54 protein-coding genes and 1 pseudogene (2 of these 55 cut by a window edge) are annotated in these 56,195 nt (G+C 59.0%); 31 read left to right on the top strand and 24 right to left on the bottom strand.

Annotated features, from left to right (window positions below):
* The 3 genes from mgtA to ACEN2T_RS10300 form a co-directional block, all read right to left on the bottom strand.
* Positions 1-709 carry the 5' end (the start) of a magnesium-translocating P-type ATPase gene (gene mgtA / locus ACEN2T_RS10310; protein ID WP_442116656.1) on the bottom strand. Its footprint begins 1,997 nt before the window's first position, so 709 of the gene's 2,706 nt are visible here — the first part of the coding sequence; its start codon is at positions 707-709; the stop codon falls past the left edge of the window.
* 442 nt (positions 710-1,151) lie between these two features.
* On the bottom strand, positions 1,152-1,745 hold the full coding sequence (locus ACEN2T_RS10305; RefSeq protein WP_442116655.1) for a GNAT family N-acetyltransferase: 594 nt from the start codon (positions 1,743-1,745) through the stop codon (positions 1,152-1,154).
* Positions 1,746-1,760: 15 nt separating this feature from the next.
* Complete coding sequence (locus ACEN2T_RS10300; RefSeq protein ID WP_095186520.1) at positions 1,761-2,105, bottom strand: FKBP-type peptidyl-prolyl cis-trans isomerase; 345 nt, start codon at positions 2,103-2,105, stop codon at positions 1,761-1,763.
* A gap of 643 nt (positions 2,106-2,748) precedes the next feature.
* Between ACEN2T_RS10300 and ACEN2T_RS10295 the strand changes: the two genes are divergently transcribed.
* On the top strand, positions 2,749-3,636 hold the full coding sequence (locus ACEN2T_RS10295) for a nitrilase family protein (RefSeq protein WP_442116654.1): 888 nt from the start codon (positions 2,749-2,751) through the stop codon (positions 3,634-3,636).
* A gap of 14 nt (positions 3,637-3,650) precedes the next feature.
* A complete protein-coding gene (locus tag ACEN2T_RS10290; RefSeq protein ID WP_181644281.1) occupies positions 3,651-4,820 on the top strand; it encodes a hypothetical protein in 1,170 nt (389 codons plus the stop codon).
* Between the two features lie 364 nt (positions 4,821-5,184).
* Here ACEN2T_RS10290 and ACEN2T_RS10285 read toward each other — a convergent pair whose 3' ends face one another.
* Positions 5,185-6,153: a hypothetical protein gene (locus ACEN2T_RS10285; protein WP_032886629.1), complete on the bottom strand. Its 969-nt coding sequence runs from the start codon at positions 6,151-6,153 to the stop codon at positions 5,185-5,187.
* Positions 6,154-6,348: 195 nt separating this feature from the next.
* Between ACEN2T_RS10285 and ACEN2T_RS10280 the strand changes: the two genes are divergently transcribed.
* Together ACEN2T_RS10280 and ACEN2T_RS10275 are read left to right on the top strand one after the other, a co-directional pair.
* Positions 6,349-7,845, top strand: a complete 1,497-nt coding sequence (locus tag ACEN2T_RS10280) for a PAS domain S-box protein (protein WP_442116736.1) — start codon at positions 6,349-6,351, stop codon at positions 7,843-7,845.
* Positions 7,846-7,948: 103 nt separating this feature from the next.
* Positions 7,949-8,221 carry a DUF1652 domain-containing protein gene (locus tag ACEN2T_RS10275; protein WP_032886630.1) on the top strand — a complete coding sequence of 91 codons (273 nt, stop codon included), beginning with the start codon at positions 7,949-7,951 and terminating at the stop codon, positions 8,219-8,221.
* Here the strand turns inward: ACEN2T_RS10275 and ACEN2T_RS10270 are convergent.
* On the bottom strand, positions 8,184-9,377 hold the full coding sequence (locus ACEN2T_RS10270; RefSeq protein ID WP_181644280.1) for an MFS transporter: 1,194 nt from the start codon (positions 9,375-9,377) through the stop codon (positions 8,184-8,186). The genes ACEN2T_RS10275 and ACEN2T_RS10270 overlap by 38 nt on opposite strands.
* A 76-nt stretch (positions 9,378-9,453) precedes the next feature.
* Positions 9,454-9,762: an RcnB family protein gene (locus ACEN2T_RS10265; protein ID WP_032886633.1), complete on the bottom strand. Its 309-nt coding sequence runs from the start codon at positions 9,760-9,762 to the stop codon at positions 9,454-9,456.
* A gap of 166 nt (positions 9,763-9,928) precedes the next feature.
* Here ACEN2T_RS10265 and ACEN2T_RS10260 point away from each other — a divergent pair, with 166 nt between their 5' ends.
* The 3 genes from ACEN2T_RS10260 to ACEN2T_RS10250 are packed head-to-tail and all read left to right on the top strand — an operon-like array spanning position 9,929 to position 12,964.
* On the top strand, positions 9,929-10,486 hold the full coding sequence (locus ACEN2T_RS10260) for a helix-turn-helix domain-containing protein (protein ID WP_032886635.1): 558 nt from the start codon (positions 9,929-9,931) through the stop codon (positions 10,484-10,486).
* 11 nt (positions 10,487-10,497) lie between these two features.
* Positions 10,498-11,844 (top strand): glutamine synthetase family protein, encoded by a 1,347-nt coding sequence (locus ACEN2T_RS10255; RefSeq protein ID WP_122753696.1) that lies wholly within the window; start codon positions 10,498-10,500, stop codon positions 11,842-11,844.
* Positions 11,845-11,866: 22 nt separating this feature from the next.
* Positions 11,867-12,964 carry a DNA alkylation repair protein gene (locus tag ACEN2T_RS10250; protein ID WP_442116653.1) on the top strand — a complete coding sequence of 366 codons (1,098 nt, stop codon included), beginning with the start codon at positions 11,867-11,869 and terminating at the stop codon, positions 12,962-12,964.
* A 136-nt stretch (positions 12,965-13,100) separates the two neighbouring features.
* Here the strand turns inward: ACEN2T_RS10250 and ACEN2T_RS10245 are convergent, their stop codons facing one another.
* Positions 13,101-13,994 carry a LysR family transcriptional regulator gene (locus ACEN2T_RS10245; RefSeq protein WP_032886642.1) on the bottom strand — a complete coding sequence of 298 codons (894 nt, stop codon included), beginning with the start codon at positions 13,992-13,994 and terminating at the stop codon, positions 13,101-13,103.
* A gap of 129 nt (positions 13,995-14,123) precedes the next feature.
* Between ACEN2T_RS10245 and ACEN2T_RS10240 the strand changes: the two genes are divergently transcribed.
* From ACEN2T_RS10240 to ACEN2T_RS10215, 6 genes are all read left to right on the top strand, one after another.
* Positions 14,124-15,770 carry a GMC family oxidoreductase gene (locus tag ACEN2T_RS10240; RefSeq protein ID WP_442116652.1) on the top strand — a complete coding sequence of 549 codons (1,647 nt, stop codon included), beginning with the start codon at positions 14,124-14,126 and terminating at the stop codon, positions 15,768-15,770.
* Positions 15,771-15,835: 65 nt separating this feature from the next.
* Positions 15,836-17,458 (top strand): MFS transporter, encoded by a 1,623-nt coding sequence (locus tag ACEN2T_RS10235; protein WP_032886646.1) that lies wholly within the window; start codon positions 15,836-15,838, stop codon positions 17,456-17,458.
* 225 nt (positions 17,459-17,683) lie between these two features.
* Positions 17,684-19,633 carry a DNA topoisomerase III gene (locus ACEN2T_RS10230; RefSeq protein WP_442116651.1) on the top strand — a complete coding sequence of 650 codons (1,950 nt, stop codon included), beginning with the start codon at positions 17,684-17,686 and terminating at the stop codon, positions 19,631-19,633.
* Positions 19,634-19,763: 130 nt separating this feature from the next.
* On the top strand, positions 19,764-20,204 hold the full coding sequence (locus ACEN2T_RS10225) for a CBS domain-containing protein (protein ID WP_032886648.1): 441 nt from the start codon (positions 19,764-19,766) through the stop codon (positions 20,202-20,204).
* Between the two features lie 9 nt (positions 20,205-20,213).
* The gene (locus ACEN2T_RS10220) at positions 20,214-21,059 is read left to right on the top strand and encodes an NAD-dependent protein deacetylase (RefSeq protein ID WP_122822470.1); all 846 of its coding nucleotides are present in this window, start codon (positions 20,214-20,216) and stop codon (positions 21,057-21,059) included.
* Between the two features lie 514 nt (positions 21,060-21,573).
* Complete coding sequence (locus ACEN2T_RS10215) at positions 21,574-21,903, top strand: hypothetical protein (RefSeq protein ID WP_032886651.1); 330 nt, start codon at positions 21,574-21,576, stop codon at positions 21,901-21,903.
* 61 nt (positions 21,904-21,964) lie between these two features.
* On the opposite strand, the gene ACEN2T_RS10210 is transcribed toward ACEN2T_RS10215, so the two are convergent.
* Positions 21,965-22,870, bottom strand: a complete 906-nt coding sequence (locus ACEN2T_RS10210; protein WP_032886652.1) for a LysR family transcriptional regulator — start codon at positions 22,868-22,870, stop codon at positions 21,965-21,967.
* Positions 22,871-23,002: 132 nt separating this feature from the next.
* Between ACEN2T_RS10210 and ACEN2T_RS10205 the strand changes: the two genes are divergently transcribed.
* Genes ACEN2T_RS10205 through ACEN2T_RS10195 form a run of 3 tightly spaced genes read left to right on the top strand, consistent with a single transcriptional unit; the run spans position 23,003 to position 25,590 of the window.
* Positions 23,003-23,701: a CoA transferase subunit A gene (locus ACEN2T_RS10205; RefSeq protein WP_032886653.1), complete on the top strand. Its 699-nt coding sequence runs from the start codon at positions 23,003-23,005 to the stop codon at positions 23,699-23,701.
* A 36-nt stretch (positions 23,702-23,737) separates the two neighbouring features.
* Positions 23,738-24,397: a CoA transferase subunit B gene (locus ACEN2T_RS10200; protein ID WP_032886654.1), complete on the top strand. Its 660-nt coding sequence runs from the start codon at positions 23,738-23,740 to the stop codon at positions 24,395-24,397.
* 11 nt (positions 24,398-24,408) lie between these two features.
* Positions 24,409-25,590, top strand: coding sequence for an acetyl-CoA C-acetyltransferase (locus ACEN2T_RS10195; RefSeq protein WP_095186510.1), 1,182 nt, complete (start codon positions 24,409-24,411; stop codon positions 25,588-25,590).
* Positions 25,591-25,630: 40 nt separating this feature from the next.
* Here the strand turns inward: ACEN2T_RS10195 and ACEN2T_RS10190 are convergent, their stop codons facing one another.
* On the bottom strand, positions 25,631-26,053 hold the full coding sequence (locus ACEN2T_RS10190; protein ID WP_442116650.1) for a PaaI family thioesterase: 423 nt from the start codon (positions 26,051-26,053) through the stop codon (positions 25,631-25,633).
* Positions 26,054-26,208: 155 nt separating this feature from the next.
* Between ACEN2T_RS10190 and ACEN2T_RS10185 the strand changes: the two genes are divergently transcribed.
* Entirely contained in the window at positions 26,209-27,048 is an 840-nt protein-coding gene (locus ACEN2T_RS10185) for a DUF4349 domain-containing protein (protein WP_442116649.1), read from the top strand.
* Here the strand turns inward: ACEN2T_RS10185 and ACEN2T_RS10180 are convergent, their stop codons facing one another.
* A complete protein-coding gene (locus ACEN2T_RS10180; RefSeq protein WP_442116648.1) occupies positions 27,049-28,134 on the bottom strand; it encodes a DUF1615 domain-containing protein in 1,086 nt (361 codons plus the stop codon).
* A 245-nt stretch (positions 28,135-28,379) separates the two neighbouring features.
* Between ACEN2T_RS10180 and ACEN2T_RS10175 the strand changes: the two genes are divergently transcribed.
* The 5 genes from ACEN2T_RS10175 to ACEN2T_RS10155 all read left to right on the top strand — a co-directional run bounded on the left by ACEN2T_RS10175 (position 28,380) and on the right by ACEN2T_RS10155 (position 34,951).
* On the top strand, positions 28,380-33,206 hold the full coding sequence (locus ACEN2T_RS10175) for an RHS repeat-associated core domain-containing protein (protein WP_442116647.1): 4,827 nt from the start codon (positions 28,380-28,382) through the stop codon (positions 33,204-33,206).
* 25 nt (positions 33,207-33,231) lie between these two features.
* Positions 33,232-33,630, top strand: a complete 399-nt coding sequence (locus ACEN2T_RS10170; RefSeq protein WP_442116646.1) for a hypothetical protein — start codon at positions 33,232-33,234, stop codon at positions 33,628-33,630.
* 289 nt (positions 33,631-33,919) lie between these two features.
* Positions 33,920-34,339, top strand: coding sequence for a hypothetical protein (locus ACEN2T_RS10165; protein ID WP_442116645.1), 420 nt, complete (start codon positions 33,920-33,922; stop codon positions 34,337-34,339).
* Between the two features lie 16 nt (positions 34,340-34,355).
* A complete protein-coding gene (locus ACEN2T_RS10160; protein WP_163034953.1) occupies positions 34,356-34,646 on the top strand; it encodes an RNase A-like domain-containing protein in 291 nt (96 codons plus the stop codon).
* Positions 34,643-34,951: a contact-dependent growth inhibition system immunity protein gene (locus ACEN2T_RS10155; protein WP_442116644.1), complete on the top strand. Its 309-nt coding sequence runs from the start codon at positions 34,643-34,645 to the stop codon at positions 34,949-34,951. The genes ACEN2T_RS10160 and ACEN2T_RS10155 overlap by 4 nt, the downstream gene beginning before the upstream one ends.
* A gap of 218 nt (positions 34,952-35,169) precedes the next feature.
* Here the strand turns inward: ACEN2T_RS10155 and hemB are convergent, their stop codons facing one another.
* The 3 genes from hemB to ACEN2T_RS10140 all read right to left on the bottom strand — a co-directional run bounded on the left by hemB (position 35,170) and on the right by ACEN2T_RS10140 (position 37,805).
* On the bottom strand, positions 35,170-36,144 hold the full coding sequence (gene hemB / locus ACEN2T_RS10150; protein ID WP_095186450.1) for a porphobilinogen synthase: 975 nt from the start codon (positions 36,142-36,144) through the stop codon (positions 35,170-35,172).
* A gap of 116 nt (positions 36,145-36,260) precedes the next feature.
* Positions 36,261-37,103, bottom strand: coding sequence for a PhzF family phenazine biosynthesis protein (locus tag ACEN2T_RS10145; RefSeq protein WP_099603184.1), 843 nt, complete (start codon positions 37,101-37,103; stop codon positions 36,261-36,263).
* Positions 37,104-37,106: 3 nt separating this feature from the next.
* Positions 37,107-37,805 (bottom strand): glutathione S-transferase N-terminal domain-containing protein, encoded by a 699-nt coding sequence (locus ACEN2T_RS10140; RefSeq protein ID WP_032886667.1) that lies wholly within the window; start codon positions 37,803-37,805, stop codon positions 37,107-37,109.
* Between the two features lie 256 nt (positions 37,806-38,061).
* On the opposite strand from ACEN2T_RS10140, the gene ACEN2T_RS10135 reads away from it, so the two are divergent.
* Complete coding sequence (locus tag ACEN2T_RS10135) at positions 38,062-38,763, top strand: hypothetical protein (protein WP_032886668.1); 702 nt, start codon at positions 38,062-38,064, stop codon at positions 38,761-38,763.
* A 44-nt stretch (positions 38,764-38,807) separates the two neighbouring features.
* Positions 38,808-39,863 carry a permease gene (locus tag ACEN2T_RS10130; RefSeq protein WP_032886670.1) on the top strand — a complete coding sequence of 352 codons (1,056 nt, stop codon included), beginning with the start codon at positions 38,808-38,810 and terminating at the stop codon, positions 39,861-39,863.
* Here ACEN2T_RS10130 and mnmH read toward each other — a convergent pair.
* The 4 genes from mnmH to ACEN2T_RS10110 form a co-directional block, all read right to left on the bottom strand.
* Entirely contained in the window at positions 39,853-40,986 is a 1,134-nt protein-coding gene (gene mnmH / locus ACEN2T_RS10125) for a tRNA 2-selenouridine(34) synthase MnmH (protein ID WP_442116643.1), read from the bottom strand. The two genes, ACEN2T_RS10130 and mnmH, sit on opposite strands and share 11 nt — an antisense overlap.
* Positions 40,986-42,020 carry a selenide, water dikinase SelD gene (selD, locus tag ACEN2T_RS10120; RefSeq protein ID WP_032886671.1) on the bottom strand — a complete coding sequence of 345 codons (1,035 nt, stop codon included), beginning with the start codon at positions 42,018-42,020 and terminating at the stop codon, positions 40,986-40,988. The genes mnmH and selD overlap by 1 nt, the downstream gene beginning before the upstream one ends.
* Positions 42,021-42,114: 94 nt before the next feature.
* The gene (locus ACEN2T_RS10115; protein WP_032886672.1) at positions 42,115-42,864 is read right to left on the bottom strand and encodes a TerC family protein; all 750 of its coding nucleotides are present in this window, start codon (positions 42,862-42,864) and stop codon (positions 42,115-42,117) included.
* Positions 42,865-42,892: 28 nt separating this feature from the next.
* Positions 42,893-43,144: a hypothetical protein gene (locus tag ACEN2T_RS10110; protein WP_032886673.1), complete on the bottom strand. Its 252-nt coding sequence runs from the start codon at positions 43,142-43,144 to the stop codon at positions 42,893-42,895.
* Positions 43,145-43,278: 134 nt separating this feature from the next.
* Here ACEN2T_RS10110 and nhaR point away from each other — a divergent pair, with 134 nt between their 5' ends.
* The gene (nhaR, locus tag ACEN2T_RS10105) at positions 43,279-44,181 is read left to right on the top strand and encodes a transcriptional activator NhaR (RefSeq protein WP_032886675.1); all 903 of its coding nucleotides are present in this window, start codon (positions 43,279-43,281) and stop codon (positions 44,179-44,181) included.
* A 4-nt stretch (positions 44,182-44,185) separates the two neighbouring features.
* Here the strand turns inward: nhaR and ACEN2T_RS10100 are convergent, their stop codons facing one another.
* On the bottom strand, positions 44,186-45,343 hold the full coding sequence (locus ACEN2T_RS10100) for an MFS transporter (protein ID WP_339484121.1): 1,158 nt from the start codon (positions 45,341-45,343) through the stop codon (positions 44,186-44,188).
* Between the two features lie 241 nt (positions 45,344-45,584).
* On the opposite strand from ACEN2T_RS10100, the gene sstT reads away from it, so the two are divergent.
* Positions 45,585-46,805, top strand: a complete 1,221-nt coding sequence (gene sstT, locus ACEN2T_RS10095; RefSeq protein WP_032886678.1) for a serine/threonine transporter SstT — start codon at positions 45,585-45,587, stop codon at positions 46,803-46,805.
* Positions 46,806-46,868: 63 nt separating this feature from the next.
* Here the strand turns inward: sstT and ACEN2T_RS10090 are convergent, their stop codons facing one another.
* Positions 46,869-47,378 carry a DUF1993 domain-containing protein gene (locus ACEN2T_RS10090; RefSeq protein WP_442116642.1) on the bottom strand — a complete coding sequence of 170 codons (510 nt, stop codon included), beginning with the start codon at positions 47,376-47,378 and terminating at the stop codon, positions 46,869-46,871.
* 117 nt (positions 47,379-47,495) lie between these two features.
* Between ACEN2T_RS10090 and ACEN2T_RS10085 the strand changes: the two genes are divergently transcribed.
* Complete coding sequence (locus tag ACEN2T_RS10085; RefSeq protein ID WP_032886681.1) at positions 47,496-48,143, top strand: YceH family protein; 648 nt, start codon at positions 47,496-47,498, stop codon at positions 48,141-48,143.
* 789 nt (positions 48,144-48,932) lie between these two features.
* Here the strand turns inward: ACEN2T_RS10085 and ACEN2T_RS10080 are convergent.
* A complete protein-coding gene (locus tag ACEN2T_RS10080; RefSeq protein WP_442116641.1) occupies positions 48,933-49,751 on the bottom strand; it encodes a shikimate 5-dehydrogenase in 819 nt (272 codons plus the stop codon).
* Positions 49,752-49,907: 156 nt separating this feature from the next.
* Between ACEN2T_RS10080 and ACEN2T_RS10075 the strand changes: the two genes are divergently transcribed.
* The 3 genes from ACEN2T_RS10075 (at position 49,908) to ACEN2T_RS10065 (ending at position 50,964) form a co-directional block, all read left to right on the top strand.
* Complete coding sequence (locus tag ACEN2T_RS10075; RefSeq protein WP_032886686.1) at positions 49,908-50,261, top strand: hypothetical protein; 354 nt, start codon at positions 49,908-49,910, stop codon at positions 50,259-50,261.
* A 233-nt stretch (positions 50,262-50,494) separates the two neighbouring features.
* Positions 50,495-50,689 (top strand): hypothetical protein, encoded by a 195-nt coding sequence (locus ACEN2T_RS10070; RefSeq protein WP_032886687.1) that lies wholly within the window; start codon positions 50,495-50,497, stop codon positions 50,687-50,689.
* A 92-nt stretch (positions 50,690-50,781) separates the two neighbouring features.
* Entirely contained in the window at positions 50,782-50,964 is a 183-nt protein-coding gene (locus tag ACEN2T_RS10065; protein WP_032886689.1) for a hypothetical protein, read from the top strand.
* 3 nt (positions 50,965-50,967) lie between these two features.
* Here ACEN2T_RS10065 and ACEN2T_RS10060 read toward each other — a convergent pair whose 3' ends face one another.
* On the bottom strand, positions 50,968-52,035 hold the full coding sequence (locus ACEN2T_RS10060) for an AI-2E family transporter (protein ID WP_032886690.1): 1,068 nt from the start codon (positions 52,033-52,035) through the stop codon (positions 50,968-50,970).
* A gap of 160 nt (positions 52,036-52,195) precedes the next feature.
* Here ACEN2T_RS10060 and trhP point away from each other — a divergent pair, with 160 nt between their 5' ends.
* Positions 52,196-53,509, top strand: a complete 1,314-nt coding sequence (trhP, locus tag ACEN2T_RS10055; protein ID WP_442116640.1) for a prephenate-dependent tRNA uridine(34) hydroxylase TrhP — start codon at positions 52,196-52,198, stop codon at positions 53,507-53,509.
* On the opposite strand, the gene ACEN2T_RS10050 is transcribed toward trhP, so the two are convergent.
* The 3 genes and pseudogenes from ACEN2T_RS10050 to ACEN2T_RS10040 all read right to left on the bottom strand — a co-directional run.
* Entirely contained in the window at positions 53,506-54,261 is a 756-nt protein-coding gene (locus tag ACEN2T_RS10050; protein ID WP_401380624.1) for a methyl-accepting chemotaxis protein, read from the bottom strand. The two genes, trhP and ACEN2T_RS10050, sit on opposite strands and share 4 nt — an antisense overlap.
* A 102-nt stretch (positions 54,262-54,363) precedes the next feature.
* Positions 54,364-55,185, bottom strand: a pseudogene (locus tag ACEN2T_RS10045) (cache domain-containing protein); the annotation flags it as partial.
* Between the two features lie 61 nt (positions 55,186-55,246).
* On the bottom strand, positions 55,247-56,195 hold the 3' portion of the coding sequence (locus tag ACEN2T_RS10040) for a Na+/H+ antiporter family protein (protein ID WP_164444902.1). 371 nt of this gene lie beyond the right edge of the window; the window shows 949 of its 1,320 coding nt (coding positions 372-1,320); its start codon lies off the right edge, out of view; the stop codon is at positions 55,247-55,249.

Genomic DNA, 56,195 nt, shown 5'->3' with positions numbered 1-56,195 from the left:
GAGGATTGCGGGTATTGGCGTTTTGATGCTGGGCGAACTTCTCCACCGGCATCGACTCACCGGTCATCGCCGCCTGGCTCACAAACAGGTCCTTGGCACTGAGCACGCGGCAATCGGCGGGAATCATGTCGCCGGCCGACAGCACGATCAGGTCGCCGGGCACCAACTGCTTGATCGGCAACTCGACGCGCTTGGCCTCATCACGACGCAGCACCGTGGCGGTGTTGCTGACCATGGCTTTCAAGGCATCGGCGGCCTTGTTCGACTTGGCCTCCTGCCAGAAACGCAGCAGCGTCGAGAGCACCACCATGGAGAAAATCACCGTGGCGGCCTTCATGTCTTCGGTCAGCCAGGAGATCACCGCCAGCAAGGTCAGCAACAGGTTGAAGGGGTTTTTGTAGCAGTGCCACAGATGCACCCACCACGGCAGCGGCTGCTCGTGCTCGACTTCATTGAGGCCGTGTTGCACACGCAGGGCATCGGCTTCCTGGGTGTTCAAGCCCTCGGCATGGCTGCCCAACGTGCCGAGCAATTGCGTGGTGCTGCTGTTGGCCGCGGCCACCAGGGTTTGCGCCAGGGTCGGCGGCACTTCGCGGCTGACGCTGGCGTCGGTGACGGTTTCGAGCATGGCCAGGCGACGGAAGTGCCGGGCGATGTGCCGGGTCCGCAGGAAGCCGGCGAAGAACTCTTTCAACAGAGTGAGGTTCATGGTGTTACTCCTGCGCGAGGAAAAACCGTCGTGCAGGTACTGCCGCTGCGCACCACGCCTGTCAGACAGGCGCAGTCAGCTTGGCCCGCCCGCCGCAAAAGGCAGGCGCGTCCGTAGCATCCTGAGGTCACTCAGGTGCTGGTCAGCGTCGATGAAAGAGGATCGAGACAGCACCAGAACTGGCCGCTGTCGGGATGCCGCTTCTCGCTTTGATGGCGAGACAACGGCATCGGATAAATGCGCGTTACCTTGCCAAGCCTATGCCGGTTACCGAAACCGGCCGACTACTGTCACTCGAACAAGTACCCACTGAGGGTCTCCGCTATTGATGAAAACGCGCGAAGCTTACGCCCCGACTTCAGGAGAGTAAACCGTAGGAAAGTTTCCGCATGATGAATAAGAAGATTCTTCAGGATGGGTTCAGGTAGGCGTTTTCCTGAGCTCACTGAGGATCAAAATGTGGGAGGGCGCGATCCTGGGCAACCAATGCCAGATACCCATCAAGCTGCCCTTCGGCCAGAACCTTGACCTGGATCGACACATGGTTCACCTGGCGGCCCATCCTGATTCCCTCGCGGGTGCGCACCTCGACATAGCCGAGCTTCGGCCAGAAACGCTCGGCCTTGGAATTGCCAACAACCACTGTCAGCCGCAGCCACCGAGCGCCATTTTCGATCGCCCACGCTTGAAGATCCGCATGCACCTGCTGCGCCAGTCCAGTGCCATGAAAACGGGCATCTACCAGCAGCAGACCGATATGCCATACGCCATCTGCGAGCAAATCGGCCGCAATATTCACTACGGCGACCAGTTGCCCGTCCGCACCGCGACAACCCAACCAGTAGATCCGGCTGCAACGCCAGCCCGGCGGAAGCTGGTTCTGCAACGCTTCGTGCGCTTCGGTTGGCCTGGCAGGCTCGCCGTTAACCGCCATGAAGTAATCCGGCGCCCGCTCAAAAAAACGCTGGAGCTCAGCCTCATCGCCGGCCCCCAGTTCAACTATATAAACGTCCTTGATGGTGCAGTTGATATCCATATCGCTCGACTCTTCTCATTCATCCCGCGTCAGTACTTCCAACAACTCGATCTCAAAGCGCAGATTGCTGTTGGGCTTGATATGCGCGCCCATGGAGCGCTCGCCATAAGCCAGATGCGCCGGCACGTACAACGTACGCACACCACCCACCTGCATGCCCATCAAGCCCTGGTCCCAACCTTTGATGACACGACCGGTACCGATCACACACTGGAACGGCTTGCCCCGCTCCCAAGACGAATCGAACACCGTGCCATCTTCCAAGGTGCCTGTGTATTGAGTGGTGATCAGCGCGCCCTTGACGACGGCTTTGCCGGTGCCAGGGCGGGTGTCGGTGATCTGGAGTTCGTTGTTGCTCATGGGGGTTCTCGTTGAAGGCGTAGAGGGTGGGTTTTTCCCAGAATTGGGTGGGATTGGCAAGTGCAAGAGAACCACTGAACGCCCGCATGTTCTGCGTGGGAACCATTTAGATCAGGGGTTAAACCCATGGACCAAATCGTCCCCGCCCGCCCCAGAACCGCAATTTTTCACCACTACCCCAGACCTCAGCTTCGAAAACGCCCTGACCCACGCCAGCAATGTGCTGCGTTGCGCCACCGTTGCAGCACAGAAGGCTGGTGATCAACTGGACGGTACTCATACACGCTGATGCTTTCCGCCATGCACCTGGCGGACATGGCCAGTGTGATGGTGGATCGGTCACTGGAGTGTATGCAGCCGCGCTAAAGGCACAATCGGCCTCCGTGGAGAGGGAGTTTGCTCCCTCTCCACAAAAAGCCTTGGCGCCAACGTACTCCGCGTCGTGCGGATCAGTTGCTTGGCTACAACCGTTCTCCCTTCAAGGACTTATTCCTCGGAGTGTGGTTTCAGCACAGACCGCTAAATCAGAGTTAGAGAACTTAACTACAACGCAGCAGGAACCATCCGACTTTTCTCCAAACATCTCATCGCCTTTTATAAACATCCAACCAGCTTTGGTTGCATAAAAATAAGAGGTCAACCCATGAGCGAACCAACAAGCCCTGCCCGCGTCGCCGTCATTCAGTTCGATCCCCAGGTGGGCGTGCGCAATCGAAGTGAAAACCTACGCCAGAGCCTCGTGCTGGCCACCGAAGCAGCAAACGGCGGTGCCAATCTGATCGTACTGCCCGAGCTTTCCAACTGCGGGTACTTCTTCAGCAGTCGCCAAGACGCCTTTGATCATGCGGAGACGGTACCCAGCGGGCAGAGCATGCGGGAGTGGATAGATTTTGCCCGTCAGCACAACGTGTATCTGGTGGCCGGTCTTAGCGAGATCGACGGGATGCAGCTGTTCAACACCGCGGTATTGATAGGTCCCGGTGGGTTTATAGGCAAGTACCGCAAGGCCCATTTGTGGAACCTGGAAAAACTCTGGTTCACCCCTGGAGATACAGGATTTCCGGTATTCGAAACGCCGATTGGTCGCATCGGCCTGCTGATTTGCTGGGACATCTGGTTCCCAGAGGTACCGCGCATTCTCAGTCAGCAAGGTGCCGATATCATTTGCAGTCTGAACAACTGGGTGTGGACGCCACCACCTCTTTTCGATGACGCCGGAAAGTGCATGGCGTCGTATTTGACGATGACAGCAGCCCATGTGAACAACGTGTTTATCGCTGCCGCCAGCCGCATCGGTGAGGAGCGGGATGCGCGCTACCTTGGATGCTCGCTGATCGCAGGAACCAATGGCTGGCCGATCGGCGCAGTAGCATCGGCAAATCGTCAGGAGATTTTGTTCGCCGATATCGACATCACCAGCGCCCGCAGCGCACCGATCTGGAACAATCTCAACGATCTGCAAAGAGACCGACGCCATGATCTTTACGATCAGATGCTCGGATATTCCAAACACTCTGCCCTGCCTCGCTGAAAAGAGGGCATGCCATGGAAACCTTATTTGCCAAAAAAACCTTAACTGGCTCACGAGCCGATACTACGGTTCTCATCGTAGGCTTGATCGTCAGCTCGCTGGTGCTGTGGGTCGTATTCAGCCATCGAGGCTCCTGGCCGGGATACAGCGAGATGATTACAGGCTTCCCCCATCCGGCCGCCTGGTTGCGGTGGGTAGTGGGAGATATCAGCGAGGTTGCCTTCTATAAACATGAACTTGCATCACTTGGCCTGTTGAGCGGCGCTTACCTGGCATGGTGGGCGAGCAAACGCGAAAAAGCCTGGCAGGGTTTTTCCATTTGCTACGGCAGCGGATTATGGCCTTGGCTGATAACAAGTTCTTTGATCGGGTTGCTGCTAAGCAACGTGCTGTGGGGTTGGAGCGTCACCGCCGAAACCTGGCAGCCAACATTTGCGGCGTTTGTTTCGTTGCCAGCCGCGATGGTGTTGATGTTTGGCGGGGGTTGGAAAGTCGCACTCAATGGTGCGGTGCTGGGCGCGTTGCTGGTTACACCGGCGTGCCTACTGATCGTCAATTTCGTGTGCATTCCATTGGGATTGCCGGCAGTTATCGGTAATGTGCTTGGAATGGCGTCTGGAAGCGTTATCGCGTTTGCACTGTGTCGCCGGGTGCCCTCGTTGGTGCGTTCAAACTACATAGCGCCAACCAGGCCATCGCCCGCTCCACCGCAATCGTATGGCGTAATCTGGAGCCTGCGCCGCGTGTTGGCGGACTTTTCCGAAGCACCGTTTTTCGGGAATGAGCTAGCCAGCCTCGGGTTGTTAGCCGGGGTATTGCTCGCCTATGCACTCAACCCCATGAGTCCGGCCTATGGTTCAGGCTTGCTTCTACACTTGCTAGGTGCGCAGGCACTGACTTCTGCCATCGGGGTCGTGATCTGGCGACGCCAATGGATCAAGCGGGGTTGGTATCCAACCTATGTTCCGTTGGTATCTGTGGTACCCGCAGCCGTACTTACCCATGGTGGCAGTTGGATGGTGATTGGCTCTAGTGCAATGCTCGGCGCACTGATCGCACCACCATTGGCCTGTGCCATCGCATCTAAGTTGCCTGCTCACTTTCATCCGTACATCGGCAATGTGATGTCGATGGCATTGAGTACGTTGATGATTGTGCCGGTAGTGGGATGGTTGGGAACTTGACGGACGTGGGGGTCGATCGGTTGCCGAAATGCATGCGGCCGCATTAAGCAAGTACGCTTCAAGCAATACCCTGTGGCGAGTGAGCGTACCCGCTTGCCATAGGGATAACAGCAACCCTTTAAAGCCATTGCCAACATCGACTCCTGAACCTCACCCCAAGCATCCTTGCACCTCGCATAGTGCCCCGCATACATCTGCGAACGCGCCTGCACAAAAGAGAAGTATCAGTCAGACGACTTCGCTTGCGCTCTAAAGTCACCTTTGCGTGATGCGCGTAACAAGGTCGCCCGTTTACGCGCATCACCATCAGGTCGAGCGTAGCTTCAACCCGTAAAGCGGCGTCCCTGCCACCTTATCGCCGGCCTTAAGCCAACGGCACGCGACGGTTAGTCAATGCCATGCGCCCTACAAAGAAGCTCAACGCCGCACCCAGCAACAGCATCGCCAGCGTGCTCCAGGCCGCGCGGGACAATTGCTTGGCCGCGACTTCACCTGCTTCACGGGCCTTCTGCTCAGCCTGCTGTTTCAGCTCGTCAACCTTCTGCATGGCTTGCTGATAAGCCTGGGCATAGTTGTCGACGATCTGTGTGGCTTCTTCCTTGCTCTTGCCGGTACGGGCAGCAACGATATTGACCAAGGCTTCTTTGTCAGCCGCGTTAAGCGCTGGCTCACCGGAGGCTTTGACGCGCTCAAACCACTGCTTCAGCGCATCGCCGGCCTGGGCAGGATCGGTCGCTGCGGTAGTCGCTGTCTGCTTGCCATCAGCGGCAGCCTGATCGGTTTTCTGCTCGACATTGGCCGGGTCCAGCTCAGGCTTGCCGCTTTGCTTGAGCAAGGTGTCCAGTTCGCCTTGCAGGCTTTTCCAGTCCAGTTGGATGCCCTGCTCGTTCAGTTGCTGCTTGACGCTATCGCTGATGCCAGGCGCGGCGGCGGCAATCCCGCTACCGGCAGCAGACAAGCCTTTACCAACCACGTTACCGGCGGTGCCAACCACACTGGCGGCCAAGCCTGCCAACAGCCAGGTGGTAAGCAAGGTGGTGACGGTCCAGGTCAGCACGCCGTGCAGGCCGCCACGATCCGGGGCCGTGCGGCCGGCGACGAAGGCACCCACACCGATGGCAAGTAATGTGGAGACAAACAGCCAGATCCCGGCCCCCGTGCCGAAACCGCTCAGCGGGTTACCGGCTTGCATCGGGTTAACCGCACTGGCACCGATGGCAGTGCCCAACACACTGAGGACCAGGTAGGTCACCAGGGCAATTGCACTACCGGCGAGCACCGAGCTCCAGGACACACGAAACAGCGAGCGATTGGTTTCATAGACAGTGGTCATACAGAGGTCCTTCACATGTTGTTGAGGCAAGGCGAAATGCCTTGATGGATGGAGTCTGGCGAAACGACATACGTTCAGTCATGGCCCAAATGCACCAGTGCGCCTGGTGCATTCGCACTCCCCCGTACTCAGTTTCTTTGCACTATCGTGAAGGCAGGATGTCGTACGTCCATGCGCCCCTACACCGGAGAAATCATGACCCAGGATGTACTTGCCAAAGAAACCAACCGCCGCCAACTGCAGCAGATTATCTCCGGGCTCTCCGATGGGATTATCCTCGCGGAAGTCGACCAGACTATCCTGTGGGCCAATGAAGCCGCGCTGACCATGCACGGTGTGGATGACGTGGAGGCACTGGGTGCGAACGCCCAGGCCTACGCCGAGCGTTTTACCCTGCGTTATCGCAATAACCATCCCGTACAACCGGATAGTTACCCATTGGCCCGCGCGGCGGCAGGCGATGAATTCAGCGACGTGGTGGTGGAAGTCACGCCCTTCGCCGAGCCGGACAAAACCTGGGTCCACCGCCTGCGCAGCCTTGTGATCACTGACTCCCACGGCGAGCCGGAGTTACTGGTGTTGATCCTCAGCGACGCCACCGAATGGGCCAGCGCCGAGCAGCGCTTCGAAAAAACCTTCAACGCCAACCCCGCGCCCGCGGTGATTTGCCGCTTGAGCGACCTGCGCTACATCAAGGTCAACCAGGGCTTTTTGGAGATGACCGGCCACAACCGCGACCAGGTCATCGGCAAGTCCGTGTATGAACTGGATGTGCTGGAGCAGGCAGAGCGCAAAGACCTGGCCATCCAGCGCTTGGGCGAAGGCGCGACCATCCCGCAGATGCAGGCCGAACTGAAACTGCCCGAAGGCGGCAGCAAACTGGTGATCGTCGCCGGCCAGCCGCTGGACATGAACGAAGAAGACTGCATGCTGTTTTCGTTCACCGACCTTGAGCCTCGACGCAAGGCCGAAGTGGCCCTGCGCCAAAGTGAAGAACGTTTCGCCAAGTCGTTCCGCCTTACGCCGGTGCCCACGTTGGTGTGTAACGCCGCTAACCGCCAGGTGGTGGACGTCAACGAAGCCTTTATGAACATCACTGGCTATATCAGCGAAGAACTGATCGGTAAGTCCATCGAAGACATCGACTTTATCGACAGCCCCCAGGCAGGCACACAGTTGTTCACCACCCTGGAAAAAGCCGGCAACCTGGATGGCCAGGACCTCAAGGTGCGCAAAAAGGGCAACGAAGTGATCGACTGCGTGGTTTCCGCCGACACCGTGATCATCCAGGACGTGCCCTGCTACCTGCTGGTGCTGATGAACATCACCGAACGCAAGCGCTCGGAACTGGAGTTGGTGGCGGCCATTGAGGAAGTGATGCAGGACGCCTCTTGGTTCAGCCAGACCCTGATCGAAAAGCTGGCTAACGCCAAGAGCGTCAACAGCCCCAACCTGCCTAACGTCAACTTCACCGACCTCACCGCCCGCGAGCGCGATGTGCTGGGCTTGATCTGTGAAGGACTGGCCGACAAAGAGATCGCCTCACGCCTGAAACTGGCGCCCAACACCGTGCGCAACCACGTGGCCACGGTGTACTCCAAATTGGGGGTGCACAGCCGCAGCGCGGCCATCGTTTGGGCCCGCGAACGCGGGCTGTTCGCGAGTGAACTGCGCCTGAAAAACAAGCCCTGACAGTGCAAATGCACTAGTGCAGCTAGTGCGAATTCAACTTATGGCGGGGCGGCGTAAGCAATAACCTTCAAGGCATCGAACTGGATGCCCTGAAGGAACACGCATGTTTACCCTCGCCCAACTGCGAAATTGCATCGAAGAAGGCCTGTCGCCACTGACCTGCGAGTTCACCCTGTGCCGGGATGCGTCCTTGACCCTCAAGGTCTACGACGCCGATACCGGCCGGGTTGATCTGGTGGTTACCGGGATCAGCACCAACCGGCTGCAGACCCCGATAGAAGTGGAAAAAATGGTGGAAGAACTGCGCTACGAACTGCAGTGCAACACCATGGGCAAGCTCACGCTGAATGACTTCCCTTCAACGACGAACCAATGAAATAGAACACACCGCCGGCCACGATAAACATCCCCAGCATGTAGAACATCGTGTGGGCCGGCAGGTTGGCCAGTACCAGCCCACACAACACCGGCCCCAGGGCTGCGCCGAGGTTGGACAGGTTCTGCGCGCCGTAGTACATGCCCCTCAAATGGTCCGGGGCAATCCGGTCGATAAACATGTATTCGGCCGGGAACACGATAATCTCCCCCACCGTGAACACCGCCATTGCCAGGACCCACCACACCACGCTGGTGGACAGCGCAAAGCCGATCAGCCCCAACATGAACATGCTCAAGCCGAAGATGAGCCACTGGCTCAAATGACGGTGTGATATGCGCCGGCCGATCACATATTGCAAAGCGATCACCATTACCGCGTTGGTGGTGAGCACGGCGCTGATCACGGTGTAAGTGTGTTGCGCTGTGGTGGTGATCACCAGGTACTGCGACAGGTAGGCCGTGAACTGGCCGAACACGACTGCACTGAGCACACCGCCCATCGTGAAGCACACCAGCCGACGGTCCTGCAGCAATACACGGCCAACGGCAAGAAACGACACCGGCTTTTGCGCCACGTCCACTGTGGTTAACGTGCGATCGCCCCAGCGCCAATACAGCAGGAAAAACCCCGCCCCCAGCAGCGCCGATAACATAAACGGCAGGCTGATATCCATCTTCGCCACCATCGCACCGAAAAACGGCCCGACCGCGTAGCCAATGTTGGTAAGGGTGTACTTGATGGAAAACACTTCGCTGCGCGCGTCTTCCGGCAGCAGGCTCGCAAAGCCGGCCTTCACCGCAATATCGATGACCGCGTACGCAAGGTTGATCAGGATCAGGCAGCTATAAAACGTCCAGATGTTCTGCGCCACCAGCGTACCAATAAACCCCAGCACAAACAGCACGCTCATCCAGAGCAATAACCGATAGCTGTTGATGCGGTCGACCAGAAAACCGCCATACACGCTGAGCAGCGAGCCGACAATCAACGAGCTGCCGATCACCAGGCCAACTTGCGTGATGTCGAGGGTGAAATGATGGGTGAGGTAGATCACCAAGTAGGGAAACGTAATCGCCTTGGCCAGCGTCAGCAGCAACGTGGCGCTCAGCAACAGGTTAACGGTGCGGGGGTAGTTTCTTATTGTGGCAAGCATCCTGCTCTCATTCTTTGAAGGTAACGCGACCATTGCGGTCGGCTACCTTAACGCAAGAACAAGGCAAAAAGGAGGGTCACTTCTTGACGGGTGTGATCTCCAGAATGGTGCCGTTGGTGGTCTTGAGCAGTACGTATTTATCGCCCACCCGCGCCCATTGGCTTTCGTCCTCGGGCTGCTTGAGACCGCGCTTTTTCCAGTCGCTCACGGCCGACTCCTTGCGCATCAGAATATCCGGCGCGCGATCGCCTTCTTTCAGGTCACGGGTGTTGATGTTGGAAGGTTGCACAGTTTCCTGAGGCGTATCACCGGCCTGTACCACAAAGCTGGCGGTGGACAGGCTGGCGGCGACCAACAGGCAGGCAGCTAGGGTTTTAGACTTCATGGGTGCTCCTTCAATTAATGACACGTACCCAGGTTCGGACCGCGAGGGTTCGCAATCATTCAGCAAAGAACGCGGCTTAAAGACATCTACCGACGACTTCACCGCCCCCATTGCCTCCATGAAATAAAACCTGTAATTTTTCGTGAAATTTCTCGATATAAATTTCATGAACCAGCAAGAAGAACTCGACGCCCTGGCGATCCTGATCCACGACCTGCGCAAGCACAAGAAGCTGACCCTCGCCCAACTCGCGCAAAAGATCGAGCGTTCGGTAGGCTTTCTGTCACAGGTGGAACGCGGCCTGTCACGTCCGACCGTGGCGGACCTCACTGCCATCAGCCACGCCCTCGACGTGCCCACCACGTACTTCTACAGCCAGCCCAAACCCAAGGCCATTGACTGGATCACGCGCCCCAACGAGCGGCGCACGGTGTATTACGCCAATGGCATCACCGACATCCTGGTCTCCCCCAGCATGAACGGCGCGTTTTCGATGCTCGACAGCCTGCTTGCTCCCGGTGCCAACAGTGGTGAGCAGACCATGAGCGACCGCGCCGAGCAGGCCGGTTTTGTGCTGGAGGGTGAATTAACACTGTGGGTCGAAGGCGAGGCCGATTCGGTCACCCTCGGCCCTGGCGACAGCTTCCACCTCGCCAGCTTTGCCCATTGCCGCTACGCCAACTTGACTGACCTGCCCGCCCGCGTGTTGTGGGTTTACAACTAGGAGCTGCACCCGTGAAAAGCCATGCCGCCACGTTACTGGCCGAAGTACGGACCTTTCGCCAGAACCACCCCGACGTGCGCTACGTCGACCTGATCGCCCTGGACATCCCCGGGCATTTCTACGGCAAGCGTTATCCCATAGAAATGCTGGAAAAGGTCGCCTCCGGCAGCCCGCTGAAGTTGCCACAGAACGCGGTGCTGCTGGGCGCCCAGGGCGGGTTGTTCAAGATCGGCGATTACTGCTTCAACGACGGCGACCCAGACGCCAACCGCCGCCTGGTGCCGGGCACGCTCAAGCCGGTGAACTGGGAATCGCAGCCCTTGGGCCAGATGTTGATCACCTCGGACGGTACCGACGCGCCGATCGAGTTCGAACCTCGCGAAGTCTTGGCCAAGGTGTTGGAACGCCTGCACCACAAAGGTATTCACCCGGTGGTGGCCTTCGAGCTGGAGTTCTATCTATTCGACAAGAAACTCGACAACGGCCTGCCGCAATTTGCCCGTGACCCACTGAGCGATGACGCCGACGACCAGCCCAACCTGCATATCGAACGGCTGTCACGCTTCAACGATGTACTCGACGATATGGCCCAGACCGCCAAGGACCAGGGCATCGACATCACGGTGATCACCGCCGAACTCGGCCCCGGTCAGTTCGAGATCAACTTCGGCCACCTCGACGACGGCCTGCGCGCCGCCGACTGGGCCGCCCTGTTCTGTCGCAGCACCCGGGGCGTGGCACTCAAACACGGCTACCGCGCCAGTTTCATGGCCAAGCCCTACCTGCAATTTCCCGGCAGCGGCATGCACGTGCATGTCAGCCTCTACGACGGCGCGGGCAACAACCTGCTGGCGGCGCATCAGCAACAACCGCTGCGCCATGCGGTGGCCGGCTGCCTGGAATTACTGCCCCACTGCATGCCGATCTTCTCGCCCAACCACAACGCTTTCCGCCGCCTGGGCGGCACGGTCAACGCTGCCACCCGCGCCTGCTGGGGGTTTGAAGACCGCGACGCGTGCGTGCGCATCCCTGAGTCTGACCCACGCAACCTGCGCATCGAACACCGCCTGGCCAGCGCCGACGCCAACCCGTATTTGGTGCTGGCGGCGATCCTCGTCGGTTTGGAACATGGCCTGGAAGCCAAACAGGAGCCCATCGCGCCACTGAACGAGGACCGCGCCAGCGGCACCGACTTCCCAGTGGAAATGCTTGATGCCGTGCGCGCCATGCAGCATCAGCCAGTATTGCGCGATAAGCTGGGCGCCGAATTTGTCGACGTGTACTGCGAGAACAAACGCCAGGATCACCTGGCCTTCCAGCAAGAGATCCACGCGCGGGAATACCGCTGGTTTCTCTGACTCAACCGCCATGGAATCACCGATGACCGACCAAAGCGCCCCGGCCCTCAAGGAAATCTTCAACGTCGAACGCCTGCAACACATCGCCACTGAAATGACGGCGGTGTATCCCGCGTTCGACGCCAAAGGTTTCCTCAAACACGCCACCGCCGGGCTGGACGAGTTGTCGGTGATGCAGCGCATGGCACGGGTCAGCGAAAGCCTGTACACGGTGATCCCCCTGGATTACCCCAAAAGCCTCAAGCTGCTTTACGCCCTGGCGCCACGCCTGAACAGTGGATTTGTCAGCCTGTTTCTACCGCACTACGTGGCAAGTTACGGCCTGGCTGACTTCGAGCGCTCCATGGCGGCGCTCAAGTACTTCACCACCTTTGGCTCGGCCGAGTTCGCGATAAGACACTTCTTGCTGCACGACTTCGAACGCTCCCTGGCAGTGATGCAGGCGTGGTCCCTGGATGACAACGACCACGTACGCCGCCTGGCCAGCGAAGGCTCGCGGCCCCGTTTGCCATGGTCGTTTCGCCTGACCGAAGTGCAGGCCAACCCCGCGTTATGCGCCTCGATCCTCGACAACCTAAAGGCCGATCCGAGCCTCTACGTGCGCAAGTCCGTGGCCAATCACCTCAACGACATCACCAAGGACCATCCGGAATGGGTGCTCAGCCTGATCGAAGGCTGGAACCTGGATAACCCGCACACGGCCTGGATTGCACGTCATGCGCTGCGCAGCCTGATCAAACAGGGCAACACCCGTGCGCTGACCATCATGGGCGCCGGCGCCAGGGCCGAGGTGACGCTCCATAACTTGAACGTGACGCCGGCGGTGATCAATCTGGGCGAGCGGATCAACCTGTCGTTCAGCCTGGAATCCACCGCGGCCACTGCGCAAAAACTGGTGGTGGATTACGCCATCGACTATGTAAAAAGCGCCGGGCATAGCGCGAGCAAGGTGTTCAAGCTCAAGGCGTTTACGCTGGGCGCGGGAGAACGACACAGCCTGCGCCGCGAGCAACATATTCGTGAACTGACTACACGCAAGCACTATCCCGGTCGGCATAGGGTGCATGTCATGGTGAATGGAGAAAGGCTCGGCAGCGCTGAATTCGAATTGCGCGATTAACCCGATGCTTAGCCAACACCGCCGATCAATGTGGGAAGGGGCTTGCCCCCGATAGCGGTGTATCAGCCAGCCCATCTGGCGACCGGCCCACCGCTACCGAGAGCAAGCCCACTCCCACAGTTTTGCTTCGGTTTCTTCAGGTCGACTCGCCGAGCAACAGTGGCTGCTCCCGCGCGCACAACTCCACCACGTAATCCCACAACACCCGCAGCCGCACCGACTTGTGCAGCTCCCTGCGCGAGCTGATCCAGTAGCTGCGCTGGATCCCCTCCCCCGGCAGCAACGCGACCAGCTCCGGATCGCCGGCAGCCATGAAGCACGGCAACACCGCAATGCCCAATCCGGAGCGCGCAGCCTGGTGTTGTGCGATCACGCTGGTGCTGTGAAACACGACTTTGGGGTTACGGCAGAAGCTGCTGAGGAATTTCAGCTCCTGGCTGAACAACAGATCGTCGACGTAATCGATCCAGGAATGGGCAGCGAGGTCTTCGCGTTTTTCGATGGCAGGGTTGCGGTCCAGGTAAGCGCGGCTGGCGTAAAGGGCCAGGCGGTAATCGGTGAGTTTGCGGGTGACCAGTTGGTCGACGCTGGGGCGTTCTAGGTGGATGCTGATTTCCGCTTCGCGATTGAGGATGCTGACAAAGCGCGGCACCGCCACCAGTTCCACTTCCAATCCCGGATAACGTTCAAACAGCCCGCCCATGCGACTGGCGAGAAACATCACGCCCAGGCCTTCAGCCACGCCGAGGCGGATCTTGCCCAGCGGCGCGGCGGAATGCGTGAGTTCGTCTTCGGCCAGCAGCGCAACGTTTTCCATGGCTTCAGCGTGTTTGAGCAGGGCCTCGCCGGAAGGCGTCAGTTCGTAGCCCTGGGCGTGCTGCACGAACAGCGCGGTGCCGAGGCTTTTTTCGATGGCCTCGATATGCCTGGCCACGGTGGCGTGGGTGGTTTTCAGGCGCTGCGCGGCAGTAAGCAGACGACCACTGCGTTGGAGCTCAAGAAAGAACCGTAGGTCATTCCAGTCGAACATATCGCCTCCATTCAATCAGCCAGGGCAACGCTGTTTAAAAACGCACAGCAGCTGGGTAAAAACTAACATTTTTAAGACGAAAACTAACAACTAGGATGGAACCAATAAGAAAAACAAGCGAGGCCTCAGATGCCCATTGCAGCTGCACAATACGATTACGTGGTAGTAGGTGCCGGCCCCGCAGGCTGCCTGCTGGCCAATCGACTGTCCGCCAACCCTGCCCACCGCGTGCTCCTGCTCGAAGCCGGTCGCCGCGACAATTACCCCTGGATCCACATCCCCGTCGGCTACCTCTTCTGCATCGGCAACCCACGCACCGACTGGTGCTTCAAGACCGAAGCCCAAGAAGGGCTGCAAGGCCGTGCCCTGAGTTACCCGCGCGGCAAGGTGCTGGGCGGCTGCTCGTCCATCAACGGCATGATCTACATGCGCGGCCAGGCCCAGGATTACGACGGCTGGGCGGCGCAAGGTAACCCGGGCTGGGCCTGGAAAGATGTGCTGCCACTGTTCAAGCAGAGCGAAAACCACTTTGCCGGTGGCTCGGAATTCCACAGCGACGGCGGTGAATGGCGGGTCGAGCAGCAGCGCCTGTCATGGCCGATCCTGGATGCATTTCGTGAGGCGGCAGCGCAAAGCGGCATCGCCGCTATCAATGACTTCAACCAGGGCGATAACGAAGGCTGCGGTTACTTCCAGGTCAACCAGAAAGCCGGCGTGCGCTGGAACGCGGCCAAGGCGTTTCTCAAGCCTATCCGCCAACGTCCCAACCTCACCGTGCTGACAGAAGTCGAAGTCGACCGCGTGGTCCTGGAAAACGGTCGCGCCTCAGCGGTGGTCGGGCGTCAAAACGGTCAGCAGATGAGTTGGAAAGCGTGCAAGGAGATCGTGCTGTGCGCCGGTTCCGTGGGCTCGCCAGGCATTCTGCAACGTTCAGGCATCGGCCCATCCAGCGTACTCAAGCCTCTGGGTATTGATGTGCTGCATGAACTGCCTGGCGTTGGCGGCAACTTGCAGGATCACCTGCAACTGCGGCTGATCTACAAGCTGGAAAAAGCCCGCACCCTGAACCAGATCGCCGGCACCGTGTGGGGCAAAATGGGCATGGGACTGCGCTACCTGTACGACCGCAGCGGCCCGCTGTCGATGGCGCCCAGTCAGCTCGGCGCGTTTGCCCGCTCCGGCCCGGAACAAACCTCGGCCAACCTCGAATACCACGTGCAGCCGCTATCCCTGGAGCGCTTCGGCGAGCCGCTGCACGCATTCCCGGCATTCACCGCCTCGGTGTGTGATCTGCGCCCGCAGAGCCGTGGCCGTATTGATATCCGCTCGGCAAACCCGGCGGATGCGCCGCTGATACAACCCAACTACCTCAGCCATCCGCAAGACTTGCGCGTGGCCGCCGACGCGATTCGCCTGACCCGACGCATCGTCGCTGCCCCCGCCCTGAGCCAGTTCAAGCCGGTGGAGTATCTGCCCGGTGACTCGCTGCAAACCGAGGAGGAACTGCACGAAGCCGCCGCCCGTATCGGCACCACGATTTTCCACCCGGTGGGCACTTGCCGCATGGGCAGCGACAAAGACGCCGTGGTCGATGCGCAACTGCGGGTGCATGGCGTGCCCGGCCTGCGCATCGCCGATGCCTCGATCATGCCGCGCATTACGTCCGGCAATACCTGTTCACCGACGCTGATGATCGCGGAAAAGGCCGCGCAGCTGATCCTTTCGCCGAACACAAGGAGTCTCGCCCCGGAGAAAGAACTGGTTCATGCAATCTGAATAGCGGCGCCAAACCTGGCGCCGACAGTGGAACAACAATAAATAATCACTGTGAGGGCTACCCGATGTCAGAACACGCTCAAACCCTGGGCTCGACGAGAGACGCGAGCGCCAGCAACGACTCCAAGAAGGTCATCTTCGCCTCGTCCCTTGGGACGGTGTTCGAGTGGTATGACTTTTTCCTCTACGGCGCGCTGGCGGCCGTGATCAGCAAGCAGTTCTTTGCCGGGGTCAACGACACCACGGCATTTATCTTTGCCTTGATGGCCTTTGCAGCAGGCTTTGTGGTGCGCCCGTTCGGCGCGCTGGTGTTCGGCCGTCTGGGCGATATGATCGGGCGCAAGTACACGTTCCTGGTGACTATCATCCTGATGGGTGTCGCCACCTTCTGCGTCGGTTTGCTGCCGACCTACGCCAGCATCGGCATTGCGGCGCCGATCATTCTGATCGTGCTGCGCATGCTGCAAGGCCTGGCGTTGGGCGGTGAATACGGCGGCGCGGCGACCTATGTGGCCGAGCATGCACCCGCCGGCAAACGTGGCTTCCATACCAGTTGGATTCAGTCCACCGCTACCCTCGGCCTGCTGCTGTCGCTGCTGGTGGTGCTGGCCTGCCGCTACTTCACCGGCGACCAGTTCGAAGTGTGGGGCTGGCGCATTCCGTTCCTGTTTTCCATCGTACTGCTGGGCATTTCCACATGGATCCGCATGAGCCTGCACGAGTCGCCGGCCTTCCTGAAGATGAAAGAGGAAGGCAAGGCCAGCAAGGCGCCGATCCGCGAGTCCTTCGGAAAATGGGAAAACCTCAAGGTCGTGCTGATTGCGCTGTTCAGCATTAACGGCGGGCAAGCGGTGACCTTCTACGCGGCGCAGTTTTACGTGCTGTTCTTCCTCACCCAATTCCTGAAGATGGACCCGGCATTGGCCAACATGCTGCTGATCATCAGCGTGGTGATCGGCGCGCCGTTCTTTATCTTCTTTGGCTGGCTGTCGGACAAAGTCGGGCGCAAGCCGGTGCTGATGCTCGGCCTGCTGCTGGCTACCTTGCTGTACTTCCCGATCTTCAAAAGCCTGGCGCACTACACCAACCCGGCGATGGACCAGGCCAGTACCCAGGCCCCGATCACCGTACTGGCCGACCCAGCCACCTGTACCTTCCAATTCGACCCCGTGGGCAAGGCAAAATTTGACAGCCCGTGCGACAAGGTCAAGACCTTCCTGGTCAAGCAAGGCCTGCCCTACAGCAGCGCCGCCGCCCCCGCCGGCAGCCCGGTGCAGGTGAGCGTGGGCGACGTGCGTATCGACGGTTTTGACGAAAAAGCCCTGCGTGGCGCGGTAACCTTGGCCGGTTACCCGACTTCGGCGGATGTGGCTCAGGTCAACAAAGTCATGGTAGTGGTACTGATCGTTGCGCTGATCCTGATCGCGGCCATGTGCTACGGCCCGCTGGCGGCCCTGATGGTGGAACTGTTCCCGACGCGTATCCGCTACACCTCGATGTCACTGCCATACCACATCGGTAACGGCTGGTTTGGCGGGTTCCTGCCGACCGTGTCGTTTGCGCTGGTGGTGTACACAGGGGATATTTTCTACGGCTTGTGGTACCCGGTGGTGATTACCGGGGTGAGCCTGATTGTCGGGCTGTTCTTCCTTAAAGAAACGCGGCATGTGGATATCGATAACAACTGATCTACAGAACGGCGACAGTCCCCTGTGGAGGGGACTTGCTCCCGATAGCAGTGGTTCCGTCACCGTTGCAGTGACTGATAGACCACAATCGGGAGCAACCCTCCTCGCACATTGGCTTCGCAGTGCTCACATAATTTGCTGTATATCCATCCAGATAAAGGTTGATCAAATCCCTTCTTTTGCCCATTCTGCTCCCCATTCATCTGTGTAACGAATGGGCTGACCATGCGGCTGTACCTCTGTGAAAAACCCTCCCAGGCCAAGGACATCGCGGCCGTGCTCGGCGCCAGTCGCCGGGGCGACGGCTGCTGGCTGGGCAATGGGGTCACCGTCACCTGGTGCATCGGCCATCTGCTGGAAACCGCTCCGCCCGATGCCTATGACGCCAAGTACAAGCGCTGGGTACTGGCCGACCTGCCAATCGTCCCGGAAAAATGGAAGATGCTGGTCAAGCCCAAGACCGCCAGCCAGTTCAAGGCGGTCAAGCGCCTGCTGGGGGAAGCGCAGGAGTTGTTGATTGCCACCGACGCCGACCGCGAGGGCGAGATGATCGCCCGGGAGCTGGTGGAACACTGTCGTTATCGCGGGCCGATCCAGCGTTTGTGGCTGTCGGCACTGGATGACGCCTCCATTCGCAAAGCCCTGGCGGCGCTCAAGCCGGGTGCAGAGACCTTCAGCCTGTATCACTCGGCCCTGGGCCGCTCCCGCGCCGACTGGCTGATCGGTATGAACATGAGTCGCCTGTTTACGCTCCTTGGGCGTCAGTCCGGTTATCAAGGTGTGCTGCCGGTGGGTCGGGTGCAAACCCCGACTTTGCGTCTGGTGGTGGACCGCGATCGCAGCATCGCCGATTTCGTCCCCGTGGCTTATTGGGCCATCGATGTGGACCTGCGCCACGAACGCATGACCTTCACCGCCCAATGGCGGGCTGCCGAAGATGCCTGCGACGACCAAGGCCGCTGCCTGAACCCGCAACTTGCCCGAGAAGCCGCCGATGCCATGACCCGCGCCTCCAGCGCACGCCTGGTAAAACTGCGAACCGAACGCATGCGCGAAGTGGCGCCCCTGCCCTTCGACCTGGGTACCTTGCAGGAGATCTGCTCCAAGAAGCTCGGCCTCGGCGCCCAGGAAACCCTGGACATCGCCCAATCCCTCTACGAAACCCACAAAGTCATCACCTACCCGCGCAGTGACTGCGGCTACCTGCCGGTGAGCCAACACAGCGACGCACCAAAGATTCTCGCCGCACTGGGCCGTGCCGATACGGCAGTCAACGAGCTGATGCCCCATATCGACCCCCAACGCCGCTCGCGGGCTTGGAACGACGCCAAGGTCAGCGCTCACCACGGCATCATCCCCACGGGCGCTGGCAAGGACGTCGGGCAACTCACCGGTAAACATCGCGCGGTGTACACGCTGATTCGTGCGCGCTACCTGGCGCAGTTCCTGCCCAACCATGAATACGATCGCACTCAGGCGGATTTCGACTGCGCAGGTTTCGCATTGCGCGCGGTCGGCAAAGTCGTGATAGAGCCTGGCTGGAAGCGCGCCCTGCCCGAAGCGTTGGCGCCGACCAAAGGCCGTGAGACACCTGCGCCACAGGCCTTACCGACGCTGACACAGGGCCAGGACTACGCAGTGGACAAGGTCAACCTCAAGGATTTGTGGACTCAGCCGCCCAAACCCTTTACCGAAGGCGACCTGATCAAGGCAATGAAAAACGTCGCCAAACTGGTGGAAGACCCGCTCCTCAAGCAAAAACTCAAGGACACCACTGGTATCGGCACTGAAGCGACCCGCGCCGGGATTATCCAGGGTTTGCTTGATCGAGGTTACCTGGTGAAGAACGGCAAGGCGCTGTCGGCTACCCCGGCGGCGTTCAGCCTGATCGACGCAGTGCCCCGCGCCATCGCCGACCCCGGCACCACCGCAATCTGGGAACAAGCGCTGGACATGGTGCAAAGCGGCGAAATGAGCCTGGAAGAGTTCGTCGCCAAGCAGGCGGCCTGGATGAGCAAACAAGTGGCGCGATGCAATGGTATGCGCATGACCATCACTGGTCCGGCGAGCCCCGCAGGTCGAGGCACAGCCCCGTGGAAAAAGAAACGCAAGAGCGCCCCCCGCAAGACCGCTACCGGACCAAAGCGCGCCAAAAAGCCGACAACTGCGGGGTAAACCGCAAAAAAATCCGGCGAATGACGTTTTTCGACGGGTTTAACGCCGCTTTGGACCTTGCTCCCGCGCAGGCCGTCTAGGATTCTTTAGGGCACCTTGACTACCTGATAACAACACCGGAGTGGCCGCCATGAAAACTGTCGCAGAAGTACTCAAAGCCAAGGATCTTAAAAACCAGGACGTCCACACCATCCAATGGGACCACACCGTGTTTGAAGCGCTGGTGCGGATGTCGGAGAAAAACGTCGGGGCCTTGCCGGTCGTCAAGGAAGGTGTGGTGGTGGGGATCATCAGCGAGCGCGATTACGCACGTAAGCTCATTCTCAAAGGTCTATCGTCGGTAACGACGCGGGTCGATGAAGTTATGAGTTCGCCGGTGATATGCGTCGACCCTCACAAAAAGGTCGATGAGTGCATGAATATCATGACCGACAGTCACCTTCGCCACCTGCCTGTGGTCGAAGAAGGTCAGCTGTTGGGCCTGCTGTCCATCGGCGATCTGGTGAAGGAAGCCATTGCTGACCAGGCAGACCTGATTAAACAGCTGGAGCAGTACATCCGCGGCGAATAGGGAGACCCCATGCTCGACAGCCAGGAACACCAGGAAGACCACCTCGACATCCTGCACCGGGCCATGGCCGAACGGCGCTTTCTGGTGCTGACAGGTGCAGGGATCAGTACGTCATCGGGAATTCCCGATTACCGCGACAGCGAGGGCGTGCGCCGAGGCAAGGCACCGATGATGTACCAGGAATTCCTGGCCACGCCACAGGCTCGTCGCCGTTACTGGGCACGCGCGATGTTGGGGTGGCCAAGGGTACGCATTGCCACGCCGAACAAGGCGCACATGGCGCTGGCGACGCTGCAGCAACACCAGCGCATCAGCGGGCTGATCACGCAAAACGTCGACACGCTGCATGACCAAGCCGGTAGCCACGACGTGATCGAACTGCATGGCAGCCTGCACAGGGTGCTATGCCTGGACTGTCAGCAGCGCAGTGATCGCAACGTCATCCAACGGTTGATGGAAGCCGAGAATCCCTATCTGGCGGGCGTTGATGCCGTTCAAGCGCCCGATGGCGATACCCTCCTCGACCCTGCGTTTGAAGAGCGCTTTCAAGTTCCCCGATGCCCCTATTGCCACGGTCAACGACTCAAGCCGGACGTAGTGTTTTTCGGTGAAAACGTCGCCACGGCAACGGCCGCCGCAGCGATGGCTGCGGTGGAACATGCCGAGGGGTTGCTGGTAGTGGGATCGTCGCTGATGGCCTATTCGGCATTTCGTCTGTGCAAGGCAATGGTCGAGCAAGGTAAACCGGTGATCGCCATCAACCTGGGCAAGACCCGTGGGGATGAGTTGTTGCAGATGAAGGTCCAAGCGTCGTGCGAGGTGCTGCTGCCCTTGCTGGCAGAACGGCTTATCTGAAGTGTGGAACGCTCACCTCTGGAATGCTCGCCACCAAAGCCTTCGGAAATCGAACCAAACCTCCAAAAAGTGACGCCCAAGTCACGTTATCCCGCATTTCCCCGTCCCCACAACGATTTATGTAGTGAATAAAAATAATCACTACATAACCGTTGACGTAACCTTTTTGTCCTTGCATTATCGAGACGTCTCCCGGATCGGGAGCGTTGGTAACAAGCGTTTTGAAAGAGCTCGTCTGACCGCCGAGCTGTTTTTTCCGGATGTGCACTGCCCACAAGGCAGATTGATGAAGCTGACCCACCCCGGAGGGATGGGTACAAGGAGCTCAAACGCTGCTTGTCTTCGTTATGAAACCATTGCGTAGCAGTTCATCAGCAAGACTACATGCATCAGGTTCAAGACCCTGCCCGTACTCGGCAGACCGTCACTGACGCCCGGTTTTCAGAACCGGAGACAACTAAGCAGTTTTAACGGAATTAACTGATAGATCGCCAACTGGTCAAGGGGCTTACACATGAATCTGAACAACCAACCAACTATCGATGAATTGGCTGAGATGTTCGCAGCGCAGAAAGACACACTCGACGACCATATCTTGTGGATTGGCAAATCGGGCGAAGTGCAACTTGACTGCCTGGAGCCCAATACCGAAGAAGCCGAGTTTGACCGCAATAACCGTGAACTGGCAGCGCGCCTGAAGGTGTACCGCCGTGGCCAGGGTTATGTCGGCAAGAAGGCCGCGGCTGATCGCAACTTTATCGAACAGGTCTTTCATACACTCAATACCGAATGGCAGAACCTTAAAGGCCAATCGCAAGTAAAAGTGATTGATAGATACTGCTGATCACTCAGCATTAAATATTAAAGCCCGCTCGTTAGTTCGAGCGGGCTTTTTAATTACTGCCTTATAACAACGCCGGAAACCGCCCCTTCCCCGCTTCATCCCGAAAAATATCAAACAATACTTGCGCCGCCGCCGACAGCTCATGCCCAGGCTTGGTCAGCACACCAATCGGCCGCTCAATCACCGGGCTGTTTAACGTGATGCAATGAGCGCCAGCCTCTTCCATCTGCTGGGCACACAATGCAGGCACGGCGCTGACGCCGAGGCCATTGGCAACCATCTTGCCAACCGTTGCCAGTTGATGGCTTTCCAGCGCCACGGGCAGTTTCATCTGCAAGGCGCCCAAGTGCTCTTCCAGCATCACTCGTACCGTGGACGGTCGCTGCAACGTGATGAACGGCTGCTCCAGCAACGTCGCCCAATCGATCTCGGCACATTGCGCCAAAGGCGAATCACCCGGCACCACGGCAATAAAGCGATCCAAGTACAACGGTGTAAATGCCAAAGACGAGCCTTCCGACGGCTCAAATGCGACACCCAGCTCCACCTGACGGTCGCGAACCATCTCCAGCACTTGCTCATTGATCAAGTCATGCACTGTCACATTCACTTGGGGGTAACGTGCACGGAATATCTTCAGGATCGGCGGCAGCAAATTGCCTGCAAACGATGGCATCGCCGCCACCGTGACCCGACCGCGTTGCAGCGTGAACCGTTGGCGCAGCTCATCTTCGGCATTGTCCCAATCCGCAATCAGCCGGCGCGCCAGGGGCAACAGGGATTCACCTTCCGGGGTCAGTGCAACGTTGCGGGTGTTACGGCTGAACAAACGGCCACCCAATCCTTCTTCCAGGCCCTTGATCGTCAGGCTCAGCGCCGATTGAGAGAGATGCAAGCGCTCGCAGGCGGCGGCAAAACTCAGGCTCTGGGCCACGGCGAGAAACGCCCGCATCTGCTTAACGGTCATGACGCTGCTCCGAGGGGGAATGAACTATGCTGTTTTTTAAATCAATCAACCTTAAAAAACAACTTAACAAATCAATCCGTCAGCGCAACACTCGGTTCACTGGCTGGACCACACACAATAAAAGAGGTGCATATGGCAGGTTTCGATAAACGCGTAGCGTCCTATGAAGAAGCGCTGGCAGGCCTGGAAGACGGCATGACCGTACTCTCCGGCGGTTTTGGCCTGTGCGGCATTCCAGAAAACCTCATCAACGAGATCAAGCGCAAAGGCACCCGCGACCTGACCGTCGTTTCCAACAACTGCGGTGTCGACGGTTTCGGCTTGGGCGTGCTGCTTGAAGAAAAACAGATCAGCAAAGTGATCGCCTCCTACGTGGGTGAAAACGCTCTGTTCGAGAAACAACTGCTCAGCGGCGAAATTGAAGTGGTCCTCACCCCCCAGGGCACCCTCGCAGAGAAAATGCGCGCAGGCGGTGCCGGTATCCCGGCCTTCTTCACCGCCACCGGTGTTGGCACCCCCGTCGCCGAGGGCAAGGAAACCCGCGAATTCAATGGTCGTCCGTACCTGATGGAAGAATCCATCACCGGGGACTTCGCCATCGTCAAAGGCTGGAAAGCCGACCACTTCGGCAACGTCATCTATCGCCACACCGCCCAGAACTTCAACCCGCTGGCCGCCACTGCCGGCAAGATCACCGTGGTCGAAGTCGAGGAAATCGTCGAACCGGGCGAGCTGGACCCGGCGCAGATCCACACCCCTGGCATCTACGTCGACCGGATCATCTGCGGCACGTTCGAGAAGCGCATCGAACAGCGCACCGTGCGCAAATAATCCGCCTCCAGCCCTAAGAATAAGAGGAACACAACCATGGCTCTGACCCGCGAACAAATGGCTCAACGCGTCGCCCGCGAAATGCAGGACGGTTTCTACGTGAACCTCGGCATCGGCATTCCGACCCTGGTGGCCAACTACATTCCCGAAGGCATGGAAGTCATGCTGCAATCGGAAAACGGCCTGCTGGGCATGGGGCCGTTTCCTACCGAAGAAACCATCGATGCCGACATGATCAACGCCGGCAAGCAAACCGTGACCGCGCGTATCGGCGCATCGATTTTCTCCTCTGCCGAGTCTTTCGCAATGATTCGCGGCGGCCATGTCGACCTCACCGTGCTTGGTGCGTTTGAAGTCGACGTACACGGCAACATCGCCTCGTGGATGATTCCTGGCAAATTGGTCAAAGGCATGGGCGGCGCCATGGACCTGGTGGCAGGCGCGGAAAACATCATCGTGATCATGACTCACGCGTCCAAGGACGGCGAATCCAAGTTGCTCAGCCAGTGCAGCCTGCCGCTGACCGGCGCCAACTGCATCAAGCGTGTCCTGACCGACCTGGCGTACCTGGAAATCGAAAATGGCGCTTTTGTCCTCAAGGAACGCGCACCAGGCGTCAGCGTTGAAGAGATTGTGAGCAAGACCGCCGGTAAACTGATCGTCCCGGACCACGTTCCAGAAATGCACTTCCAGTGAGGACAGATTCCATGCAAGACGTCGTGATTGTTGCTGCCACCCGCACCGCCGTGGGCAGCTTTCAAGGTTCCCTGGCCAGCATCCCGGCGCCGGAACTGGGCGCCGCCGTGATCCGTCGCCTGCTGGAGCAGACCGGCCTGGACCCGGCTCAAGTGGATGAAGTGATCCTTGGCCAGGTACTTACCGCAGGCTCAGGCCAGAACCCGGCGCGCCAGGCGTCGATCCTCGCCGGCCTGCCCCACGCCGTGCCCGCCCTGACCCTGAACAAGGTCTGCGGCTCAGGCCTCAAGGCTCTTCACCTCGGCGCCCAAGCCATCCGTTGCGGCGACGCGGACGTGATCATCGCCGGCGGCATGGAGAACATGAGCCTTGCCCCGTACGTATTGCCCGCGGCACGTACCGGTTTGCGCATGGGCCACGCCAAAATGGTCGACAGCATGATCACCGATGGCCTGTGGGATGCGTTCAACGACTACCACATGGGCATCACCGCCGAAAACCTGGTGGACAAGTACAACATCAGCCGTGAAGCCCAGGACGCGTTCGCTGCCGCATCGCAGCAAAAAGCCAGCGCGGCCATCGAAGCCGGGCGCTTTGCGGACGAAATCACACCGATCCTGATCCCCCAGCGCAAGGGCGACCCCGTGTCCTTCGCCGTGGATGAACAGCCGCGCGCCGGCACCACCGCCGAATCCCTGGCCAAGCTCAAACCAGCGTTCAAGAAAGACGGCAGTGTCACGGCCGGCAACGCCTCAAGCCTCAATGACGGCGCCGCAGCGGTGCTGCTGATGAGTGCCGACAAAGCCAAGGCCCTCGGCCTGCCGGTATTGGCGCGAATTGCCAGCTACGCCAACGCCGGCGTCGACCCGGCGATCATGGGCATCGGCCCGGTCTCGGCCACCCGTCGATGCCTGGATAAAGCTGGCTGGAAACTGAGTGACCTGGACCTGATCGAAGCCAACGAAGCCTTCGCCGCTCAAGCGTTGGCAGTGGGCAAAGAGCTGGAATGGGATGCCGAGAAGGTCAACGTCAACGGCGGCGCCATCGCCATCGGACACCCCATCGGCGCTTCAGGCTGCCGCGTGCTGGTGACCCTGCTGCATGAAATGATCAAGCGCGACGCCAAGAAAGGCCTCGCAACGCTGTGCATCGGTGGCGGCCAAGGCGTAGCCCTCGCCCTCGAACGCGGCTGATAATGCAGGAGGGGGCTTGCCCCCCTCCCACATTAGATCTTCATTGGGTGTCAGACTGAGGCACCGCAAACACCGCATTCGCCCGCGCCACAACCTTCTCCCCCACCTGCAAACTCACCGTCCCAAACGCCATCTGCCGCCCACGCTTGTAATGCTCCAAGCGCACGGTAATCCACTCGCCCACCTGCACCGCTCCCAGGTAATCCACGGTCATGCTCGCAGTAATCAGCGGCAACGGCGGCTCACTGGAAAACGCCATCGCGTAGCCCATGCCGATATCCGCCAGGGTTGCCAAGACCCCGCCATGCACCGTGCCGCGCCCATTGGCGTGGCGATTGTCGGCGCGCAGGCCGACTTCCAGTTGCAGTCCCTCCCCCCGGCAATACGCAGGGCCAAGCAGGTCGAGCAATGGGCTGCTACGAGGCAGAGGGGCAAAACCTTCAGGCACGGCACGAGCAATCATGGCAGTTCTTCCTTGGCGTCAGGTTTGACATGTACGCCACGCTCAAAACGGTAGCCATCACCATCAACTGCGCAAATCTTGCGCGATGCTTTGCGTTAATCCGCCAGACCCGCTTTAATCGCCGCCAATTTCCCCGCACACCTCAAGGAACTGCAATGCGCCATCCGGACGGCAACCTTAAATCGCTTCGCGTGCCACTGTTGATCTTGCTGACCGGCCTGGCCCTAGGCGGCTGCTCGCCCAAGGATCACTCTCGCGCCACGGTGATCAACGGTGAACAAGGCAAAGCCGGTGCCCAATTGGCCTATGAGCATGAATTGACCCTGGCCCTGCCCGGCGCCCTGCTCGCGCCAAGGATGCAGGCCACCCGTGAGGCGTGTGAAACAGCGAGGTTTGGCGCGTGCAATATCCTGGGTATCACCGAAGACGGTAGCGGTGGCGAGATCATCTTGCGCATCGCACCAATGGGTGTGGAACCGATAGTCGCCATGGCGGCTGAAGGCGGCACACTTGGCCAGCGCATCACTACCGCCGAAGACCTGGCCGACGCAGTTGCCGATGTAAACCGCCGCCAAGCCCGCCTGCAGGCCCAGCAACAACGTCTCGACGAACTGGCCAAGCGCAAGGACATCACCGTTAGCGACCTGATCGCCTTGAGCAAGGAACAGGCCGGCATTGAAAACGACCTGCAGGAACTTGCCCAGATTGCCGCCGGCCAGCAACGTCGTCTCGACACCAACCGCGTCACCTTGAACTTCCGCTCATCCGATGGCGCGAACCAAGCTTCACGCTTCAGCCGGATGTTCAGCAACCTGGGGACTAATCTGGTAGAGGGCACCGCAGATGCCTTGGAACGCGCCAGCTATGTGCTGCCGTTCGTGATCCTGGCGTTCCCGGTGGTGTGGTTGTGGGTTTGGCTGTGGCGTAAGTTTGTCGTGAGGGGCAGGCGTCCTGTGGCCAGTGAGCGTCCTCTGGCCCCCTCGCCACAAAGGTGATCAGCGCTTCATACAGCGCTGAAACCGCTCATCCACCCGCTTGGCAAACCATGCCGTGGTCAGGTTGCGAGTGATCTTTGGACTCTTGAGCACGATGCCCGGCAGGATCGCCCGAGGCATCGGTTTACCAGCAGCCTTGTCAGCCAACGCAAATACACGCTTGTAAAGGGTGGTGTCCTCGAAATCCAACTGCTCACCCTGCTCCAGTTGGCTGCGGATGCTGGGGTTACGCATGTCCAGCTTGGCGCCCAGGGAGCGCACCGCCAATTCGGTGGTGCCCGGCAGCAGTGAGCCATAGCGGATCAAATCCCCATCCAGCGCCAACTCAGCCCCCGAGGCACGGCTGACCGCTGCCTGGAACGCCGCATTGCGGCTCGCATACCAGCCCGCGTTGAAGTCGGCAAAACGGTACAGCGGCTGGTCGTAATTCACCGGATAACCGAGCAAGTGGGCGATGCCAAAGTACATGCCGCCACGCCGAGTGAAGACCTCCCGACGAATCGTGCCGTCCACCGTGTAGGGATAACCCCGCGCCTGTTTCTGCGCAAAATCGATGCTGACCTGCATGGGGCCAGCGGTGTGCACAGGGTTGAAGCCACCAAACAACGTATTGCCCAAGGGCACCATGCTGATGAAGTCGTCAAAGATGGCGCTGAGGTCTTTCTCCGTACGTGCCGCACTCAACCGGTCGGCGTAGGACTTGCCGGTGGGCGAGTTCAATTGCAGCGCGCTGCGCACCACGAAGGCCGGCACATGCACTTTGCCGGCGCGGCGCAGGATTTCGTCCTGGGCGATCTTGCCCATATTGGGTACGGGTGGGTCCACCTGATAAGTGGACTCCTGCTCAGTCACCGCCAGCACAGCGCAAATATTCTCGGTGCTGGGGTAGATCTTTTGGGTGTCGAAAGCGGTGTAGATGTCTTGGGCCCAACCATTGCGATCCGCCACCTTGGCTGGAAGCAGACGCACGATCTGCGCCTTCACCTCGGCCTCGCTGCGCTCCGGTTGCTGCGGACCGCGTGAAGTGGAGCAACCGGCCAGCACCAGCAAGGGGATGAGGCACAGGATCAGGCGGCGTGGGGACATGGGGCTTCCTTGAGGACGATGGGCCAAGCGTTGCGGATATTGACCGGTAAGTCTAACGCGGGTTCGCGTCCCTGCCTGCTGTATGACCGAAGGGGGGGAAACGCCGCGGAAACTTCCCACGCAAGCGCCGGATAAGCGCTACTCCCCGCTGCGGAAAACGCCTGCAAAGTCCCTCGCCTGAATACACAGTGCGAGGGATTGCAGATGTTTTTTTTCGTTAAGGCCCCAACTGATGGGGCTGTCTTTTGATTCCCGTCATTGCCAGCTTTGTCCTGGCACCCATGGATCCCGAGGCGCCGGATGTTGAGCGCGTCTTTGGGGACTTCCGTCATTGCCTGAACACCTTTGATACCTGGGCCGAAAGCTTCTGGAGCGGTTCGGCATTGGAGGTCGAGCAGGTCTTCAAGGTAGGGGACGAGGTGGCGCTGGTCGCGCCGGTTTCTTCCAAAGCCCCGAGCAAAACAGTTGCGATGTGCAGTGCCCAAGGCTCGTTGACCTTGGTGCATATGTTCGAAAGCACGCGCTTCGTGCCTATCGGCAATACGCCGGTGATGCTGCAAGCCATCGCGGCGGACGGCAGCCCGATGGGTCTGCCGCTGTATCGAACCATCGGCACCAGCGGCATCCTCGAAATCACCGAGTGTGATCGCAATCAGCTCTACCAAATCACCTTCTATCCCAACGTTTCCAAGGATCACGTCAAGGCGCTGTATGGGTCTTATCAGACGGTGATTGCGGGGTTGGAGGGTCGTCTGCGGGATGAGTGGACGGAGACGTTCCAACCCCAATGGCAAGACTTTGCCAACGCCACACCCTTGGAACGCAGCGCGATGCAGGGCGTGGCGTTTTCAACCGGGATGGCCAAGGCGCTCTACAACCTGTGGGACAACATCACCCAGCTCTATGACCTGCTCGCCGATCTCAAAGCGAATAGCGAGAAGCTGCTGCACTACCTCTCCCAGGCCGAGCTTGATGAGCTGCTGAAACAGGGTGCAGACGCGATTGCCAAGGGCTTGCTGGTGCTGAGCGATGAGCCACTGCTGTTCATCTATGTCTCGGCGATCGTCAGTTGGATACGTCTGCTACCGCCGCCAGACATGTATGAATTACTGGGCGAGATCACCGGTGAAGTGCTGATCAACCTGCTGCTGATGTGGGCGACGGCGGGCACCGGTGTGGCGGTACGCGTGGGTGCGCAGACGCTGAGTTCGATCAAATCCGGCCGCGCGCGGGCGTTGTTGGAGTTGCTGGCCAAGCAGCTTGTGGGGCCGAAGCTGGATGCCCATGCCGAGGCGCTCAAGCCGTTGTTGTTGAGCAGTGCGGCGACGCCGATCAAGGCGGTGCCGGTTGCGCCGTTGAAGGCTGGGGATCAGTTGATTTCCAACCCGGTGCCGGCGGTTCGTAACAGGACACAGAAGACGGCGTTGGTCAGGCAGGAGCCTGTCGATGATGTGCCTGCTGTATCGACGAATCCGAAGGGCGATGCAGCGGCTTCTTCGGATAAGACGGTAACCAACGGCTGCCCCGTATCGATGGTTACCGGAGAGGAATTGCTCACGCTCACCGATGGCACGTTGGACGGGATTTTGCCGTTCGAGTGGACGCGGTTGTATCGCACCAGTGCGGTGGAAGTGGATTGTGGGCTGGGGTTTGGATGGAGTCATTCGCTGGCGCATCGGCTTGTTGTGTCGGGCGATTCCGTGACGTGGACGGACCATGAAAACCGTGCGACCACCCTGCCCTTGCCAACGGTGGCTCGCCCCTCGATCACCAACAGCCTGGCCGAAGCAGCGATCTATTTAGGCGCGTCGCCGGATGAGTTGGTGTTGGCCCAGGCGTCGCGGTTTTATCACTTTCGCAACGGGGCGTTGGTCTCGATCAGTGATGCGTACGACAACCGGCTGCGGATTTCCCGAGACTTTTCAGGGCGCATTGAACGGCTGGATAACGGTGCGGGTTCTTCGCTGTTCTTGCGTTACGAGTCGGGCCGCATCATGGCGGTGGACTACCAGATTCAGCGGGCCAAGGGACATGAGCCTTACGCCTGGATCACGGAGCAGAGTGTTGTTTCCTACGCCTATGACGACATTGGCCGATTGGTTTCAGCGACCAATGCGGTAGGCGAAAGCGAGACTTACCGCTACGACGATCAGCACGTGATTCTTGAGCGCGGTCTGGCCGGTGGGGCGAGTTTCTTTTGGGCGTGGGAACGGTCCGGCAAAGCGGCGCGATGTGTCCGGCATTGGGCCAGTTTTTCGCAGATGGATACGCGGTATGTCTGGGGGGACGACGGCAGTGTTGTCGTTCACAACGCCGATGATAGCCAGGAAATTTACGTCCACGACGACCGCGCACGGCTGGTGCAGCGCATCGATCCGGACGGTGCTAAGCATTTCAAATCCTACGATGCCCAGGGTCGACTGACGGTCGAGCAGGATCCGCTCGGTGCAGTAACGGCGTATCAGTACGACGATGCCGGACGTTTGGTGGCGCTGTTTCCTGGAGACGATGAGCCAACGTCCTACGAGCATGACAATGGCTTCGTACGGGTTGTAAGGCGTGGCTCAGCGGTCTGGAAGTACGAGCGTAACGACCAGGGGGACGTTACCCGTAGGACCGATCCCGACGGCCATATCACCGACTACAGCTACAACAAATACGGGCAACTGATTGGCGTTTGGCATCCCGATCACAGTTGTCAGCGGTTGGTGTGGAATGAACGCGGCCAACGGGTTGAAGAGCAACTGCCCAATGGTGGGATCAAGCGTTATCGCTACGACGACCTGGGCCGGCAGATTGCCCGCGAGGATGAACATGGCGCGCTGACCCAGTATCAGTGGGATGCAGTCGGTCGATTGGTTCGTATTGTCCTGCCCGGCGGCGCAACGCGGGAATACAGCTACAACCCCTACGGAAAAATCACCGCCGAACGCGATGAATTGGGGCGCATCACCCGTTACGAATACGCCGACGGCCTGCACCTGATCAGCCGTCGCATCAATGCCGATGGCACTCAGGTCAACTATCGCTACGACAACGTCCGCCTACTGCTGACCGAAATTGAGAACGAAGTCGGCGAAACCTACCGGCTGGATTACCACCCCAACGGCCTGATCCAGCAGGAAGTCGGGTTTGATGGGCAACGTACCGCCTACGTCTACGACCTCAACGGCAACCTGCAGGAAAAAACCGAACACGGCGACGACGGCAGTCAGCTCGTCACGCGTTATGAACGCGATTACGCCGGACGCCTCGTAAGAAAAACGCTACCCGACGGCAGCAATACCGATTACGCCTACGACCGCCAAGGCAATCTCCTCAGCGTCGACGACGGCCACTGGGCGCTGGCCTACGAGTACGACCAGCAAAACCGCCTCACCGCCGAGCATCAAGGCTGGGGCACCTTGCGTTATGGCTACGACGCCTGCGGCCAACTTCAACACCTGCGCCTGCCGGACAACAACCGCCTCACCTTCAACCACAGCAAAGGCGGCCACCTCGCCACCGTCGAACTCAACGGCAAAACCCTCACCTCGCACCTGTTCAAAGCCGGCCAGGAACACCAACGCCAACAAGGCCAACTGCTCAGCCACTACCACTACGACGACCAACACCGCCTGCACGCCCATGCCGTAACGCAGCAAGAACACCACCTGCTCCAACGCCAATACGACTACGACAGATCCGGCAACCTCACCCGCCTGCTCGACACCCGCAAAGGCGAACACCATTACCACTACGACCCACTAGGCCGCCTCACCCGCGCCGATCACTCCCAAGACCTACAGGAACGCTTCGGCCACAACCCGGCCGGCAACCTGCTCATGCACGACCGCCCCGGCCCCGACATCGTTGCCGGCAACCGCCTGATGATCCAAGGCGACCGGCATTACGACTACGACGCCTTCGGCAACCTCATCCGCGAACGCCGCGGCCGTGGGCACGCGCTGGTCACCGAATACCGCTACGACTGCCAACACCGGTTGATTGGCATTACCCAGCCTAACGGCCAAACCGCCAGCTACCGCTATGACCCGTTCGGGCGGCGTATCAGCAAAACCGTCGACGGTTTAACCACGGAGTTTTTCTGGCAAGGCGACAAGCTGATTGCCGAGCATCGTGCGGATAGCTACCGCAGCTACATTTACGAACCGGACAGTTTCCGCCCGCTGGCACTGCTGGAAGGCTTGGGTCCTGAGGAAACCAAGCCCTACCACTACCAACTCGACCACCTCGGCACACCGCAGGAACTGACCGATCCAAACGGCGAAATCGTCTGGTCCGCGCACTACCGCGCCTACGGCCAGATCAGCCGTCTCGACAGAGGAAAAATAGACAATCCGCTGCGCTTTCAGGGTCAATACTTTGATCAGGAAAGCGGGCTGCACTACAACCGTCATCGCTACTACAATCCGGATGTTGGTCGTTACCTGACGCCAGATCCGGTGAAGTTGGCGGGGGGGATCAACGCGTACCAGTACGTGCCTAATCCTACGGGGTGGGTGGATCCGCTGGGATTGAGTACTTGTCCTAACGACAGATGTGAACCTAATGCGACTTCTGCCCATCCGAAGCCGAGCGCCAATGAGGGTACACCCGCCCTGCCCCAACTCGCTCGGACTGAACGACAGGCAAAAATAGACGAACTGACACAAGCAAATGCGAAACGAAAAGTGCTGAATTGGGAGCAAGAGTACAACATGCACGCTGCTGAAAAGCATGGTCCAGAGATACCAGACCATGCTTTGAAGCAACGATCCATCGACGGCACAAATCCAACCACTGGGAAGAGAGCACAAATTAACTCCAGTTCCCAATTTAAATCTTGGAAAATGCAGCTTCACGCTATAAATAAAGCGCTAGGCAGGATGCAGGGCAACTCGCCATCGCCTACAGGAATTGACATGAAGGGCAACCCAGTGGTGGTGGTTGAGTTACCCGACGCTGGACGAGGCTACAAACCCAACAGCAGGGACAAAAATAACCCTAGGTACATTGAGAGCATGGACAAAGCGGAGATCAGATTTGATAGAAAAAATCCAACTCGACCATTTACCGCATTTCCTAAGTGAGTAAGCAATGCTTAAATGCCCATTTATGAACACCCCTTACGTCCCAAATATCTCTCATATATTAGGAGCGCTATCGATATACGACCTTGAGGACACTATTGGAAAAGAATTACGGAAATACGATCCCAATAATAAAACAGACAGAGAAACAATCATAAGCTCCTATATTCTCAAAGAACTTATATATCTATCATATAGACATCGCTTCATATTGATATCTGCATTAAAAGAGGCACTCGAAAAACCCGACTTTGACTTCGCCAAAGAATTCCAAAGCGATCATGAAGAACATATAACTATGGCCTGGGATGAAACGGAAATAGAAAACCCCCGAGGCTTCTTCGCAGACATCTATCGTCTAGCTAATGAAATCTGGAAAGACGACCTCCAAAAAGCCAGCCTCGAAGACCCATCAACTTGGTAACAACACCGCCACTCCCACTGACAAATCGCAGTCGCTGTGGTGAGCAGGCTTGCCCTGCGCCGGGCTGCGAAGCGCCCCCTAAGGACGATGCGGCGCTCAGGTGGAACGGCGTCGCCAAGTTAGGGGCTGCTCGCAGCCCAGCGCAGGGCAAGCCTGCTCACTACAAAGGCCCACCCGCCGAGTTCGCCCCGTGTGACGTCAAATCCTCGCTTTGCCAACGCCATAATCATCCGACTCAACAAGTAAAATCGGTACGCCTTTTACTCTATGTCCTATCAAGGAGGAAAAAATGCTATTTCACCCTTTTTCAGACCAAATACCTTTCGACGCCAGCTTGTACTATTTCGTGGGGATTTTTGATATTTACGACCAAGAAGAAACTAAGGGAAAAGAGCTCGCCCGCTACGACCCCAACAATATTGAAGGCAGGGAAAACCTCATACTGAAATACTGCCTAGATCCGTACAACAAACTCTCTTATCGTCACAGATACAAATTAGTGGAAACTCTATCGCTCGCTTTAAATACCAAAAACTACAATTTCCACTCATACTTTGAGGATAACCCAGAGGACCATTCAACAATGGCTTGGGATGAAAACCAGATAGATAACCCCCGAGTTTTTTTCTCAGAAATCTACCGTTTAGCCATCGACATATGGAAAAAAGACTTGCAAAAGGCAAGCCTCGAAGACCAATCGACTTGGTGATACGCCAGCGAGCGCAATTGATTTAGAGCCAAATATACCAGCAGCATCGACATTCAGAACCTTAGAGGAAGCAGAAAGCCTTGTTTCTAAAACCTTGATTTCTCGCCACGAGGAAATATCAAAATTTTTGAAAGGAAATAAAGACAAACACATTATTAGAGAACACTCGACCCAGACGGTAGGACTCAGTTTAATAAAAGGCACAACAGAGTCAGTATCCGTCTATAAATTCATATTAGTTTTGAAGCGCAAATCTAAAATGCCGGATGGTTACCTCCTCCTAACTGGATATCCAATAGAAAAATGAACAACCAATTAACTGAGCTTCAGCAATTTTTCGGTGGCTATTTCAATCAAGACTGGCCGGAAGATCATGCTTCGGCAGACGAGGTAATCGACACGTTTCTGCTCGAATCTTCTAAAGATGTAATATTGACGGTGCGAAATGAAATCTTAGACCTTATCGCTTCTTATACGAATGAATCAGAATTCCAGGAAAATCTATTGCACGAACAATATTGTTTCTATTACTACCCCTATCAATGGGCAACCGGGCCACTATGGCTGGAGCATGTGATCCGAAAGTTTGATGATTACTTACTCGAAAAATAATTCGACCTAAATATCAACTTATGAAGTAGTGAAAGTCTTAAACAACCTGATTAATTAGAAAGATCTGCTAATACGGGCCGCGAAGCGGCCCTGGTTATGACACTGCAGTTCTTCAGGTAGATCGGTAGTGTCGGTATGGGGGGCTGCTACGCAGCCCAACGCGAGCAAGTTCGCTCGCCACATCAAGAGGTTGCTTCGCACAGTGTTAAACGCCGCCCTCAGATCCCAGCCAACGCCAAGTCCATCGCAAAGTAAGTAAAGATCAAATCCGCACCCGCGCGCTTGATCGAACCCAACGTCTCACGCACCACCCGATCCTCATCGATCGCACCCGCCTGGGCACCAAACTTGATCATCGCGTACTCACCGCTCACCTGGTAAGCCGCCACCGGCAGACGTGAGGCTTCGCGGATGTCGCGGATGATGTCGAGGTAGGCACCGGCCGGTTTGACCATCAGAGCGTCAGCGCCTTCCTGTTCGTCGAGCAGCGATTCGCGCACGGCTTCGCGGCGGTTCATGGGGTTCATCTGGTAGCTCTTTCGGTCGCCTTTGAGGGCGCTGCCGCCGGCTTCGCGGAATGGGCCGTAGAGGGCCGAGGCGAATTTGGTGGAGTAGGCCATGATCGGGATATGGATGAAACCGGCGTCATCCAGCGCGCGGCGGATGGCCTGGACCTGGCCGTCCATGGCGGCCGACGGGGCGATCACGTCGGCGCCGGCGCGGGCGGCGGCTACGGCTTGTTTGCCGAGATTGACCAGGGTCGCGTCATTATCGACATGGGCGCCGTGCATCACGCCGCAGTGGCCGTGGTCGGTGTATTCGCAGAAGCAGGTGTCGGACATTACGATCATTTCCGGCACGGCGTCCTTGATGATCGAGGACATGCGCGAGACCAGACCACGTTCTTTCCAGGTATCGCTGCCGTTGGCGTCCAGGTGGTGAGACACGCCAAAGGTCATCACCGACTTGATACCGGCACGGGCATAGCGCTCGATCTCGGCAGCGAGCTTTTTCTCAGGGATGCGCTGCACACCCGGCATGCTGGTGATCGGTACGAAGTCGTCGATTTCTTCTTCAACGAAAATCGGCAGCACCAGGTCGTTGAGGGTGAACTCGGTTTCCTGGAACAAACCACGCAGCTCCGGAGAGCGGCGCAGGCGGCGTGGGCGGGCTTGGGGGAACTGGCTGGTCATGGTTTTCCTGACATAAAGGCTAAAACTTTGGGGCGAAAGCTTATGCCCCCAGGCCCCGGCAGCACAAATACCAAGGGGCCAACAGTGTATTGCGACGCTCGTAATAATGTATTGATCTAGAGCTGTAGACGCCCTTCGATGCACACCGCAACAGCGCCGCCGATCCAGATTTCATCGCCCTGGCGTTCGACGCTTATACGCCCCGCGCGCCCCATGGCTGTGCCTTGACTGACCACGTAGCGCTCCGGCGCCAGGCCTTCACCCAGCAACCATTGGGCAACGCCTGCATTCAGGCTGCCCGTGGCCGGATCCTCCGGCGCGCCGTCGCCTGCGACAAAGCCACGCACTTCAAATTGGGTATCCACGTCGTCTTGTTCAGGGTTACAGGGGGCAATCACGCCTACGGCCAGCCCTTTCAGCTGTGAATAATCCGGCTGCAAAGCCAGGACTTGATCACGATCCACCAACATCACGGCGAGCCACCCCGCCCCATTGTCGACCCACTGGCTGCGTAGGATGCAGCCCGGCTCCAGGCCCAACCCCAGGCGAATACGCTCCAGCAGGTCTTCCTCCAGCGGCCCCGAACGCAACAACGGCGGCGCGATAAACGCCAGTTCATCACCTTGACGACGGATTCGCACCAGGCCGATTTCACACTCCTGGATGATCTCTTCACCTTTGGGCACCCCGCCCGCCGTCAACCACGCGTGGCAACTGCCCAGCGTCGGATGCCCGGCAAACGGCAGCTCATGCACAGTGGTGAAAATTCTCACTCGGTAGTCAGCACGAGGATCGCGCGGTGTGAGTAAAAACGTGGTTTCACTGAGGTTGGTCCATTTAGCGAAGTCCGCCATCTGTTGATCGCTGAGGCTGTCGGCCCCCAAAACCACCGCCAGCGGGTTGCCCTTGAGCGACACGCGGCTGAACACATCCAGTTGTTTGAAATCGAAAGTCGGCATGCTTCAGCTCGGAATATTTAGGCCACGGATCACTGCCGGGCGGGCAACAAAACCGTCCAGCGCGCGCAGTACGTTAGGGAAGTCGGCGATGCCCACGATATCGCCCGATTCATAAAAGCCGATCAGATTGCGAATCCATGGGAAGGTAGCAATGTCGGCGATGCTGTAGTCATCGCCCATGATCCACGTACGACCGAGCAGGCGTTTTTCCAACACTTCCAGCAGGCGGCGGGATTCGGCGGCGTAGCGGTCGCGGGGTCGCTTGTCTTCGTAGGCCTTGCCGGCGAATTTGTTGAAAAAACCCAACTGGCCAAACATCGGGCCGATGCCGCCCATCTGGAACATCAGCCATTGAATCGTTTCATAGCGTGTCGCAGGATCTTCGGAGAGCAACTGGCTGGTTTTTTCTGCCAGGTAAATCAATATCGCGCCGGATTCAAACAGCGCCAACGGCTGGCCAGCCGGGCCGTCGGGGTCGATGATCGCGGGGATTTTGTTATTGGGGTTCAGGGACAAGAACTCGGGGGACAACTGGTCCTGGGTCTCGAAACTGACCTTGTGCGCCTCGTAAGGCAGGCCCAGTTCTTCGAGCATGATCGAGACTTTTACCCCGTTGGGCGTGGGCAACGAGTACAGTTGCAAGCGCTCGGGGTGCTGGGCAGGCCATTTGCTATTGATTGGGAATGCGGCAAGTGGGTTCATCAGGAAATCCCTGGCTAGGCAGAAAGTCCCCATGATAGACATCTCCCCGGTGTCCTGCATGGGTCATCAATGCGCAACATTAGCGGGCTATTATCCCGCGCAGGCGAACCAATACGCCTGCCGGCACTCATAAGTGCGCTTAAACGGTGAATGGAGGCGCCTCGCTATAACGACACGGAATACCGCAGGACGCCACCGGCGTCATTGGGGCCAGGCTTGTCCGCCTTAACGTGACGCACGAAGACTCGAACCTATAATGAAGATCAAGCCTCTGCGCCTTGTGCAACGACTCAAACACTATTCGTATGTCATGTTGCCGCTGCTGCTGGTCAGCGGCGCCATGGTTGCAGCCCTCGATGCCCGTGAAAGCCGCGCCCAACCGGTGGACGGTGTGCAAACCCTGGTGTTCCTGCGCCACGGCGAAAAACCCGCCGGCGGACTCGGCCAGCTCAATTGCCAGGGCCTGAACCGCGCGATGAACCTGGCCACCCTGCTGCCGGAAAAATTCGGCAAGGCCAACTTTGTGTTTGCTGCCAACCCGACGCGCAATGTCGAGGAAGGTGAGCTGGACAATTCCTACAGCTACATCCGCCCACTGATGACCATCAGCCCCAGCGCCATCAAGTTGGGCCTGCCGGTGAATATCAAATTCTCGGCGAATGACACCAGCGACCTCGCCGATGAGCTGGTCGAAGACAAATACCACAACGCCACCATCTACACCGCCTGGTCCCACGGTTACCTGCCGGAGTTGATCAATAAGGTGGCGAGTGAAGCGTCCGGCGAAAAACACACAATTACCGACGATTGGTCGGGCAGTGACTACGACACGCTGTATGTACTGACGCTGACCTGGCACAACGGCAAGGCCTCGCTGCTGAGCCGCAACTACAAGCAGGGCTTGAACGACGGCGATGAAACCTGCCCGGAACCGACACAGGTGAGTGCCGATAGCTGACAGCGTATGATGCGTCGCTATTGACTCACCGGCGGATCATCAGCATGTCTAAACTCTCCTCCACCCAGCCCGTACGGGGCTGGTCGTTCTGGTGGAAACCAGCGCTGTTCCTCTTGGTGGCCTGCATAGGCCTCTATTACGTGAAGTGGTCGCCCTACTACTTCAAGGCATTTGTAGCGGCCGACAATCACAGCATCGGCGCCTCGATTCTCAACGATCAACAAAGCTCGCCCCTGGCGGCAGCGCTGGCCTATGCCCAGGTGTATTTCCTGGCGATCTGGAAAGCCGCGGTGCTGGCGGTGATCCTTGGTTCGCTGCTGCAAGTGCTGATCCCCCGTGACTGGCTGCTGCGCCTGTTCGGCCGTGCAGGCCTCGGTTCGACCGTGCGCGGCGGGTTATTCGCCTTGCCGGGGATGATGTGCAGTTGCTGCGCGGCGCCGGTGGCGGCGGGCATGCGGCGCCAGCAGGTGTCGGTGGGCGCGGCGCTCGCTTTCTGGATTGCTAACCCGGTGCTCAATCCTGCCACCCTGGTGTTCATGGGCTTTGTGCTCGGCTGGGGATTTACCGCGTTGCGGTTGGTGGCGGGAATTGTGCTGGTGGTGGGCGTGTCGTTGGTGGCGCAGCGCATTGCTCGCCCGGACCAGATGCCTGAAGCGGCGTTGGACGCTGTCGCCGACGTCAGCACCATCGAAGCGCAACCTTTCCTGAGCCGCTGGTTGCGCACCCTGTGGCAGCTGTTCTGGAACACAATCCCCATCTACATCCTGGCGGTGCTGATCCTGGGTGCTGCGCGGGTATGGCTGTTCCCCCATGTGGACGGCGCCATGGCCAACAGCCTGGTATGGCTGGTGCCGCTGGCGATTGTCGGCACGTTGTTTGTGATTCCTACAGCGGCTGAAATCCCCATCGTACAAACCATGATGGCCCTGGGCATGGGCACCGGCCCGGCCGTGGCCTTGCTGATGACCCTGCCGAGCGTAAGCCTCCCGTCGCTGTTGATGCTGCGTAAGGATTTCGATGCGCGGGTGCTGGTGACGGTGGCCGGGTTGACCATGCTGGTGGGAGTGGTGTGTGGGCTGATCGGGGCGGTCATTCTTTAGTTATGTGGTTAGGCTGATGGCGGTTGCGCGAGCGAGCCCCACGCTCGCGCAAGTATTCCACCACCGCTGCCTGCTCCCCGGCAAACTCGATCCGTGCACCTTTCTTCTCACGTTGAAACGCGTACATAGGATCGTAGTACTCACGCAACCCCACGATCCAACCCCGATGCAAGTCCACACTACCGCTGCGGGCCTGTTCAGCCAGGGCCGCTTGCATCAGCGCGTGCAAACGCTGATAGCGCTCGCCCCCCAGACGCTTGTGGATATTGGCCAGGCTCTGGGTCAGCCGCTCGGCAAACCGCTCGAAACCCGCTTCGCCAAACGCTACGGCGAACTGCGCACACAGATCGGTCACGTACTCGCGTAATACCCGCTCTACACGGTTTTCCAGGCTTTCTTCCAGCCACACCATTGGATACACCTGCATGCCCCGGTGCAGGTTCAGCGGCAAGGCGCAGCTGCCGATCATGCGGCTTTCGTCCTCAAGCACAAACTGTTCGATGCCTCGTGCGCGTTTTTTCAGAACGTCCACTGCCAGGCGGTTTTCGAAGTCGATGTTGGACGGCTGGCCGCTCGCGCGCTTGCCGAAGCTGGAACCACGGTGATTGGCGTGGCCTTCCAGGTCCAGGCCATTGTTCAACTGATTGATGACCTCGGTCTTTCCGCTGCCGGTCAGGCCGCCCAACAGCACGAAATCACACTGTTCGACCGCCTGGTCCACGGTCTCCAACAGAAACGTGCGCATGGCCTTGTAGCCACCGCCGATCCGCGGATAGTCGATACCCGACTCGTCCTTGAGCACCTGTTTCACCAATTGCGAACGCAGGCCGCCACGAAAGCAATACAGGTAACCGTCCGGGTTGACCTGGGCAAACTCGGTCCAACGTGCCAGGCGCTCTTCAAGCACCTTGCCGCTGACCAACTGGTGCCCAAGGACGATTGCCGCCTGCTGCCCTTGCTGCTTATAGCAAGTGCCGACGCGCTGGCGCTCGTCATCGTTCATCAGCGGCAGGTTGACCACGCCGGGGAACGCGCCCTTGATGAACTCCACCGGCGCGCGCGTATCCATCATCGGCCGGTCGTTGAGGAAAATGTCGCGGTAATCGGTGATGTCAGTTGCCATCAAAACACCTCTACCGCGTTGGTCTGTCGCTCTACCAGTGCGCCGATCGGCTCCAGGCTCAGGCCCAGTTCCTTCGCCACGGCATGGAACTCGGCATCACCTTCGGGGGTAACGGCGATCAGCAGCCCGCCACTGGTCTGCGGGTCGCATAGCACGCGCTTGTGCAACTCCTGCACGCGCCCGAGTTTGCTGGCGTAGCTGTCAAAGTTGCGCAAGGTGCCTCCGGGCACGCAACCCTGGTCCAGGTAGTACTCGACCCCGGGCAGGCGTGGGACTTTTTCATATTCGATGCGTGCAGTCAGGCCACTGCCGTCAGCCATTTCCACCAGATGGCCCAACAGGCCAAAACCGGTAACGTCGGTCATGGCTGTCACGCCGGCCAGCTTGCCGAAACGGCTACCGGGCTTGTTGAGGGTGCACATCCAGTCGCGGGCCAGGCCGATGTCAGCCTCGCGCAGCTTGCCCTTCTTTTCGGCAGTGGTGAGGATGCCGATGCCTAACGGCTTGGTCAGGTACAGCTGGCAGCCAGCAGTGGCGGTGTCGTTGCGCTTCATATGGCGCTTTTGCACGATGCCGGTCACGGCCAGGCCGAAGATCGGCTCCGGCGCGTCGATGGAGTGGCCGCCTGCCAGGGGGATACCGGCGGCGTCGCACACCGAGCGGCCACCGCGAATCACTTCCCGGGCAATCTCCGGCGCCAGCACGTTAACCGGCCAGCCGAGAATGGCGATGGCCATCAACGGGTCGCCGCCCATGGCGTAGATGTCGCTAATAGCATTGGTGGCGGCTATGCGGCCGAAGTCGAAGGGATCATCGACAATCGGCATGAAAAAGTCCGTGGTGGAGACCACACCACGCTCGTCGTCGATGGCATACACCGCCGCATCGTCCCGCGAGGCATTGCCGACCCACAGGTTGGGGTCGAGGTTCTGTGCGCCGCTGCCGGCAAGGATAACCTCCAATACCTGGGGCGAGATCTTGCAACCGCAACCCGCGCCGTGACTGTACTGGGTAAGGCGAATCGGCTGGTTCATGGTGGACCTCAAAGTAACAAGTGGGGGGAGTCTACCAGACAGCAAAAAGCCGGCTGGGCGCTTGCGAGCACAGCCGGCTTTCAGGTTTCAGCGATTACTGGCGGGCAGCGAGCAAACGCTTGTGACGGTTGCGTCGTGCGATGTTCAAGCATTCGATGGCCGCCGAGAAGGCCATGGCTGCGTACACGTAGCCTTTAGGCACATGGGCGCCGAAGCCTTCGGCGATCAGCGTCATGCCGATCATGATCAGGAAGCCCAGGGCCAGCATCACCACGGTCGGGTTGTCGTTGATGAATTTGGCCAACGGCTCAGCCGCCACCAGCATCACGATCACCGAGGTCACCACGGCAATGATCATGATCGGCAAGTGCTCGGTCATGCCCACGGCGGTAATGATGCTGTCGATGGAGAACACCAGGTCGAGCAGCAGGATCTGCCCGATCGCCGCGGCGAAGCCAATGGCCACGGTGTTGCCAACCGACGCTTTCTCTTCAGGCTCCGGGTCCATGCTGTGATGGATTTCGGTGGTGGCCTTCCACACCAGGAACAGACCACCGGCGATCAGGATCATGTCCTTCCACGAAAACGCCTGGCCGAGTACTTCGAACACCGGTGCCGTCAACTGCACGATAAACGCGATAGTGCTCAACAGGCCCAGGCGCAATATCAGCGCCATGCTGATACCGATGCGCCGTGCCTTGGCCCGGTGCTGCTCGGGTAATTTGTTGGTGAGGATCGAAATAAAGATCAGGTTATCGATGCCCAGCACGATTTCCATGACGATCAGGGTGGCCAGTGCAACCCAGGCGGTGGGGCTGGCGGCCAGTTGTAAAAGGTAATCCATAGGTCAGTCCTGAGGTTGTGCCGGGAAATTAAGCTTCTTTACTGTTCGAGTCAGACTCGTTTTCTTCCTGATCGTCCTTTTTTTGCGGACTGATAAGGCCTTGTGTCGCTTCACTCAATGCCTGCTCGGCAGCCTTGTGGGTGTCATCGATGGCTTGCTTGGCCGACTCGGTGGCCTTGCCCAAGACCTGCTGAGCACTTTTCTCGACCTGATCGCAACCACTGATCATTACCAAGGTAAGCGCAAGCAACGATGCCGCGCCCAGGGAATTGAGCTTCATCATGTATTCCTCGTTAGAACCATTGGGTCCAAATAGTGGCCCCGCGATAGCGAGGCATTCTATGCACGCGAACACTTCAGTAAAATTCGTATTTTTCTAGCATATACTTCGGTTTTTACGAAGTGATGGCTGCCATGCTCAATTACCGACAATTGCACTACTTCTGGGTCGTGGCCAAAACCGGCAGCATTGTGCGCGCCTGTGAGCAACTGAACCTCACGCCCCAGACCATCAGCGGGCAGATCAGCCTGCTGGAGCAAACCTTCGGTATCGCGCTGTTTCAACGAGTCGGCCGGCAGTTGGAGCTGACCGAAGCCGGACGCCAGGCTCTGCCCTATGCCGAGCACATGTTCCAGACCGGCAATGAATTGGAAGCAATGCTGCGCGCGCAACCCGATCAACAGCAGATTGTGTTCCGAGTCGGTGTGGCGGATGTGGTGCCCAAGTCCATCGTCTACCGTCTGATCGCACCGACCATGGAGCTGAGCGAGCCGCTGCGCATCACCTGCCGCGAAGACAAACTCGAACGCCTGTTGGCCGACCTGGCGATCCAGCGCCTGGACCTGGTGATCTCCGACAGCCCGATGCCGTCGCACCTCGACATCAAGGGCTACAGCCAGAAATTGGGGGAATGTGGCATCAGCTTTTTTGCCACTCAGGCATTGGCCGACCAACATGGCGGCGATTTCCCACAGTGTTTGCACGGCGCGCCTCTATTGATTCCAGGCGCGGAGACGGTAGTGCGCAGCCGCTTGCAACGCTGGTTCGCCGAGCAGCAGATCCAGCCGAAGATCATCGGCGAGTTCGATGACAGCGCCCTGATGCAGGCGTTTGGCCAATCCGGCAGCGGGATTTTTATCGCTCCCAGCGTGATCGCCGAGGAGGTGGTGCGCCAGTACGGCGTGGCGCTGATCGGTCAGACCGATGCGGTCACCGAGTCGTTCTACGCGATCTCGGTGGAACGCAAGGTCAAGCACCCTGGCATCGTGGCGATTACCGAAGGGGCAAGGCGCGAGCTGTTCACCGCCCTGCCCTGAAGGCTCAGGCCCCGGACGCGACCGGCTGTTTGGCGGTCATCAGCCACAGCGCCAGCAGGATCGACACCAGGATAAACCCGGACGCCGCAAAGCCCAGACTGCCCAGGCCCAAGGTGTCGATGACGTGCCCGCCGACCAACGCCCCCAAGCCAATCCCCAGGTTGGCCCCGGCAATGTTGAGCGACGCGGCGAACGCCGGTGCATGGGGCGCGGCCTTCATCAGTCGCACATGGCTGACCAGGAACATCGCCGCTTGGGTCACGCCCCACACCGCCATCGCTGCCGCCAGGCCGACGGTGGAGTGAATCGCCGGCACCAATGCAACCATACCGGCGATCATGAAACCGCAGAACACCATGGACGCGATCAACGGGTGGCGATCCACAGCGCGGCCGCCCAAAGAGTTGCCAATCAGCCCGACAGCACCAAAGCCCATCAGGCACCAGCCCACCAGGGTCCCGTCGAAACCGGCCAGGCGTTCAAGGATGTCCGCCAGGTAGGTATAAGCCGTGAACATGCCGCTGAACACCAGGATCGACAGCAGGATATGACCCTGCATCAAGGGGTTGCGCAGGATCTTGAACTGCGAGCGCAGTGTCACTTCGTCGTTTTTCGGTTTCGTCACTGGCAAGTAGATAAACAGCAGCAAAGCCTTGGCCAACGCCACCACAGCCAGGATGGCGAACGCGGTACGCCAGCCGAACATATCGGAAATCAGCGTGCCCACCGGGATGCCAAATACCGTGGCGCAGACAATGCCGAAGCCGATCTTTTCAATGGCACGCCCGGCGTATTCCGGACCGACGATGTCCACCGCCGTTTCGCTGGCCAAGGCCCAGAACACCGGCAAGCCCAGGGCCGGAATCAGACGCGCCACGGCCATTACCCAGATATTCGGCGCCAGCGCGGCCACGGTGTTGGCTGCCGCGAACATGATCAGGATGGTGATAAACAGGCGCTTGCGCGGGAAACGAGCGCAGTACGCCGTTAGGAACGGCCCGAACGCCGCTACGGTAAACGCGAACAGCGTCACCAGCAGCCCTGCCTGGGACACGCTGACATTCAGGTCCCGGGCAATCGACGGCAGCAGACCGACGATGATGAATTCTGTGGTCAGCACGGTAAAGCCGGCGGCCGACAGCAGCAGGATGGGAAACAGCATGAAAACTCCAGAAACAACGACATCAACGACAGCCCGGAGGGCCCGCTGACGGATAGGAAAGTTGAGAGGGGGCGAATCTTAACAGAGTATGTCCGGAGTTGAACAAGGCTCGCCGCCGTGGGTGACGGAATGCCGCACTAAACGGGACATGTCCTACAGCATGCTAGACTCGCCGCCTGCTTCCTACAGCGCTTTCGCCTGCAATGCTGCGCCCTACTAAAAAAACTAGAGACAACTGTTTATGACTCCTGCCCCTTCCCTCCTCCAACGGCTGACACGCGTCAGCCTGGTCACGCAAATCGTCATCGGTTTGATCGCCGGCATTCTGCTGGCATTGCTGTTGCCTGAAGCCGCCAGAGCCACCGGATTTATCGGCAAGGTGTTTGTCGCCGCGCTCAAGGCAGTCGCGCCGATATTGGTGTTTGTGCTGGTGATGGCCTCGATAGCCAACCATAAACACGGCCAGGAAACCCATATCAAACCGATTCTGTTCCTGTATTTGCTGGGCACATTCGCCGCCGCCGTGGTGGCGGTGATTGCAAGCATGTGGTTTCCCTCGCCGTTGGTACTCGTCACCCATGACGCCGCCGTCAGCGCTCCCGGCGGTATCGACGAGGTGCTGCAAAGCCTGCTGCTCAGCGTCGTGGACAACCCGATCAGCGCGCTGATGAACGCCAACTTCATCGGCATCCTGGCCTGGGCGATCGGCATGGGCATCGCCATTCGCCATGCTGGCGAAACCACCCGCACCGTGCTCGACGACCTCTCCAACGGCGTGACCCTGATCGTGCGCGTAGTTATCCGCTTCGCCCCCCTGGGTATTTTCGGCCTGGTCGCCTCGACTCTTGCCACTTCCGGTTTCGGCGCCCTGCTCGGCTACGCGCACCTGCTGCTGGTATTGATCGGCTGCATGCTGTTCGTGGCCTTGGTGGTCAACCCGGCTATCGTGTTCTGGAAGCTGCGCCGCAACCCCTATCCGCTGGTGTTGATGTGCCTGCGCGAGAGCGGCATCACCGCGTTCTTCACCCGCAGCTCCGCAGCGAACATTCCGGTAAACCTGGCGTTGAGCAAACGCCTGGGCTTGCATGAAGACACCTATTCAGTGTCGATCCCACTGGGTGCCACCATCAACATGGCCGGCGCCGCGATCACCATCACCGTGCTGACCCTGGCCGCCGTGCATACCCTGGGCATCAATGTCGACCTGCCGACCGCCGTGCTACTTAGCGTGGTCGCAGCCGTGTGTGCGTGCGGCGCATCAGGCGTGGCCGGGGGTTCGCTGTTGCTGATCCCGCTGGCGTGCAGCCTGTTCGGTATTCCGAGTGAAATCGCCATGCAGGTGGTGGCCGTCGGCTTCATCATCGGTGTGCTGCAGGATTCGGCGGAAACTGCGCTCAACTCCTCCACCGATGTGCTGTTCACCGCCGCTGCGTGCCTGGGCAAGGAAGAGCAACCAGCTTAACGTTCGCGCACAAAAAAACCGGGGCGATTCCAGAGGGAACTGCCCCGGTTTTTTTATGGAAGCTTAGAACGCGCCCATGTAGTCACGCTTGCCCACTTCAACGCCGTTATGGCGCAGCAAGGCGTAAGCGGTGGTGACGTGGAAGAAGAACTGCGGCAGGCCGTAGGTCAGCAGGTAGGACTGGCCGCTGAAGCGCTTCTCTTTCGGGGTGCCTGGGCGGGTGATGATCTCGATACCTTCTTTGCCGTCGACTTGCTCAGGCTTGATGGTGTCGACAAACGCCAGGACCTTGGCGATCAGCGCTTGCAGGTCGGCGAAGGTCACTTCGCTGTCTTCGTATTTAGGCACTTCGATCTCGGCCAGGCGCGCAGAAACGCCTTTGGCGAAGTCGACGGCGATCTGCACCTGGCGCACCAGTGCGAACATGTCCGGGAACAGACGCGCTTGCAACAGAGCGTTGGGTTCGATGTTCTTGGCAGTAGCGTGGGCTTCGGCCTTGTTCAGCACATCGCTGAGGGCGTTAAGCAGTTGCTTGAAGACTGGGATGGAGGCGGCGTACAGGGAAATAGTCATGACAGTCTCATCGGTAATGGCAGGGTTGGAACCAGCGGCGATTATAGCCATGCCCGGCGCTTGTCTTTTATTTTTTCAGGATTACGCTAGTGGCCTTCACTGCATAGGGAACGCGCGATGACCGCCGAGCACGACACCGACACCCCTGAGCCGCGCCTGAACAGCACGGAAATCCGCATTCTGGGCTGCCTGATCGAAAAACAGGCAACCAACCCGGAAACCTACCCCCTGACCCTCAACGCCCTGGTGCTGGCCTGCAACCAGAAGACCAGCCGTGAACCAGTGACAAACCTCAGCCAAGGCCAGGTCGGGCAAAGCCTGCGCGTACTGGAAGGCCAAGGCTTTACCCGCCTGGTGATGGGCAGCCGCGCAGACCGTTGGGAACACCGTGTGGACAAGGCACTGGAGCTGGTACCGGCGCAGGTGATCCTGATCGGGCTGCTGTTTTTACGTGGCCCGCAGACCGTCAATGAACTACTGACCCGCAGCGGACGCATGCATGATTTCGAAGATGCCGAGCAGGTGGTGCACCAACTGGAACGCCTGATTGCACGCGGGTTGGCGCTGCTGGTGCCGCGTCAGGCGGGGCAGCGGGAAGATCGGTATACCCATGCGCTTGGGGATCCGGCGGATATCGAGGTAATCATCGCGGCGCGAGGGAATCCTGTGGAGCGCGGGGCTGGAGTGTCTGTGGAGCGTATTGAAGAGCTGGAAGCGCGGATCGCAGCGCTGGAAGAGCGCCTCGCACAGCTGGAACAGGCATAACTCGGTAAAAACTGTGGGAGGGGGCGGTTCAGTTGGAACAGATTTGACTGACACACTGCTATCGCGAGCAAGCCCCCTCCCACAGTTGAGTGGATTTCAGTCCGGCAATGTGTTGATCGTGAATGCGTAAAGATAAAACTAAGTAACTGACCCCCTGAAGATCAAAATGTGGGAGGGGGCTTGCTCCCGATGGCGGTGCTTCAGTTGGAACAGCTTGTACTAACTGAGCGCTATCGGGAGCAAGCCCCCTCCCACAGTTGATTGGATTCCAGTCCGGCAATGTGTTGATCGTGAATGCGTAAAGTTAAAGCTGAGTAACTGACCCCCTGGAGATCAATATGTGGGAGGGGGCTTGCTCCCGATGGCGGTGGTTCAGTTGGAACAGCTTGTACTGACTCAGCGCTATCGGGAGCAAGTCCCTTCCCACAGTTGAGTGGATTCCAGTCCGGCAATGTGTTGATCGTGAATGCGTAAAGTTAAAGCTAAGTAACTGCACCCCTGAAGATCAACATGTGAAAGGGGGCTTGCTCCCGATGGCGGTGGTTCAGTTGGAACAGCTTGTACTGACTCGGCGCTATCGGGAGCAAGCCCCCTCCCACAGTTGAGTGGATTCCAGTCCGGCAATGTGTTGATCGTGAATGCGTAAAGATAAAGCTAAGTAACTGCCCGCTGAAGATCAACATGTGGGAGGGGGCTTGCTCCCGATGGCGGTGCTTCAGTCGGAACAGCTTGTACTAACTCAGCGCTATCGGGAGCAAGCCCCCTCCCACAGTTGATTACCAGCGATCTTCAGCTCCGGGCAAAAGCCACGGCTTTTTCGAACTGTTCCGGGGTCGGCCGCACGCCCGTGTAGAGCACAAACTGCTCCAGCGCCTGGATTGCAATCACTTCCAGCCCAGTAATGACGCGCTTACCTTGGGCCCGTCCACGCACGATCAAGGGCGTTTCGGCGGGAATCGCCACCACGTCGAAAACAGTCTCGGCGTTATCAACCGCATCCGCTTCAAACGCCAACGCATCTGCCTCGGCGCCGCCGGTCATGCCAATCGGTGTCACGTTGACCAGCATATGCGGGCGCAGGTCGCCCAGTTCAGCCAGCCACTCATACCCCAGGCTCTGCGCCAGCGCCTTGCCCGCTGCTTCATTGCGCGCCACGATTACGCCATTGGCATAACCGCCGTCACGCAAGGCGCTGGCCACGGCCTTGGCCATACCGCCGCTGCCGCGCAGGGCGAACGTGGAGTCTTTGGGCACATCGTGCTTTTTCAGCAATTGCTCGATGGCGATGTAATCCGTGTTGTAAGCCTTCAGATGCCCGCCGGTATTGACGATGGTGTTGAGGGAGGCGATGGCCTGAACCGAATCGTCGAGTTCGTCCACCAAGGCAATAGCGGCCTCCTTGAACGGCATCGACACCCCGCAACCGCGAATGCCCAACGCCCGGATACCGCCTATCGCTCCCGATAAATCTTGGCTGCTGAACGCCTTATAGTAGAAATTCAGACCCAGCTGTTCGTACAGGTGGTTATGAAAACGCAGGCCAAAATTCCCGGGGCGGGCCGACAATGACATGCACAGCTGGGTGTCCTTGTTGGGGTGCATCTGCATGGATAACTCCTTTGAGTAAGCAAATCGGTACAGACCTTACACAACCTTTACCTAGCGGCCGTGCTGTTTTTCAGAAATACGTTGTCTTAAAAGTATCCCCGCGACATTACTTGAGTCTATTGACTGCAGACCACAAGCGCAGGGGCCAACCGAGGAATGACCATGATTCGTAAACTCCCCAAGATCGCCTTGCTGGTAGGTGCACTCGCTATGGCCGGCCAAGCCTCCGCCCACGGTGGTGGATGGGGTGGCCCGGCCGTCTTGGGTGCACTGGTCGGCGCCGCCGTGGTGGGCTCCGTGGTTGCCAGCCAACCCCGTGAGGTCTATGTGCAGCAGCCGGTGTACGTGCAACCGCAGCCGGTGTATGCCGCGCCGCCACCGGTCTACTACGCACCGCCTCCACCTGTGTATGTGCAGCAAGAGGTGTATTACCGCCCGGCTCCCGTCTATTACGGCCCACCGCGTGGTTATTACGGCCCTCCCCACGGCTACTACCGTCACGGCTGGTAAGCCCTTATCTTCATGTTCGAAACAGGCCTCGCCCAACAAGCGAGGCCTTTTTTGTACACAACGACCGGATTTATCGTGCCAAGGTCGCTCTGAGGACAATGGCCAAGCGACAATCGCGCACTATTCAGTTCGAAAGTCTACTTGCCCGACCGGGGCTCACGCTGTCATGTTTGTGTCACGACACACTCCCACTATCGATGCAGTCCACCCAATAACAACAAGGACGACAGACCATGCCCACACAAAACCCGCACCGCACCGCTGGCCTCTGTACGTCCAGCAAGGTCTACAGCGCCCTCACGGAACTCAAGCATCTGGAAGGCCACCGCACCGCAAAATTCCTGGCGTTGCTGGCGGAAAACCTCGTGCGCAAAGGTCTGCTCAATGAGCAGGAAGTGGTGAGCATGCTCGATCAGGTGGTCGACTGACGTCTCTTGTTGATGTCGACTATTGAGCCAGGTGATTTTTCTTAAGCCGCCAGGCCCCTTAAGGTGACCCCCATAGCGATTGGAGGCCCCTTATGCCAACTGTTCAAATCATGTCTGTCATCGGCAGCGCCGTCCCCGCCCCTCTTCGGGAGCTGGGTTTGCTTGCCTGCTGGTACCTGGTACGCGACGGCGAAACCATCAGCGGCCCACTCACGTCCCTGTCCGCCGCCGAAAAACAACTGCAAAACGCCTCGAATTTCCGGCTCCACGCCTGAGACTTATGGCAATGGCAGCTTGACCCGAGGCTTACTTTCGACAAACAGCGCCCAACTGGACATGAACAGCGCCGCCACCAGCGGCCCGATCACAAACCCGTTGAGGCCAAACACCGATAAGCCGCCCAGCGTCGAGATCAGGATCAGGTAGTCCGGCATCCTGGTGTCTTTGCCCACCAGGATCGGGCGCAGCACGTTGTCCACCAGCCCAATCACAAACACGCCAAACAAGCTCAACACGATGCCCTGCCAAATCGAACCGCTCAGCAGGAAGTAGGCGGCCACAGGCCCCCACACAATCCCCGCGCCCACCGCTGGCAGCAACGACAGAAACGCCATCAATACCGCCCAGAGCAACGCACTGGGAATGTCCAGGAACCAGAAAATCAAACCTCCCAGTGCCCCTTGAGTCACGGCCACCAACACGTTGCCCTTGACCGTGGCACGCACCACCCGATTGAACTTCAGCTGCAACCGGCGCTTCTGCGGCTCGGCGAGCGGCACTGCCGTGCGCACTTTGCGCACCAGTTCCGGACCGTCGCGCAGCAGGAAAAACAGCAGATACAGCATGATGAAAAAACTCACCAGGAAATCAAACGTTCCCTGCCCAAAGCTGAACGCCTGGGACGCGAAGAACTGGCTGCCCTGCATCGCGCTCTTGACGATATTCTCACGCAGCCCCTCAAGGTTACCCATGCCAAAGCGGTCCAGCAGGTGCTGGAAGTAAGGCGGCAGGAAGTGCTTGAACTGCTCGATATAACCGGCCACGTCGAGCTTGCCACTCTCGATGTTTTTGTAGAGCGTCGCGCCCTCTTGCACGAGCAAGGCGCTGGTGATGATCACCGGCAGGATCGCGATCACCAGGCACACCATCAAGGTACTCAGGGATGTAAGGTTGCGGTTCCAGCCGAACCGCTGCTGCAGGCGGCGCTGCATGGGGGCAAAGATGATGCCGAGGATCACGGCCCAAAACACCGCACCGTAGAACGGCAGCAATATCCAGATAAAGGCGATGGTCACCAGGACCAGCAGCAGCAACAGGGTTTTGAATTGCAGGTTGGTTTGATTCATGTTCGATCCATGTCAAAAAAGCAGGGCGCGCGTTTGCGTCCCGGTGCTTAGTCCCCCGCAACTCCTGGGAGTGCCATCTTTGTTGAGGTAAGCGTAGACCCAGATCAATAAAGCCTTGCGCCGCTTCAACTACCCTCGCGCCTTTTTGCGACCCAAGCCCATGCCTCCTATCATCGCCCCCGAACTGCTCGCCCCCGCCGGCACCCTGAAAAACATGCGCTACGCCTTCGCCTACGGCGCCGATGCGGTGTACGCCGGCCAGCCGCGCTACAGCCTGCGCGTGCGCAACAACGAATTCGACCACGCCAACCTGGCCCTCGGCATTGACGAGGCTCATGCACAGGGCAAGCGCTTTTACGTGGTGGTCAACATCGCGCCGCACAACGCCAAACTCAAAACCTTCCTCAAGGACTTGGCCCCGGTCATCGCCATGGGCCCGGACGCGCTGATCATGTCTGACCCTGGCCTGATCATGCTGGTACGTCGGCATTTTCCGATGATGCCGATTCACTTGTCAGTGCAGGCCAATACGGTGAACTGGGCCAGCGTGGAGTTCTGGCAGCAGCAAGGGATTTGCCGAGTGATCCTGTCGCGGGAACTGTCACTGGAAGAGATTGAAGAAATCCGCCAGCAGGTGCCGGCCATGGAGCTGGAGGTGTTTGTGCACGGCGCCCTGTGCATGGCCTATTCCGGGCGCTGTCTGCTCTCGGGCTACATGAACAAGCGCGACGCCAATCAAGGCAGTTGCACCAATGCCTGTCGCTGGAAATACCAGGCCACACCGGCGGTGGAGAACGCCACGGGGGATATCGTCCAGGAGTATCAGCCGACCCTCGGGATTGGCGCACCGACTGATCAGGTGTTCCTGTTGCAGGAGGCCAACCGTCCCGATGAGCAGATGCCCGCCTTCGAAGACGAACACGGCACCTACATCATGAACGCCAAGGACCTGCGCGCGGTGCAGCACGTAGAACGCCTGACTCACATGGGTGTGCATTCGCTGAAAATCGAAGGCCGCACCAAGTCCCACTTCTACTGCGCACGCACCACCCAGGTGTATCGGCAGGCCATTGATGATGCAGTGGCCGGTCGCGCGTTTGATCGCGGCTTGATGATTAATCTGGAGTCCCTGGCCCAACGCGGCTACACCGAGGGTTTTCTGCGCCGCCATGTGCACGATGAATACCAGAACTACCAGAACGGCAGCTCAGTATCCGAGCGCCAGCAGTTTGTGGGCGAGTTGACCGGCGAGCGCCGGGGCGACCTGGCCGAGGTCAAGGTTAAAAACCGCTTTGCCGTGGGTAATCACCTGGAGCTGATGACCCCCGCCGGCAATTTCCACTTTGACCTGGCCGACTTGCGCAACGCCAAGGGCGAAGCCATCGAGGTCGCGCCGGGGGACGGACACACAGTGTATGTGCCGCTCCCGGCCCAGATGGACTTGCGCTTCGGCTTGCTGATGCGCGACGTTTAAATCCGGAACTGCCCGACCAATTGCCCCAAACGATGCCCCAGATCCGCCAGGCTGCGAGAGGTCTGGGCGCCCAATTGGGTTTCGTCTGCCACGCTGTCCACCGCCACGGCAATCTGGTGCACGCTGCGGTTGATCTCTTCGGCCACAGCGGTCTGTTCTTCGGCGGCGCTGGCGATCTGTGCGTTCATTGAATTAATGGTGCCGATCAACTGGGCCATGGTGTCCAGGGATGCGCCAGCCTGATTGGCCTGGGCCGAAGTGCCGTCACCGGCATCGCTGGAGCGGCGCATCGCGTCCACGGCGGCGACCGTGCCTTTTTGCAGGCGGTCAATCATGCCCTGGATTTCCTGGGTGCTGGTCTGGGTGCGACTGGCGAGGGCACGTACTTCGTCGGCGACCACCGCAAAACCACGGCCGGCCTCCCCTGCCCGCGCGGCTTCAATCGCCGCGTTCAGGGCCAACAGGTTGGTCTGCTCGGCAATCGAACGGATTACGCTCAATACGCTGACAATCGACGCCACATCCTGCTGCAGGCTGTCGAGGGATACGCCGCTGCTGCGGATATCGCTCACCAGTGCATGGATCTGCGCGATGCTACCGTCCACCACCCGCTTGGCGGCCTGGCCTTCGGCGTCGGTCTGTTGCGCCGCCACGGAGGCGCCCTGGGCACTGCGCGCCACTTCTTGCGCAGCCGAGGACATCTGGTTGATCGCGGTGGCCACCTGGTCGGTCTCGTGGCGCTGGCGTTCCATGGCCTGCTCCGAGCGCTGGGCCTGGTCGGACACCTGGCTCACCAGCCCGGTCAGTTGCGCGGTCATTTCGGTGATCTGGCGCACCAGGCCGTGGATCTTGTCGACAAACCGGTTAAACGCGCCGGCCAGCTCGCCCAACTCATCCTGACTGGTGATGGCCAGGCGGCGGGTCAAGTCGCCTTCACCGGCCGCAATGTCATCAAGGTTGGCTTTCATCAGGTGCAGCGGACGCAGGATGGTATTGGCCAGCAGCATGCCCACGGCGGCAATCACCAACAGCACCACCGCGGCCACGCCAAGGATGCTCAGCAACACGCCTTCCATGCGCTTTTCTACCTTGGCCTCGACCACTGCCACCTGGGCTTCGATGCCGTCCAGGTTCACCGAGGTACCGATGACCATGTCCCACTTGGGCAGGTATTCGGTGTAGCCGAGCTTGGGCACCAGTTCGGTCTGGCCGGGTTGGGTGGAGCTGTATTGCAGGTAGTGGCTGCCGTCCTTACCGACCTTGACCAAGTCGCGGTTGACGTAGACGCCGTTGGGGTCACGGTTGTCCTTGAAACTCTTGCCCACGCCGTCGGGGCTGTTGCCCTTGAACAGGCGGATGGTCTCGGAGTCGTAGCCGAAGAAGTAACCGTCCTTGCCGTAGCGGGTGTTGGACAGCAGCTTGACCACCTCGGCGCGCGCCGCTGTGTCGCCAGGTGCGGCAGCGTCGTAAAGCGGCTTGATGGTGGTCATGGCCACTTCTACATAACTTTGCAGAGTGGCCTTGGCGTCGTTGAGCAGGCGCTGGCGGGTTTCATCCACCTCGTTGCGCGCCTGCCCCTGGAGGATCCATACGGTGGTCAGGCTGATCACCACGGCAAACAGCAGCACCGGCACGATCGCGAGGGACAGTACTTTGGCCTTCAAATTCAGACGCATGGCTTTTCTCTCTTATTAGGCGACTTGAGAGGTTATCGACCAACGTCAATGAATCTGTAGATCAGAGCGTCATCGCCGCAAACCAGCCAAATGCCAGCAACGGGATGTTGTAGTGCAGGAATGTCGGCACCACGGTGTCCCAGATATGGTGATGCTGCCCGTCGATATTCAGGCCGGAGGTCGGACCGAGTGTTGAGTCCGACGCCGGTGAACCGGCGTCGCCCAGCGCCCCCGCCGTACCGACGATGCACACGATGGCCATCGGGCTGAAGCCCAACTGCACACACAGCGGCACAAAAATCGCGGCAAGGATCGGCACCGTGGAAAACGACGAGCCGATGCCCATGGTCACCAACAGGCCCACCAGCAACATCAACAACGCACCGACCCCACGGCTGTGGCCGATGAACGCCGCCGAGGTTTCCACCAGCGAGCGCACGTCGCCGGTGGCCTTGAGCACCTCGGCAAAGCCTGAGGACGCAATCATGATGAAGCCGATCATAGCCATCATCTTCATGCCTTCGGTGAACAGGTCGTCGGTGTCGCGCCAGCGCACAATCCCCGACACCGAGAAGATAAGGAAGCCAGCCAAAGCGCCGATGATCATCGAGTCCAGCCACAGTTGAATGATGAACGCCGAGGCAATCGCCACGCCGGCCACCATCAGGGTCAGCGGGTTGTACTGCACCGCCACTTGCTCGACCCGCTCGATTTTTTCCAGGTCATACACGCGCTTTTTGCGGTAGCTGATAAACACCGCCACCAACAAGCCAACCACCATGCCCAGGGCGGGCAGGCTCATGGCGTGGGTCACGTTGACCTGACTGATGTCCACCCCACTGTTGGCCACATTGGCCAGCAGGATCTGGTTAAGGAAGATGTTGCCGAAGCCCACCGGCAGGAACATGTAGGGGGTGATCAGGCCGAAGGTCATCACGCAGGCAACAAGGCGGCGGTCCAGTTGCAGCTTGGTCAGCACGTACAACAGTGGCGGCACCAGCAGCGGGATA

It is taken from the genome of Pseudomonas sp. W22_MBD1_FP4, from assembly GCF_052113765.1.
Classification (GTDB): domain Bacteria; phylum Pseudomonadota; class Gammaproteobacteria; order Pseudomonadales; family Pseudomonadaceae; genus Aquipseudomonas; species Aquipseudomonas sivasensis.
Note: the sequence above shows the minus strand (reverse complement) of the source record. Positions and strands in the feature narration are given on the sequence as shown.

Coding starts and splice junctions, on each gene's coding strand:
- ACEN2T_RS10090 (WP_442116642.1), bottom strand. CDS start 47,378: ATGACTATTTCCCTGTACGCCGCCTCCATCCCAGTCTTCAAGCAACTG.
- ACEN2T_RS10195 (WP_095186510.1), top strand. CDS start 24,409: ATGCAAGACGTCGTGATTGTTGCTGCCACCCGCACCGCCGTGGGCAGC.
- ACEN2T_RS10170 (WP_442116646.1), top strand. CDS start 33,232: ATGAACACCCCTTACGTCCCAAATATCTCTCATATATTAGGAGCGCTA.
- ACEN2T_RS10110 (WP_032886673.1), bottom strand. CDS start 43,144: ATGAAGCTCAATTCCCTGGGCGCGGCATCGTTGCTTGCGCTTACCTTG.
- ACEN2T_RS10130 (WP_032886670.1), top strand. CDS start 38,808: ATGTCTAAACTCTCCTCCACCCAGCCCGTACGGGGCTGGTCGTTCTGG.
- ACEN2T_RS10220 (WP_122822470.1), top strand. CDS start 20,214: ATGCTCGACAGCCAGGAACACCAGGAAGACCACCTCGACATCCTGCAC.
- ACEN2T_RS10245 (WP_032886642.1), bottom strand. CDS start 13,994: ATGTTCGACTGGAATGACCTACGGTTCTTTCTTGAGCTCCAACGCAGT.
- ACEN2T_RS10165 (WP_442116645.1), top strand. CDS start 33,920: ATGCTATTTCACCCTTTTTCAGACCAAATACCTTTCGACGCCAGCTTG.
- ACEN2T_RS10185 (WP_442116649.1), top strand. CDS start 26,209: ATGCGCCATCCGGACGGCAACCTTAAATCGCTTCGCGTGCCACTGTTG.
- ACEN2T_RS10075 (WP_032886686.1), top strand. CDS start 49,908: ATGACCATGATTCGTAAACTCCCCAAGATCGCCTTGCTGGTAGGTGCA.
- nhaR (WP_032886675.1), top strand. CDS start 43,279: ATGCTCAATTACCGACAATTGCACTACTTCTGGGTCGTGGCCAAAACC.
- ACEN2T_RS10265 (WP_032886633.1), bottom strand. CDS start 9,762: ATGAAGTCTAAAACCCTAGCTGCCTGCCTGTTGGTCGCCGCCAGCCTG.
- ACEN2T_RS10065 (WP_032886689.1), top strand. CDS start 50,782: ATGCCAACTGTTCAAATCATGTCTGTCATCGGCAGCGCCGTCCCCGCC.
- ACEN2T_RS10250 (WP_442116653.1), top strand. CDS start 11,867: ATGACCGACCAAAGCGCCCCGGCCCTCAAGGAAATCTTCAACGTCGAA.
- ACEN2T_RS10290 (WP_181644281.1), top strand. CDS start 3,651: ATGGAAACCTTATTTGCCAAAAAAACCTTAACTGGCTCACGAGCCGAT.
- ACEN2T_RS10300 (WP_095186520.1), bottom strand. CDS start 2,105: ATGAGCAACAACGAACTCCAGATCACCGACACCCGCCCTGGCACCGGC.
- ACEN2T_RS10240 (WP_442116652.1), top strand. CDS start 14,124: ATGCCCATTGCAGCTGCACAATACGATTACGTGGTAGTAGGTGCCGGC.
- ACEN2T_RS10190 (WP_442116650.1), bottom strand. CDS start 26,053: ATGATTGCTCGTGCCGTGCCTGAAGGTTTTGCCCCTCTGCCTCGTAGC.
- ACEN2T_RS10210 (WP_032886652.1), bottom strand. CDS start 22,870: ATGACCGTTAAGCAGATGCGGGCGTTTCTCGCCGTGGCCCAGAGCCTG.
- ACEN2T_RS10115 (WP_032886672.1), bottom strand. CDS start 42,864: ATGGATTACCTTTTACAACTGGCCGCCAGCCCCACCGCCTGGGTTGCA.
- ACEN2T_RS10145 (WP_099603184.1), bottom strand. CDS start 37,103: ATGCCGACTTTCGATTTCAAACAACTGGATGTGTTCAGCCGCGTGTCG.
- ACEN2T_RS10285 (WP_032886629.1), bottom strand. CDS start 6,153: ATGACCACTGTCTATGAAACCAATCGCTCGCTGTTTCGTGTGTCCTGG.
- ACEN2T_RS10205 (WP_032886653.1), top strand. CDS start 23,003: ATGGCAGGTTTCGATAAACGCGTAGCGTCCTATGAAGAAGCGCTGGCA.
- ACEN2T_RS10140 (WP_032886667.1), bottom strand. CDS start 37,805: ATGAACCCACTTGCCGCATTCCCAATCAATAGCAAATGGCCTGCCCAG.
- ACEN2T_RS10225 (WP_032886648.1), top strand. CDS start 19,764: ATGAAAACTGTCGCAGAAGTACTCAAAGCCAAGGATCTTAAAAACCAG.
- ACEN2T_RS10050 (WP_401380624.1), bottom strand. CDS start 54,261: ATGGAACGCCAGCGCCACGAGACCGACCAGGTGGCCACCGCGATCAAC.
- ACEN2T_RS10305 (WP_442116655.1), bottom strand. CDS start 1,745: ATGGATATCAACTGCACCATCAAGGACGTTTATATAGTTGAACTGGGG.
- ACEN2T_RS10200 (WP_032886654.1), top strand. CDS start 23,738: ATGGCTCTGACCCGCGAACAAATGGCTCAACGCGTCGCCCGCGAAATG.
- ACEN2T_RS10215 (WP_032886651.1), top strand. CDS start 21,574: ATGAATCTGAACAACCAACCAACTATCGATGAATTGGCTGAGATGTTC.
- hemB (WP_095186450.1), bottom strand. CDS start 36,144: ATGACCAGCCAGTTCCCCCAAGCCCGCCCACGCCGCCTGCGCCGCTCT.
- ACEN2T_RS10135 (WP_032886668.1), top strand. CDS start 38,062: ATGAAGATCAAGCCTCTGCGCCTTGTGCAACGACTCAAACACTATTCG.
- ACEN2T_RS10295 (WP_442116654.1), top strand. CDS start 2,749: ATGAGCGAACCAACAAGCCCTGCCCGCGTCGCCGTCATTCAGTTCGAT.
- ACEN2T_RS10180 (WP_442116648.1), bottom strand. CDS start 28,134: ATGTCCCCACGCCGCCTGATCCTGTGCCTCATCCCCTTGCTGGTGCTG.
- ACEN2T_RS10280 (WP_442116736.1), top strand. CDS start 6,349: ATGACCCAGGATGTACTTGCCAAAGAAACCAACCGCCGCCAACTGCAG.
- ACEN2T_RS10080 (WP_442116641.1), bottom strand. CDS start 49,751: ATGCAGATGCACCCCAACAAGGACACCCAGCTGTGCATGTCATTGTCG.
- ACEN2T_RS10260 (WP_032886635.1), top strand. CDS start 9,929: ATGAACCAGCAAGAAGAACTCGACGCCCTGGCGATCCTGATCCACGAC.
- ACEN2T_RS10230 (WP_442116651.1), top strand. CDS start 17,684: ATGCGGCTGTACCTCTGTGAAAAACCCTCCCAGGCCAAGGACATCGCG.
- trhP (WP_442116640.1), top strand. CDS start 52,196: ATGCCTCCTATCATCGCCCCCGAACTGCTCGCCCCCGCCGGCACCCTG.
- ACEN2T_RS10070 (WP_032886687.1), top strand. CDS start 50,495: ATGCCCACACAAAACCCGCACCGCACCGCTGGCCTCTGTACGTCCAGC.
- sstT (WP_032886678.1), top strand. CDS start 45,585: ATGACTCCTGCCCCTTCCCTCCTCCAACGGCTGACACGCGTCAGCCTG.
- selD (WP_032886671.1), bottom strand. CDS start 42,020: ATGAACCAGCCGATTCGCCTTACCCAGTACAGTCACGGCGCGGGTTGC.
- ACEN2T_RS10060 (WP_032886690.1), bottom strand. CDS start 52,035: ATGAATCAAACCAACCTGCAATTCAAAACCCTGTTGCTGCTGCTGGTC.
- ACEN2T_RS10155 (WP_442116644.1), top strand. CDS start 34,643: ATGAACAACCAATTAACTGAGCTTCAGCAATTTTTCGGTGGCTATTTC.
- ACEN2T_RS10270 (WP_181644280.1), bottom strand. CDS start 9,377: ATGCTTGCCACAATAAGAAACTACCCCCGCACCGTTAACCTGTTGCTG.
- ACEN2T_RS10085 (WP_032886681.1), top strand. CDS start 47,496: ATGACCGCCGAGCACGACACCGACACCCCTGAGCCGCGCCTGAACAGC.
- ACEN2T_RS10275 (WP_032886630.1), top strand. CDS start 7,949: ATGTTTACCCTCGCCCAACTGCGAAATTGCATCGAAGAAGGCCTGTCG.
- ACEN2T_RS10235 (WP_032886646.1), top strand. CDS start 15,836: ATGTCAGAACACGCTCAAACCCTGGGCTCGACGAGAGACGCGAGCGCC.
- mnmH (WP_442116643.1), bottom strand. CDS start 40,986: ATGGCAACTGACATCACCGATTACCGCGACATTTTCCTCAACGACCGG.
- ACEN2T_RS10100 (WP_339484121.1), bottom strand. CDS start 45,343: ATGCTGTTTCCCATCCTGCTGCTGTCGGCCGCCGGCTTTACCGTGCTG.